The sequence below is a fragment of the Streptomyces sp. NPDC058335 genome, assembly GCF_042723915.1.
GTDB lineage: Bacteria > Actinomycetota > Actinomycetes > Streptomycetales > Streptomycetaceae > Streptomyces.
This window is the reverse complement of the sequence record NZ_JBHXHX010000013.1, coordinates 106843-163363: the sequence shown is the minus strand read 5'-3', so window position 1 is coordinate 163363 and position 56521 is coordinate 106843. Positions and strand designations below refer to the sequence as shown.

Genomic DNA, 56521 nt, shown 5'->3' with positions numbered 1-56521 from the left:
ACGATCTTTCCCCACTGCGTGAGATCAACCTCGACGACCTTCCTCCCCAGATCCGCGAATACGTCAGTGATCTACTGGAAGAATGAGGGGGCACGACGCCTGCCGTGGCCGTGGCAGTCTGTCGTGCAGAGGAAGTGAGAGGCGGACGTGTACCGAGAGTTCATCACCCCCGACGACGAAGAGGTCTACGAGGCCGTCGGCGAGTGGCCGGATTCGGACGAGAGCGGCGCACGGATCCTCACTCTGCACGATGATTCCGGACAATCTCTAACCTTTTCCTACGACGCGCTGGCTAGGTCGGTCAGGATTCGCTGGGTGAACGAGCAGGGAATCGAGATGATGGATCTCTTCCGCGAAAGCGCAACGCGCCTTTCCTTCACCTCAGGCCAGTCGACCAAGCACATTCGCATCGATTTCCACACCGGCGAGTGCACGGGGACCATGGAGATTCAGGTGACGCCCCACCTGTCGGTACGCGACCGTCTCCTGTTCCAATAGAAGGCGCAAAGGGTTGGCGTAGTGATGACCGATCGAGAAAACGGAAAGTCATCGGAGCTGAGGACGGTGCTCGATGCGGACGGCACCTTCACGTCGTCCTGGCTGCGGGGGAAATCGGTGGCCCCGATGCCCGTGGGCGCGCGGATCGACACGGCGCTGGCCCGCCGAATCTCCGCCGGCTGTCGTGCCGTCGGGGCCTTGCACATCCTCGCCACGAGCCTCGCCGACACCTCCGGCACGACCTCCCGGCTCCCCGCCGACGCGGACTGCACGGGCATCCGCCCGCCTTTCCTGCTGCGCACCCCCGACGCGCAAGGAGCCGTCATCTTCCCGGAAGAGGGCTACGCACTCATGGCGGGAACCCCTGCCTTCATGACCGCGGCCGTAAGCGAGGGCACCGACACCGCACGCGCACGCTTCGACCGTTACGCACGCGCCCTCCTGGAACGACACCCCTCACCGGCATCCGTGGCCGCCACTCACCCACCCCGCCACAGAGCCTGGCCCGACGCCGACGACGTCGACCCGTCCAGTGCGGCGGCACAACAACTGGCGCTGCTGGACGCGTTCACCCAAGGGACGTGCGCCGCACCGGACTTCGCGCACGGCTGGTGGAAGGCACGGCGCGCTTCCCATGCGAACGGGGAACGGGTCCAGGGGCGCTCGGCGATCTCTTCGACCAGGTGTTCATGATCCTCGAGGACTATGCGGTCGACCCCGACCTCGCGGAACCCGGCGATCTCGACGATGCCGGACTCCGGACCGCCGTACGCACGGCCTGGGAGGCGTGTCGCCGGCGATGACCACACGACTGACCTTCGACGGCGGCTGGCGCGCGACGGTGACGGACGATCCGCTGCACATCACCCCCCGCTTCACCGGCGACTCCGTGGGCCTCACGCGGTACGCGAACGTGAGCGCACGTGAGCGGTTCCTCGCGGACACCTTCGGCAGCCAGGACTGGCTGTGGGACACGCCCGACGTCTTCCGGTTCGCCCCGGACAGCCGGAAGCTGGCCGGGGCCGAACTCCAGCTACCGTACGTGTCCGCCGCCGCCGAGACCTCCACCCGCCTTCCTGTCATGCCCGCCGTACACCGGGGCGGGCTCCGCGCGGACAAGGTCCGGGACTTCCGCCATGAGACGTGCACGGTGCTGTGCCGCGCTCCCGGGGACACCGCGCTGATCTGCCTGCGCGACCTCGACGTCCTCGACGAGCCCGTGGAGGCCTGTATCGGCATCGCCCCCGACGTGGCACTCCTCGTCCAGCACGGCACCGTCGTCGGCTGGAGTCTCACCGACCCCGCGCGCTACCTGACCACCCACTTCACCGCCCCCGACCCGGCTCCCCCCGTCCCGGCCACCCGCCGCCTGCTCAGCGAATGCCTGGACATGGTCACGACGCCAGTCGTCGACGACCTGGTCGACGGCGAACCGGCCGCCCTGGCCCGCCTCCAGGCCGCGGACAAGGCCCTGCGTGAACAACGCGAGGACCGCCGGCGGGCCGACGCCCTGCTCGGCCTGATCGCCACCTACGTACAGGACTACGGAAACTGGTGACAGCCGACCGAAAGGCCGCCGTACGGCAACTTGAGCCCTGCGGCCTCGTAGTGACGGCAGCGGCGGCACCAGACGGCCCGCCCGTGAATGCCCCCCACGCGGTTGACGGATTGAGGTCGATCCGGTCGCCGCGCTCCCCACCCCCTCACGCGACGCACCGAACTGGACGAGGCGTGGCATCACCACGCCGAACAAGCTTCCCTGCACGCGGCGAACGGCGAGTTCCTGACGGTTCACCCGAATTCGTGGCCGTATCGGTTGACGGCCGCCATCTGTGCGCCGCTTCGATCGAAGAAGCGGACGACACCCAAGGATGGATCCAGAAGTTCCGCGGCGGAATCGTCCGTGTCTCGTTCGCCGTCTGGATCCGCGATGTCGACGAGTCCGGCTACTTCGACGACCTGGACGCCGTCTACGAGCAGGGCGAGCAGGAGTTGGCCAGGTTCCTCCCAGAGATCGAGAGCTCCCGTGATGGTCGTGGTCGTGGTCGTGCTGGAGGATCCTGCCGGACAGCGGGCAGCAGCTACCGCAGCACAGCGTGGAGCCGGTTGATGATGCCGGTGCGTTCGTCGACTCGTCGGGCTGTGCATGCCGAGGAAGCCGAGGTTGGCGAGCAGGTGGGCGAGCATCTCGTCGCGCCGGCGTCGCGGTGTGGACTCAGGCACGCCGTTGCCGCCGGTGAGGTCGAGCAGGCGTCGATCGTGACGCAGCACCGCGAGCACCAGCCCGTCGATCCCTGGCTGAAGGCAGCGACCGTCGCGGGGAGCCGATCGCATCAAGCGCGTCCGAAGCACGTCACAACTCCATGACCACTGCAGGCCCAGTGCCTCACCTGCCGCACCATGTTCCTACTCGTGTCATCCCAGGGGGGAACCATGCGCTTCCGCACCACCACCGCGTCCATCGTCGCCGTACTTGCCGTCACCGTCGTTGGCTGCAGCAGCGGCAAGGCCAGCGACAGCAAGGCCGACACCATCAAGAGCACCGCACCCGAGGCGTCGAGTACCGCAGACAACAGCGTCGCGGCCAAGAACACCGGGATACCGCCCGAGCCCACCGGCGCCGAGCGCGACGCCGTCCTGGCGGCCATCCATGACGTCAACAGCAACCTCACCCATGACGAGGACAAGGCGGTCAACGCGGCCCGCAACCAGTGCGCGTCCCTCGATGGCGGCGCCACGAACCCGGACCACACTGCTGCGCAGCGGTTCTCCTACGACGGCGTCACACTGACCGATGACGACGGAAGCCACATCAACCTCGGGCTGCGCAAGACGCTCTGCCCCAAGTCCTGACAAGCCACCGACTCCGGCCCGGCCGCGACCGTAAGTGGCCGGGCCTCACCATGCCAGGGAGTGAATGTGGCAACCGAACGCGGCTGACCGTGATCGAGAAAAACGTGCTGCCGGCCCACTCCGAGCGGGATGGGTAGCACGCCTTCCCACCCTGGCAACCCGTCGGACGCGCATCGGACATGCGTCACGCATCCGCCGAACCTGGAGGTCAGGCGCCCTTCCCGACAGGCTCAAGGATCGCGACACACTCCACATGATGCGTCATAGGAAACAGATCGAACGCCCGCAGAGTCCGCACCCGGTACCCCCCGTCCCGGAAGTACCCCAGATCCCGGGCCAGCGCGGCCGGGTCGCAGGCGACGTACGCGATCTTCCGCGCCTTCAGGGACGACAGGTGCTCGACCGTCTTCTTGCCCGCTCCCGCCCGCGGCGGGTCGAGGACGATGAGGTCGACCTCGCTGATCCCCGTACGCGGGAGGACGCTCTCGACCTTGCCCTGCTCGATCCGCACGCGGTCGAAGCCGGCGAGGTTGTGCCGGGCGTCCTCGACGGCGCGCTTGCCGGACTCGATGCCGAGCACCGCGCCCTTGTCGCCGAGGCGGTCGGCGAGGGCGCCCGCGAAGAGGCCGACGCCGCAGTACAGGTCGAGCGCCATGTCGCCCTTGCGCGGCAGCAGGCCCTGCATGACCGCCTTGACGAGGGTGTCGGCGGCCTGCGGATGGACCTGCCAGAAGCCGCCGCTGCCGACGCGGTACGTCCGGCCGTCGGCGCGCTCGCGCACGAACGCGCGGCCGTGGACGCGGTGGATGCCGCCGTCGTGCTCCTCGACGCGCATGACGGAGACGGGCCTGTCGAGTTCGACGAGGGGGAGGCGGGCGCCGGGCCGGGGTTCGAGGATCACCATGCGGTCCTGGGAGCCCGTCGCCGCGATGGCGTCGACGGAGACCATGCCGCTCCAGTCCCGCTGCTCGATGCCCAGCTCGCTGACGCCCTCGGCCGCGATCATGCAGTGTTCGATCGGCTCGACCTCGTGCGAGCGGTGACGGCGCAGTCCGGCGTTGCCGTCGGCATCGACCGCGTACTGCACGCGCGTCCGCCACTGCGGAACCTGGCCCGCCGGAAGCTTGTCGCCCTCGGCCGGCATCACGGTGCCGTCCCAGCCGGCCTCCTCGGGCGTGAGGCCCGCGAGCCGCTGGAGCTGCTCGGTGATCACCTCGCCCTTGAGCCGGCGCTGGGCGCCCGGCTTGGCGTGCTGCCAGTCGCAGCCGCCGCAGCGGCCGGGTCCGGCGTACGGGCAGGGTGCCTCGACGCGGTCCTTGGAGGGGTCCAGCACGCGCACCGCGTCCGCGCGCAGGAACCGCGCGCCTTCCTCGCCGTCCGTCACCCGGGCCACGACCCGCTCGCCGGGCAGCGTGTGCCGGACGAACAGCACCTGGCCCTCGTCGGTGCGGGCGATGCAGTGACCGCCGTGGGCGACGGGGCCGACCTCGACCTCGTACTCCTCGCCGACGAGCGACCGCGCCTGCGGGTCCGCCTGCGAGTTCTTCGGTTCTGCCTGCATGGCGGGGTGACTCCACTACTCGAACGAGGTACGGCCGGACAACAGCCCACCAGTCTACGTGGCTGTCGTCCGGCCGCTCACCATGATCAGGTCAGGCCTGCGGGCCCGGGGAGCCCGAGCCGGGCGTACCCGGGGAGTCGGCGGAACCCGCGCCGGACGGCTCCTTCGGGCGCCCTTCCAGGGCCGGACCGCGCCGCACGGAACCCGGAGCGTTCCACTCCTGCCGCTTGCGGGCCCGCTTCTTGGCCACCTCGGAGGACTGGAGCTGGTACGGCACCGAAGTCACCATCACGCCCGGGGTGAACAACAGCCGGCCCTTCAGCCGGAGCGCGCTCTGGTTGTGCAGCAACTGCTCGTACCAGTGGCCGACCACGTACTCCGGGATGATCACCGACACGGCGTCCCGCGGCGACTCCCGGCGCAGACTCTTGACGTACTCGATGACCGGCCGCGTGACCTCGCGGTAGGGCGAGTCGAGGACCTTCAGCGGTACGTCGATGCCGCGCCGTTCCCACTCCGCGCGCAGCGCCTTCGTCTCGGCCGGGTCGACGTTGACGGTGAGCGCCTCCAAGGTGTCGGAGCGCATCAGCTTGGCGTAGGCGAGGGCGCGCAGCGTCGGACGGTGGATCTTGGAGATCAGCAGCACCGAGTGGACGCGCGAGGGACGGACGCTGTCGTCGCTGGGTCCCTCGGGTGCGGCCAGTTCCTCGGAGACGCCGTCGTAGTGGCGACGGATCGCGGACATCGTGCCGTAGAAGATCACCATGCCGAGCAGGGCGACCCAGGCGCCGTGGGTGAACTTGGTGACGAGGACGACCACCAGGACCAGGCCGGTGAAGAACGCGCCGAAGGTGTTGATCGCCCGGGAACGGACCATGCGGCGGCGCTTGGCCGGGTCGGTCTCGGTCGCCAGGTGGCGGTTCCAGTGCCGGACCATGCCGGTCTGGCTGAGCGTGAAGGACACGAACACGCCGACGATGTACAGCTGGATCAGCCGCGTGGAGTCGGCGCCGTACACGACGATCAGCAGCGACGCCGCGCCCGCGAGGAGCACGATGCCGTTGGAGAACGCCAGGCGGTCGCCGCGGGTGTGCAGCTGGCGGGGCAGGTAGCGGTCCTGGGCGAGGATCGAGCCGAGCACCGGGAAGCCGTTGTAGGCGGTGTTGGCCGCCAGGAACAGCACCAGCGCGGTGGCCGCGGCGAGCACGACGAAGAGGAAGCTGCCCTTGCCGAAGACGGCCTCGGCGACCTGGGTGATCACCGGGTTCTGCACGTAGTCGGAGCCGACCGCGACGCCGTTGCTCAACAGGTCCACGGCCGGGTTCTCGGCCATCCGGACGTCGGTGACCAGGGCCAGCACGATGATCCCGCAGAACATGGTGACGGAGAGCAGCCCCATCGCGGCGAGGGTCGTCGCCGCGTTCTTGGACTTGGGCTTGCGGAAGGCGGGCACGCCGTTGGAGATGGCCTCCACGCCCGTGAGCGCCGCGCATCCGGACGAGAACGCGCGCAGCATGAGGAAGAACAGGGCGAATCCGGCCAGGCCCTGGTGCTCGGGCTTGATCGTGTACTCGGCGGTGGGCGCCCGCATGGAGTCGTCCAGAACCAGTCCCCGGAACGCGCCCCACGCGACCATGATGAAGACTCCCGCGACGAACACGTACGTCGGGATGGCGAAGAGCTTGCCGGACTCCTTGACGCCACGCAGGTTCATCACCGTCAGCAGGACGACGACGGCGACCGCACAGGCCACCTTGTGCTCGACGACGAACGGGATCGCGGAGCCGAGGTTCTCGATGCCGGAGGAGATGGAGACGGCCACGGTCAGGACGTAGTCGACGAGCAGGGCGCTCGCGACGGTGAGACCGGCCTTGGGGCCGAGGTTGGTGTTGGCCACCTCGTAGTCGCCGCCGCCGCTCGGGTAGGCGTGGACGTTCTGCCGGTAGGAGGCGACCACCGTGAACATCAGCACGACGACCGCGACGGCGATCCACGGGCTGAAGTGGTAGGCCGACAAGCCCGCGATGGACAGGACCAGCAGTACCTCCCCGGGCGCGTAGGCCACGGAGGACAGCGGGTCGGAAGCGAAGACGGGCAGGGCGATGCGCTTCGGCAGGAGCGTTTCTCCGAGCCGATCACTGCGCAGTGCGCGCCCGATCAGAATCCGTTTGGGCACGTCGGTCAGTTTGGACACAACTGAGCATCGTAGGCCTTCGAACAGGGGATCGCCCACCCTCCCCCGGGCTCAGTCGGGTGACGCTGCGCCCCGGCCCCCGCACGGCCGCGCTCCGTCTGCCTCACGGGTGAAATCAGCCACGCCGCGGCTGCGGATTCCGCGGCCGCGCCGATCGCCATGCCTATATGACAATTCCCGTCCGCTGCCGCCCCATCGGAGGTTCCATGCACACGACCGCGGAGCTGATCGGAGCCGTCGGCACCCTCGTCGGCCTCGGAATCCTCACCCTCCTCAGCCTCTGGAGCATCAGCCGTCGCTGAAACCGTCAACCGTGCACAGGGGTGCCCTCCGCGGACCGCGCGTGTGTAGCTTGGTCGGCGGTCTGAGACCCTGTTACAGCCAAGTCAGCAACATTTGACCTCGGAAGGACGGTCGTGCACATCGTCATCATGGGCTGCGGCAGAGTGGGTTCCGCTCTCGCCCAGACCCTGGAGCAGCAGGGGCATACGGTCGCCGTGATCGACCAGGACCCCACCGCCTTCCGACGTCTTGGCTCCTCGTTCGGCGGCCGCCGGGTCACCGGGGTCGGCTTCGACCAGGACACCCTGCGCGAAGCGGGCATCGAGGAGGCCGGGGCCTTCGCCGCCGTCTCCAGCGGCGACAACTCGAACATCATCGCCGCCCGCGTGGCCCGCGAGATGTTCGGCATAGAGAACGTCGCCGCCCGCATCTACGACCCCCGTCGCGCCGAGGTCTACCAGCGTCTGGGCATCCCGACGGTGGCCACGGTCCGCTGGACGGCCGACCAGATGCTGCGCCGACTGCTTCCCTCGGGTTCCGAGCCGCTGTGGCGCGATCCCACCGGTGGCGTCCAGCTGGCCGAGGTACACGCCTCCGCCTCCTGGGTCGGACACAAGATCAGCAGGCTCCAGGAGGAGACGGGCGTGCGCGTCGCGTTCCTCACCCGCCTCGGCGAGGCGATCCTGCCCAGCTCGCAGACGGTTCTGCAGGAGGGCGACCTGGTGCACGTCATGATGCGCGCCGACGACGTGGAGAAGGTCGAAGCCTCGTTCGCCGAGGGCCCGAAGGAGGACGGTCACTGATGAGGGTCGCCATTGCCGGAGCCGGCGCAGTCGGCCGCTCGATCGCGGGCGAGCTGCTGGAGAACGGCCACGAGATCCTGCTGATCGACAAGGCGCCGACCGCCATCTCGGTCGAGCGTGTCCCGCAGGCGGAGTGGCTGCTGGCCGACGCCTGCGAGATCACCTCCCTCGACGAGGCGGCCCTCCAGCGCTGCAACGTCGTGATCGCCGCCACGGGCGACGACAAGGTCAACCTGGTCGTGTCCCTGCTCGCGAAGACGGAGTACGGCGTTCCGCGCGTCGTCGCCCGGGTGAACAACCCGAAGAACGAGTGGCTGTTCAACGAGTCCTGGGGCGTGGACGTCGCCGTCTCCACCCCGCGCCTGATGTCGGCCCTGGTGGAGGAGGCGGTGAGCGTCGGCGACCTGGTCCGTCTGCTCCGCTTCAGCCACGGCGACGCCAACCTCGTCGAACTGACGCTCCCCGAGGAGTCGGCCCTCGCCGGCACCCAGGTAGGCGATGTGGAGTGGCCCGAGGACACCTCCCTGGTCACCATCATCCGCGGCACCCGAGTCCTCACCCCGTCCCGAGAGGACTCGCTGGAAGCAGGCGACGAACTCCTGTTCGTGGCCGCCCAGGCCCGAGAAGAACAGCTGGAGGACCTACTGTCGGTACGCCGCGAGGACTGACTGATTCCTCAGTCTGTCCGGCGTTGAGGACAAGGCCCGTTGAGGGGCGAAGCGGGGGTCTGCGGGCGGCAGCCCTCAGGGACGGCTCCCGGGGACGGGGAAGGGGGCGGCGGGGGCGGGGGCGAGAAACCCCCGCCGAAACCTACCCGTCCCGCCGGTGCCGCGGACCGGCGTCCGCAGACTCCGTGCCCGCAGCACCCTTCACCTCCGCGGCCTTCGGCTCCGCGGCCTTCTCCTCCGCCTCCATCTCGGCGAAGACGTCAATCGGCGCAGGCGCCTTCGCCAGGAACACCCACGTAAGCCACACGGCCAGCAGGAACGGCGGGATCTTCAGCGCGATCAGCACCCACCCGAGCTGAGTGGTGTCGGCCCACCAGTACAGCGGAAAGAGAATCGCGCACTTGGCGAGCAGAATCAGCCCCCAGGCATAGCTGGCCTTCGCATACGCCTTCTTGCGGCCGGGATTCCGGGTCCGCCAGGAGAGGTTCTCCTTGAACACCGGCCCGAGGATCAGCCCGAGCAGCGGCACCCCGCACAGGGTCGTGATGATGTACGCCAGCGACAGCCCCAGCGTGTAGAGCATGCCGGGCAGGTAGAAGTCCTTCGCGTTGCCCGTCATCATCGCGAACACGACACCGAAGGCGACACCGAAGACACCGCTGAAGGCGTGCTTCACGGTGTCCTTCATGGCCAGGCGGACCACGACCAGGACCAACGACACCGCCAGCGCGGCGATCGCCGACATGTGCAGGTCTTTGTTGATCGTGTAGATCGTGACGAAAAGCAGGCCGGGCACCACCGTCTCGACCATGCCCCGCACTCCGCCGAACGCCTCGAACAGCGCGGCTTCCGTCACCGCCCGGGCTTCGTCCTGCTGAGTGTCTTCGGTCGGCTTGTCGAGCGACGTCACCGGCTACTCCCTACCAAGGGGTCTCAGTTCGTACTTGGGGTTGAACAGCACCCGGCGGCCCCGGCTCAGCGAGATCCGGCCCGATGCTATGAGCTTGCGCCCCGGCTCTATGCCCACGATGGAGCGTCTGCCCAGCCACACCACGTCCAGCGCGGCGGAGCCGTCGAACAGCTCGGCCTCCAGGGCCGGGACTCCGGCCCGCGGCCGCAGGGTGACCGTGCGCAAGGTACCAGTAACCGTCACGACCTGCCGGTCCTGGCAGTCTCCGATCCGCGTGCAGCCCGCGGTCTCGGCGTCCTCACGCAGCTCCTCGGACTCCAGGTCCTCCTGCGAGGAGGAGAGCCGATCGAGCATGCGCCGGAACCGGCCGACAGGCTTCTCGGAACGAGGAACAGCACTCATACCTGAAGCGTACCGGGAGGCCCCTCCGGGCCCGAACCCGCGTGCCGACGCCCACATGCCCACCTCCTCACGGCTCCAGCCCCGCTGTGGCTCCGCTCGTGGCTCACTTCTCGAATCGATACCCCATCCCCGGCTCCGTGATGAAGTGCCGCGGATGCGACGGATCGGCCTCCAGCTTTCTGCGCAGCTGCGCCATGTACACCCGCAGGTAGTTCGTCTCCGTCCCGTACGAAGGCCCCCACACCTCCTGGAGCAGCTGCTTCTGGCCGACCAGGCGGCCGGTGTTGCGCACCAGCACCTCCAGCAGATGCCACTCGGTGGGCGTGAGCCGTACGTCCTTGCCGTCTCTGTTGACCTTCTTGGCGCCCAGGTCGACCGTGAACCCGACGGTCTCGACCAGGGCCTCGCCCTCTCCCCCACCCCCGGGTTCGGCCCGGCGGACGGCGGCCCGCAGCCGGGCGAGCAGTTCGTCCATGCCGAAGGGCTTGGTGACGTAGTCGTCGGCGCCCGCGTCGAGCGCCTCGACCTTCTCGTCCGAGGAGTGCCGGGCGGACAGCACCAGGATCGGCACCCGGGTCCAGCCGCGCAGGCCCTTGATCACTTCGACGCCGTCCATGTCGGGCAGCCCCAGGTCCAGCACGATCACGTCCGGGTGGCGGGCGGCGGCGAGCCGGAGGGCGGTGGCCCCGTCGTGGGCCGCGTCGACCTCGTACCTACGGGCCTGGAGGTTGATCACGAGGGCGCGCACGATCTGCGGTTCGTCATCGATCACGAGCACCCTCGTGGGGTTCTGCGGGGTCCCCCCGGTCGAGCTCATGAAGCCTGCCTTTCGGGTTGTACGGGGTGTTCTCGCGGGCCGTCGGCGGTGGGGGGCGCGAGGCCGGTGGACGGACCCGGCCGAGCCGCGCCCCGGTCCTCGGCCGCACGCACGGTGAGCACCATGGTCAGTCCCCCGCCCGGTGTGTCCTCGGCGTCGAGCGTCCCGCCCATCGCCTCGGCGAAGCCACGCGCGACCGCGAGGCCCAGGCCAACCCCGGCTCCCCGGGGAGCGTCACCGTACCGCTGGAAGGGCTCGAAGATCCGCTCCTTGGCCTCGTCCGGCACGCCCGGCCCACGGTCCACGACCCGGACCTCGACCCGGCCGGCGAGGGCACTGGCCGAGACGAGCACGGGGGCGCCGTCCGGGCTGTACTTCACCGCGTTCTCCACCAGGTTGGCGACCGACCGCTCCAGCAGTCCGGCGTCCACGGCGACCATCGGCAGCGTCTCCGGGATGTCCAGCGTCACGCTGTCCGCCGGAACCCCGCCGAGCGCCATCGGTACCACCTCGTCAAGGTCGGTCTCCCGAATGATCAGCGTGACCGTACCGGTCTGGAGGCGGGACATGTCCAGGAGGTTCCCGACCAGGTGGTCGAGCCGGTCGGCGCCGTCCTCGATGCCTTCGAGCAGTTCCGCCCGGTCCTCCTCGGACCAGGCCACGTCGTCGGATCTGAGACTCGACACCGCCGCCTTGATCCCGGCCAGCGGAGTGCGCAGGTCATGACTGACGGCGGCGAGCAGTGCCGTACGTATCCGGTTGCCCTCGGCGAGCGTGCGGGCCTGGTCGGCCTCCTCCTGAAGACGCCGCCGGTCCAGCACGACGACCGCCTGCGCGGCGAAAGCTGCCAGCACCCGCCGGTCCTCCGCGGGCAGCACCCGCCCGGTGAGCGCCAGTGCCAGACGGTCCCCGACGGGCACGTCCACATCGGCGTCCTCCGGCCGCTCGACGGGCCGCCCCGCGCCGACCCGGCCCACGCAGGACCACGACGCCAGGTGGTCCCCGCGCTCCAGCAGGGCCGCCGACTCCATGCCGAAGGTCTCCCGGACCCGCTCCAGCAGCGCCTCCAGGCTGGTCTCACCGCGCAGCACATTGCCCGCCAGGTAGGAGAGGATCTCCGACTCCGCCCGGAGTCTGGCCGCCTGGTGGGTGCGCCGGGCGGCGAGGTCGACCACCGACGCCACGGACACTGCGACCCCGACGAAGATCACGATGGCCACGATGTTCTTCGGGTCGGCGACGGTCCAGCGGTGCAAGGGCGCGGTCGAGAAGTAGTTCAGCAGCAGGGAGCCGAGAGCCGCCGAGGCCAGCGCCGGCAGCAGGCCGCCGAGCAGCGCCGCCGCCACCGTCACGGTGAGAAGCAGCAGCATGTCGTTGGCGAGGCCGAGGTGGACGGTGCCGAGCAGCACCGTCATCAGCGGTGGGCCGGCCAGCCCGACCGCCCAGCCCCAGATGATCCGGGTCCGTCCGAGCCGCGCGCCCCGGGCCACCGGCAGGCCCCGCCCCTTGGCCGCCCCCTCATGCGTGACGATGTGCAGGTCGAGGTCGGGTCCCGACGCGCGCGCCACCGTCGCACCGACGCCGGGCCCGAAGACGTACTGCCAGGCCTTGCGGCGCGAGGAGCCGAGGACGATCTGTGTGGCGTTGGCGCCCCGGGCGAAGTCGAGGAGGGCGGCCGGAATGTCGTCGCCGACGACATGGTGGAAGGTGCCGCCGAGGTCCTCCACGAGCGTGCGCTGCACCGCGAGTTCCTTGGGCGAGGCGGAGGTCAGGCCGTCTGCGCCCGCGATGTAGACGGCAAGGACTTCCCCGCCGGCGCCCTTCTCCGCGAGCCGCGCGGCTCTCCGGATCAGCGTCCGGCCCTCCGGGCCGCCGGTCAGCCCGACCACGATCCGCTCCCGCGAACCCCAGATCGCCGACACCTGGTGCTCGCTGCGGTACTGCTTCAGGTGCTCGTCGACCCGGTCGGCCACCCACAGCAGGGCCAGCTCCCGCAGGGCGGTGAGGTTGCCCGGCCGGAAGTGGTGGGACAGGGCCGCGTCGATCTTGTCCGGTGCGTAGATGTTGCCGTGCGCCATGCGGCGGCGCAGGGCCTGCGGCGACATGTCGACCAGTTCGATCTGGTCGGCCCGGCGTACGAACTCGTCCGGGACCGTCTCCTGCTGCCGCACCCCCGTGATCGACTCCACGACGTCGCCCAGGGATTCCAGATGCTGGATGTTCACCGTGGAGATCACGTCGATGCCCGCGGCGAGCAGTTCCTCCACGTCCTGCCAGCGCTTGGCGTTGCGCGAGCCCGGGACGTTGGTGTGGGCCAGCTCGTCCACCAGGGCGACCTGGGGGCGGCGGGCGAGCACCGCGTCCACGTCCATCTCGGTGAAGGCGGCACCCCGGTGCTCCAGCTGCCGTCGGGGGATCTCCTCCAGGCCGTGCAGCAGCGCCGCCGTACGCGGCCGGTCGTAGTGCTCGACGAACGCCACGACGCAGTCCGTGCCCCGCTCCACGCGCCGATGGGCCTCGGACAGCATCGCGTACGTCTTGCCCACGCCCGGTGCCGCGCCGAGGTGGATCCGAAGCTTGCCGCGTGCCATGGCCTCATTGTCTTCCGCTGACTCCTGCCTGCGCAGCGTCGACCCTACGGCCGACGACACGGACAAAGGGAGCGAGAGGGAGGGCGCGGGACTCCTTTGACGCAACCCTGACGCGGCGGACACCCCGCAGATCGACCCGGTCATTCGCCCTCCCCGCGCTCCCTCGTCGCTTCCCCCTCACCACTGCATCGGACGGGACCCCCCGATCGGTTCACGTCGGAGGGTCCCGATTTCGCCCGCCGTGCGCATGCCGTCTCCGACACCCTGCGGCGCCTCTCTCACACCGTGCTGTCCCCGTGCGTGAGCGTCTCCCAGGCGACGAAGAGGTTGTTGCTGCCCGCCGGGCGGTTCTGCAGGGTCAGCGTCTGGGTGTTCGTCATCGCGATGCCGAGCCGGTTGTGCAGCGCGTTGTAGCCGACCTCGGTGACCGGGCCGAGGCCCAGCTTCAGGGAGCCGCCGCACAGCCAGCTCGGTGCGGCCGTGCCGAGCTGGTACTTGGCGTGGAGGCCGAGGGCGTGCCGCAGCCGTTCGCCGACGTCGGTGCCGTACAGGTCCTGGCCCTGGATCCGGCTGGTCTCGGCGATGTGCGCGATCGCCGAGATGCCGTACCCGGTGTGGGTGAAGTCGCGGCAGGTCTCCTGGCTGAGGCCGTTGACGAAGGTGGACTGGCCCTGCCAGTAGGCGACGATCTTCGCCCGGGTGTCGAGGTTCTGGCTCGGCACGGTCCTCGGCAGATCGCCGTCGGACGCGAGGTAGACGTAGGCGGCGGTGCGGGTCCTGAACTTCGCCATGGCCTTGTCGTAGGACGCCTTGTCCTCCAGGAAGACGGAGATGCCGACGGCGGCCTCCATCATCGACAGTTCCCAGTTGCCGTTGGAATTCGAGCCGTTGATGACCTCGGGGAGGTAGACGTCGCGCAGCATCCCGGCGAAGCGTCCGGAGTTGGCCCAGGTGCCGGAGTACGTGTACTTGATGATCTCGGCAGCCTTGGGCCAGGACGAGCCCGCCCAGCCGGTCTGGAGGGGCGCGTTGCTGTTGGTGTGGTCCTTGATCACCCCGGACCAGGCGTCCATCAGCTCGATCGCCTTCTTCGCGTGACGCTCGTCGCGCGTGACGTACCAGGCCAGGGCCTGGGTGTAGGCGGCGATCGCGTCCTCGCGCTCGTCCGTGCAGCCGTTGTTGGGGTTGGAGTACGAGCCGCACTCGACGATCGCGCGCGGCTTGGGGACGCGGCCCAGGTCGGCGTACTTGCTCGCGAGCATCCGGTCGTACGCCCCCTTCCAGGGCTGGGCACCGGCATTGACCTGCCGGCGGGCGAAGTCCAGCTGGGCGCCGGAGACGGTCACACCGGGGTGGGAGAAGGCGGCCGGGGCGGCCTCGGCGCGAGTGGCGGCGGGTGAGGCGAGGGTGCCCAGGAGGAGGGCGGCGACGGTCAGGAGGAATGCGGGTCTACGCACAGCGACTCCGTTCTCATATGTGAACAAGGAGCGCCCTTATGAACTGGGCGTTGAGCGGAGACCGTAGGTACAGACCAATGCGCCGTCAAGGGTGCGCGCACGCCGAAAGGGCCGCACCCCCGGGAGGGATGCGGCCCTTTTCTGTGGCTGCCTGCCGAGTGTCTCCGCTAGCGGACTTCCGTGATCTCGGGTCCGCGCTGCAACTGACCCATGCCGCCGGAGAAGCGGGAACCCGCGTCCTCCTGCTGAACGGTCTCGGGAACCATCTGAGCGTCGTTGGGCAGCTTCAGGACGATCGGGTCGCGGGGCGCCATCGGGCCCTCACCGCGGACCACGACCGTGTCCCGGAAGATCTGCTCCAGCAGACCCGCGGCCTGCGGCTGCACCGCGCCCTGACCCGAGATCACCCCCCGCAGGAACCAGCGGGGACCGTCCACGCCGACGAACCGCACGACATGGAACCCGCTCGTGCCGTCCGGCAGCTGCACCGGCACCTGGGCCCGCAGCTCCCAGCCCAGCGGGCCCTCGACCTCGTCGATGATGCCGCCCTGCTGGGTGATGCCGGAGCCGATCTCCTCGCGCACCTCACCCCAGATGCCCTCCCGCTTGGGAGCGGCGAAGGCCTGGAGCTGGATGGCGCTGTCGCGCAGCACGACGGTGGCCGCGACGATCGCGTCACCGGCGACCTCCACCCGCAGCTCCATGCCGTCGACTCCTGGCACGAAAAGGCCGCCCAGGTCCACGCGGCCCTCTGCGGGGTCGCGCACCTCCGAGCTGTCCCAGGGTCCGTCGGGCCGCGGCTCCGGCTCCAGCCGTACGCGCTCGCGTCCGCCTTCTGCCTCGTCCGCCTCGTCCGCCTCAGTGTCGACACTGTCGACGACCTGCTCGGCCTCGCCGGCCGCGTCCTCGGCGGCACCCTTCTTCTTGCGACGTCCGAACACGTCACTGTCCTTCCCGGTCGGATACGACCGAAGCGTATCGATTCCCACCCGTCGCGCCGCCCACGGCGGCTTGACCGTTTGTGCCGCTTCCGCCGTCCACGGCGGCGTGGCCACCGGTGGACCCGAAGCCCCCCTCGGCCCGCACCGAATCGGGAAGCTCCGCGACCTCCTGGAAGCGGACCTTCTCGACCTGCTGGACAACCAGTTGGGCAATCCGGTCGAAGCGCTCGAACCGCACGGACTCGCGCGGGTCGAGATTCACCACGATCACCTTGATCTCCCCACGGTACCCGGCATCAACCGTCCCCGGGGCATTCACGAGGGCGACGCCGCATCGGGCGGCCAGCCCGGACCGGGGGTGCACGAAGGCCGCGTACCCCTCAGGCAGTGCGATGGACACCCCTGTGGGCAGTACGGCCCGCTCCCCCGGCGCCAGTTCACGGCTCTCGGTGGTCCGCAGATCGGCCCCCGCGTCACCGGGATGCGCGTACGTCGGGAGCGGTACGTCAGGGTCCACGCGCCGGATCAGCACGGGCACGGGCTCACGGCTCACGGGTTCACCTCGAAGGCGCGGGTGCGGCGGGCCTGATCCGGGTCGCTCATCGCAGCGTCGATCTCCGCCTGGCGGCCGTGCTCGACGAAGTGCTTCACGTCGACCTCGATGAAGAGGGCGTCCGCGCGGACGGCGACGGGCCCCTCGGGGCCGCCGATCCGGCCGGTGGCGGTGGAGTAGATCTTCCGTCCGGCCACGGCGGTCACCTCGGCGTCGAGATACAGCGTCGTACCGACGGGCACGGGCTGCGCGAAGTCGGTCTCCAGCCGTCCGGTCACGGCGATCGTGCGCAGCAGCCAGTTCAGCGAACCGAGCGTCTCGTCGAGTGCGGTGGCCAGGACCCCGCCGTGCGCCAGGCCGGGCGCCCCCTGGTGGGCGGGCTGCACGGTGAACTCCGCGGTGACGGTCACTCCCTCGCCGGCCCGCGCCTCCAGGTGCAGCCCGTGCGACTGCCCGCCGCCACACCCGAAACAGTGTTCGTAGTGCGCGCCGAGAAGCTCACCGGGCGCGGGCGCATCGGGGTGCCGAGCCGGTTTCACGGCGCCGGCCGGAGGCTGAAGGGCTGCGGAAGTACCACTCACAGCCGCAGACCTTACCCGCCCGCCAGTGGCCCACCCGCACCCCGACCGGCAGCGCTGTGCGCGGGCCACCCTGACCCGGGCACGGCCCGGACACCGTGCCAAGCTTGGTTCCATGCAGCTCTCCGCCACCCCGTACGACGAACGCCTCACCGCCCCCCGCTCCTGGTGGTTCATCTCGTTCCTCGTGGGCGTCGCCTTCGCCCTGATCCTGCTGCCCTTCGGCACCCTGCCGTTGCTCGGCGGCCTGGCCGGCGGCACCGCGGTCGCCGCGGTCGCCGCCAGTTCCTACGGCTCGATGCGCATCCGCGTGGTGGGCGACTCCCTGATCGCGGGCGAGGCGAAGATCCCCGTCGCGGCGCTGGGTGAGGCAGAGGTGCTGGACGCGGAGGAAGCGCGGGCCTGGCGCACGTACAAGGCGGACACCCGAGCGTTCCTGCTGCTGCGCGCCTACATCCCCACCGCGCTGCGCGTGGAGGTCACCGACCCGGCCGATCCGACGCCCTACCTGTACCTGTCGACTCGTGAACCGCAGCGGCTGGCCGAGGCGCTGCGAGCGGCACGGGAAACCGCGGCGTAGGCGAGCCTCGCGGGACACGTCGGGCGACCGCGGCGCAGGCAAAGCTTTCGCCTCCGCCGCGCAAAGACTTCGCTCAGCCCCCGAGTTCCCGGGGATCGTCCCGGAGCGGCAGCGGGTTCTCCGGCTTCTCCAGAGGCGGCAGCTCGGGCAGCGCCTCCCAGGGCACCTGCATCTTGCGCAGGTCCGCCCGGACCTTGACGGCCAGTTTCTTGGTGTCCCGGCGGTTCATGAGCGCGCCCACGGCAGCACCCACCAGGAAGGGCATCAAATTCGGCAGGTCGCGGACCATGCGCTTCATGATCTGCTGCCGCAGCTCGCGCTTCATCTGGCCGCCCAGCGCGGAGTTGAACGAGGCGGGCTTCAGTACGTCCACGCCACGTTCGCCCGACCATGAGCGCAGATAGGCGCTGCTGCGTTCGACGAGGTTCCCGGCGGGGCGTACACCGTAGACCTCATGCAGTTCGGCGATCAGTTTCAGCTCGATCGCCGCCACGCCGCTGATCTCCGCGGCGATCTCGGCCGGCATCGCCGGCGGTACGGGCAGCATGGCCGCCGCGCCGACGCCCGCGCCCACGGTGGAGGTGGCCTTCGCCGCGCCCGCCACGAGCTTGTCGGCGAGCTGCTCCGGCCCGAGTCCGGGGAACTGCCGGCGGAGCGTCCGAAGATCCCGTACGGGGATCCGCGGGGCCATGTCGATGATCCGGTCGGCGAGGTGGGCGAGGCCCGCCCTGGCGCGGCTGCCGCCCCTGCGGGCGCCTTCCTTGGCCAGGTCCACCGCCTTGTGGCGGATCGCCGCGGCCCGTCGCCTGGCGACGGGCGCGGCGCCCTGAGCCGGCGCCGGGAGGTCACCCCGGTCGCCCGCCGCTTCGAGCGAGGCCGATCCCGCAGGGACAACTCCCTTGCCGGATGAGCCTCGCTCGTCGTCACGCACGCCGTGAGGGCCGTCGGACGGCCCCTTGTCCGCTCCCGACAGGAGGAAGCGGCGCTTCCGAGGAGGGGTCGAGCCAGTCACGGCCGACCCGCCCTCAGTCGCAGTCGCGGCAGATCGGCTGGCCGTTCTTCTCGCGGGCCAGCTGGCTGCGGTGGTGCACCAGGAAGCAGCTCATGCAAGTGAACTCGTCCTGCTGCTTGGGCAGAACCCGGACAGCCAACTCCTCATTGGAGAGGTCTGCGCCGGGCAGCTCCAGGCCTTCTGCGGCCTCGAACTCGTCGACATCGACTGCGGAGGCGGACTTGTCGTTCCGCCGGGCCTTCAGTTCTTCAAGGCTGTCGGAGTCAACGTCGTCGTCGGTCTTGCGTGGGGTGTCGTAGTCGGTTGCCATTTCGCCTCTCCCCCTCTGGGTATCTGCGGTGTCTCCAGCGCACGTAACGCGTGAGAGGCCGGACTTGTGCCCGCCTCGAGGCGGAGATTTTGCCTCACATCAAGGTCTGTTACTCAATCGACACCCAACCGGACTCCTCAAGAGTGATCGGCTTGGATGGCGATCGGGACCGTACACGGTCCGAATGCCGCACTTCAAAAGCGCCCCACCGTGTACTTCCCGTGATCAGGACCCCGGAAAACCCGGAGTTTCCGGGCTTCCTGGCAGCATTCATGATCACGGAGAGTAGATGGCCGGAAATTCGCCCCTGTGATCGATCACACACGGGAAAGCCCGATCAAGGCTTAAAAAATTCCGCGTAAAGCGAACAAGCCCATGTGCGTCGCGACATGATCTCAGAGCGGCAGGCTGACTCGCATCACGAGCCCTCCTCCCTCGCGCGGCTGAGCCGCGATATGGCCGCCGTGCGCCCTTGCCACGGAGCGCGCGATCGACAGGCCGAGCCCGACGCCCTTGTCACTGCCCGTACGCTCCGTGCGCAACCGCCGGAAGGGCTCGAAAAGATTGTCGATCTCGTAAGCGGGGACCACCGGGCCCGTATTGGACACGACGAGGACCGCCTGGCCGTGCAGGACCTCGGTGGTCACCTCGACCCATCCGTCCTCGGGGACGTTGTAGCGCACGGCGTTCTGCACCAGGTTAAGCGCGATCCGCTCCAGCAGGACGCCATTGCCCTGCACGACCGCGGAATCCCGCTTCCCGCGGATCTTCACGCCCTTCGCCTCCGCCTCGCCGTGCACCTGGTCGATGGCCTGCCCGGCGACCTCCGCCAGGTCGACCGGCTTGCGCTCGACGATCTGGTTGTCGCTGCGGGCGAGCAGCAGCAGGCCCTCCACGAGCTGCTCGCTGCGCTCGTTGGTGGCCAGTAGCGTCTTGCCGAGCTGCTGGAGTTCCACCGGCGCGTTCGGGTCGGAGAGGTGCACCTCGAGGAGCGTGCGGTTGATGGCCAGCGGCGTTCTCAGCTCGTGCGAGGCGTTGCCGACGAAACGCTGCTGGGCGGTGAAGGCACGCTGCAGCCGTTCCAGCATGTCGTCGAAGGTGTCGGCCAGTTCCTTCAGCTCGTCGTCCGGCCCGTCCAGCTCGATACGGCGGGACAGGTCCGAGCCCGCCACGGAGCGCGCGGTGCGCAGGATCCGGCCGAGCGGGGCGAGCACTCGGCCGGCCATGGCGTAGCCGAACGCGAACGCGATCACGGCGAGTCCGAGGAGGGCCAGCAGCGAGCGGCTGAGCAGGTCGTCCAGGGCGTGCTGGCGCTGCTGGTTGGCGCACTCGTTCATCGCGCGGTTGAGCTCGCTGGCGGTCGGCTCGTTGGGGAAGTTGCAGATGTCGCTGGCGACCTGCCCGGCGAGGATCTTGAACGGCAGCTCACTGCCCACGTTCAGCGCGTTCGCCGCCAGCAGGTAGATGATCGACAGCAGCAGGATGCCGGCGATCAGGAACATCCCGCCGTACAGCAGCGTGAGCCGTATCCGGATGGTCGGGCGCAGCCAGGGGAACGGGGCCTGCGGCCTCCTGGGGTCCCAGGTGGGCTTGGGAGGCGCCTGGGGAGGCGCTGGAGTCGTGGCCACGGGCTCAGATCCGGTAGCCGGAACCGGGGACGGTGACGATCACCGGCGGTTCGCCGAGCTTGCGGCGCAGGGTCATGACGGTCACGCGCACGACGTTGGTGAACGGGTCGGTGTTCTCGTCCCAGGCCTTCTCCAGGAGCTGCTCGGCGGAGACGACAGCGCCCTCGCTGCGCATCAGCACCTCCAGGACGGCGAACTCCTTCGGGGCGAGCTGCACCTCCTTGCCGTCGCGGAAGACCTCGCGTCGATTGGGGTCGAGCTTGATGCCGGCACGCTCCAGGACGGGCGGCAGCGGCAGGCTGGTGCGTCGGCCCAGGGCACGCACGCGGGCGATCAGCTCGCTGAAGGCGAAGGGCTTCGGGAGATAGTCGTCGGCGCCGATCTCCAGGCCCTCGACGCGGTCGCTGACGTCGCCGGACGCCGTGAGCATCAGCACACGGGTGGGCATGCCCAGCTCGACGATCCTCCGGCAGACGTCGTCGCCGTGCACGAGCGGGAGGTCACGGTCGAGGACGACCACGTCGTAGTCGTTCACGCCGATGCGCTCCAGGGCTGCCGCACCGTCGTACACGACGTCGACGGCCATGGCCTCCCGGCGCAGTCCGGTGGCCACCGCATCGGCGAGCAGTTGCTCGTCCTCGACGACGAGTACGCGCACGTCGCTTGTCCTTCCTGTGTCCACCCGCGTAGCGCTCTGTGGACGCACGCGGGCAGGGGCTTGGTGAGTGTGTGCTTCCATCCTGCCCTTTTCGGCCATAAGTCGGAGGTAAGGCGGGTGGGAGGGCCTTGAAGGACAGGTGTGAAGCCTGGGAATGCCAGATTTTCTCGTCGGGTTGAGGTTTCTGCGGAAGGGAGCGGGGGGAGGACGGCTTTACACCCCGCGATCACGCTCTGCATGTGCCGTAGCACCATGCGGCACTCCGCGATCCGCTTGCCGCAGAGTGGGCGTGGGTGTCCGGCACCGTCGCCGCCCGGCTGGGCAGCGCTGGGCACCTATCGGAGACGTGATCGCCCCTTCCCAACCGGCACACCCCCGTGCCACAGACCCACGACCCAGGACGAGGGGGCGCAGCATGGACGCATTCACCGCAGGACTTCTGCAGCGCATAAGGGCGACCGAGTCCGACCTGACGCGGGCTCGCAACGAGGGCGACGACTTCCTTGTGGAGGTCGAGCAGGGCGAGCTCGACGACCTGCGCCGTCTCGCCGCCGAGCACGGTGTGCAGGTCGGTGTGACGACCACGGCCTGAGCAGGTCGTCCGTAGACGGAGGGGCCCCGGCGAATCCAGCGCCGGGGCCCTTTCGCGTGTCCGCGCCGGGCCCCTGGTCGGAAGCCCGGTCGAACGCGGTGTCGCGCGCTCAGTCGTGCCAGGCGCCGAAGTCCTCCAGGAGCCGCTGGAGGGGTTCGAAGACGCCGGGGGTACCGGCGATCGTCAGCTCCCGTGAGGGCCCCTCTCCGGGGCGGCCACCGGTCAGGGCGCCCGCCTCCCGGGCGATCAGGTCGCCCGCCGCGAGATCCCAGGGATGCAGACCGCGCTCGTAGTATCCGTCGAGGCGGCCGACGGCCACGTCGCACAGGTCGACGGCCGCGGAGCCGCTGCGCCGGATGTCACGCAGCAACGGGATCAGTCGCTGGGCGACGTCGGCCTGGTGGGCGCGGACCTCGGTGACGTAGTTGAAGCCGGTGGAGACCAGTGCCTGCTCGAGCGGTGCCGCCGGCCGGCAGGCGATGCTGCGCTCGCCCTCCCAGGCGCCGGTCGCCCACGCGCCGCCACCGCGCACCGCGCGGTACGTCTCACCGCGCATCGGGATCGCCACGACCCCGGCGACGGTCTCGCCGTCCCGTTCCGCGGCGATGGAGACCGCCCAGGTGGGCAGCCCGTAGAGGTAGTTCACGGTGCCGTCGAGGGGGTCGATCACCCAGCGGATGCCACTGCTGCCCTCGCTGGAGGCACCCTCCTCGCCGAGGAAACCGTCGTCGGAGCGGTGCTCGGAGATCAGGCCGGTGATCAGCTTCTCCGCCGCGATGTCCATCTCGGTGACGACGTCGATGGGGCTCGACTTGGTGGCGGCGACACCGAGGTCGGCCGGGCGGCCGTCCCGCAGCAGTTCGCCGGCCCGGCGGGCGGCTTCCCCGGCCAGTTCGAGCAGTTCGGTGTGCAGGGGGTCGGTCACGGCGCTCCTCACGCGTACGGACTGTCGGCGCCCGCGGCGGCGGGCCTCGGGGCGCGGGAGGGACAGCAGCCGACGGGGCAGAGGTTGTGGCTCGCACCGAGGGCGCCCAGGGCGCACGGGGTGACCGCCCGGCCGCTCTCGACGGCGGCGCGCTCCAGGACGAGTTCGCGGATCGCGGCGGCGAAGCGCGGATCGGCGCCGACGGTGGCCGAGCGGCGCACCGGCAGGCCCAGTTCCCCGGCCTTGGCCGTGGCCTCCGTGTCGAGGTCGTAGAGGACCTCCATGTGGTCGGAGACGAAGCCGATGGGGGCCATCACGACGGCCGGTGCCCCGGCGGCGTGCCGCTCCTCCAGGTGGTCGCAGATGTCGGGCTCCAGCCACGGGATGTGGGGGGCGCCGGAGCGGGACTGGTAGACGAGCTGCCAGGGACGGTCGACGCCGGTGCGCTCGCGGACGGCGTCGGCGACGACCCGGGCCACGTCCAGGTGCTCCGCCTCGTACGCGCCGCCGTCGCCGTGGTCCTCGACGGGGCCGGAGGTGTCCGCGGCGGCCGTCGGGATGGAGTGGGTCGTGAAGGCGATGTGGGCGCGGTCCCGGACCTCCTCGGGGAGGTCGGCGAGGGAGCGGAGCACGCCGTCGATCATGGGCTCCACGAAGCCCGGGTGGTTGAAGTAGTGCCGCAGCTTGTCGATCCTCGGCGGCTCCAGGCCCTCGGCCTCCAGCGCGGCCAGCGAGTCGGCGAGGTTCTCGCGGTACTGGCGGCAGCCCGAGTACGAGGCGTAGGCACTGGTGGCGAGGACGAGGACGCGGCGGCGGCCGTCGGCGACCATCTCGCGCAGGGTGTCCGTCAGGTAGGGGGCCCAGTTGCGGTTGCCCCAGTAGACCGGCAGGTCGAGCCCGTGGTCCGCGAAGTCCTTGCGCAGGGCGTCCAGCAGGGCGCGGTTCTGGTCGTTGATGGGGCTGACCCCGCCGAACAGGAAGTAGTGCTGCCCGACTTCCTTGAGGCGTTCCTTGGGGATGCCGCGCCCGCGCGTCACGTTCTCCAGGAACGGGACCACGTCGTCCGGGCCTTCCGGTCCGCCGAAGGAGAGCAGGAGCAGGGCGTCGTAGGGGGTGGCATCGAGCGCGTCTCGCATGTCTCGATCCTGCCACCCGGCACTGACAGCCCGGAAACGCCGGGTGGCGTGGCGGCGCGGCTCCCGCGCGCAGGGGCGCACGAGAGGTGCGTTAGGGTTGCCTAACTCGTAAGCTGTATCAGCTGCGGACGCGCCTTACCGGCCCCGCGGTACCCGTTGCATGTCTTACCGAGCCCCGCAGAGCCACCTCTTCCTCGCGCCGTGCCGAGCCGCCACGCACGCGTGACCGGACCCGACGGAGACTTCCGTGCCCAGCCCCTACCGCGCCCTGTTCGCCGCCCCAGGCTCCAGGGGTTTCTCCGCCGCGGGGTTCCTCGGCCGGATGCCGCTGTCGATGATGGGCATCGGCGTGGTCACGATGGTCTCCCAGCTCACCGGGCGCTACGGCCTCGCGGGCGCCCTCTCGGCGACCATCGCGCTGTCGGCGGCGGCGATCGGGCCGCAGATCTCGCGCATGGTGGACCGGCACGGACAGCGCAGGGTGCTGCGGCCCGCCACGCTGGTCGCGCTCGTCGCGTCGGCCGGGCTGCTGCTGGCCGCTCACTTCGAGTGGCCGGACTGGGTGCTGTTCGTCTGCGCCGCCGCGATCGGTTCGGTGCCTTCGCTCGGGGCGATGATCCGGGCCCGCTGGGCGGCCGTGTACCGGGGAACCCCGCAGCTGCACACCGCGTACTCCTTCGAGTCCGTGGTGGACGAGGTCTGCTTCATCTTCGGCCCGATCATCTCCATCGGTCTGTCCACGGCCTGGTTCCCCGAGGCCGGTCCGCTGCTGGCGGCCTGCTTCCTCGCGGTCGGCGTCTTCTGGCTGACCGCCCAGCGGGCCACCGAGCCCGAGCCCCATCCGCAGGAGCGGAAGGGCGGCGGTACTGCGATGCGCTCGCCCGGTCTGCAAGTACTGGTGGCGACGTTCGTGGCGACGGGGACGATCTTCGGGGCGGTCGACGTGGTCACCGTCGCCTTCGCCGACGAGCAGGGGCACAAGGCCGCAGCGAGCGTCGTCCTGGCCCTGTACGCGGCCGGTTCCTGCGTGGCGGGTCTGGCCTTCGGTCTGCTGCGCCCCCAAGGAGCCCCGGAGCGACGCTGGCTGCTGGGCGTGTTCATGATGGGCGTGAGTATGATCCCCCTCCTACTGGTCGGGAACTTGCCGTTTCTGGCCGTGGCGCTCTTCGTCGCGGGCCTCGCCATCGCTCCCACGATGATCACGACGATGTCCCTCATCGAAGAGCACGTACCACGCGCGCAGCTGACCGAGGGCATGACCTGGGTGAGTACCGGGCTCGCGGTCGGGGTCGCGCTGGGCTCCTCGATCGCCGGCTGGGTCATCGACTCGGCGGGCGCGCGGGCCGGGTACGGGGTTCCGGCGGTGTCCGGTGCCGTCGCGGTCGCGGTCGGTTTCCTCGGGTACCGCCGGCTCAGCAAGCCGGCGCCGGGTCGTGGAGGCACCGTTGAGCAGCACAGCGAGCGGCAAGAGCGGCACGTGGCGTAACTGGGGCGGCAATGTCGCCTCCCGCCCCGCGCGGGAGGTCACGCCCGCCTCCGTCGACGAACTGGCCGCGGCCGTGCGCCGGGCGGCCGAGGACGGACTGACGGTCAAGGCGGTCGGCACGGGCCACTCCTTCACGTCGATCGCCGCGACGGACGGTGTGTTGATACGCCCTCAACTGTTGACCGGCATCCGCAAGATCGACCGCGACACCATGACCGTCACGGTCGAGGCGGGCACCCCGCTCAAGAGACTCAACCTGGCGCTGGCGCGCGAGGGACTGTCGCTCACCAACATGGGCGACATCATGGAGCAGACCGTCTCCGGGGCCATCAGTACGGGCACCCACGGCACGGGCCGCGAGTCGGCCTCGATCGCCGCGCAGGTCAAGGGCCTGGAGCTGGTGACGGCGGACGGCTCGGTCCTGACCTGCTCGGAGAAGGAGAACCCGGAGGTCTTCGCGGCGGCCCGGATCGGTCTCGGCGCCCTCGGCATCGTCACCGCCATCACCTTCGCCGTGGAGCCGATCTTCCTGCTCACCGCGCGCGAGGAGCCGATGCCGCTCGACAAGGTCCTCGCCGACTTCGACGAGTTGTGGGCCGAGAACGAGCACTTCGAGTTCTACTGGTTCCCGCACACCGGCAGCACCAACACCAAGCGCAACAACCGCAGTGCGGGCCCGCGGAAGCCGGTGGGGCAGCTGGCCGGCTGGTTCGAGGACGAGTTCCTCTCCAACGGCGTCTTCCAGGCGGCCCAGTGGGTCGGCCGGGCGGTGCCCGCCACGATCCCGGCCATCGCCCAGGTGTCCAGCAAGGCGCTCTCCGCGCGCAACTACACGGACATCCCGTACAAGGTCTTCACATCACCGCGCCGGGTCCGGTTCGTGGAGATGGAGTACGCCGTGCCGCGCGAGGCGGTGACCGAGACGCTGCGCGAGCTGAAGGCCATGGTCGATCGCTCCCCCCTGCGGATCAGCTTCCCGGTGGAGGTGCGCACGGCACCGGCCGACGACATCACCCTGTCCACCGCGTCCGGTCGTGACAGCGCGTACATCGCCGTCCACGTGGTCAAGGGTGCGCCGTATCAGGGCTACTTCACCGCCGCCGAGCGCATCCTCACCGCCCACGAGGGCCGACCGCACTGGGGCAAGATCCACACGCGGGACGCGGAGTACTTCGCCGGGGTCTACCCGCGCTTCGGCGAGTTCACGGCGTTGCGGGATCGGCTGGATCCTGACCGGCGGTTCCAGAACGACTACTTGCGGAGGGTTCTGGGGCGGTAACGGCCCCGGTGGGCGTGGGGGTCGTCTCCCCGGTCCCTGTGTCCGGGCTCGCGCGCGGGCTCGGTGTGGCCTCGGGTGACGTCGTACCGCCGTCGTCGTCCTGCGAGGACTCCGCGGCCGTGCCGTCGGCGGAGGGGGTGGCGGCTCCGGTGGCCGCGGGGGGCTCCGAAGAGGTGGGTGCGGGGCCGGTGTCGCCGGTGGCCGGGGCGTCGTCCGGGTCGGAGCCGGCGCCCGAGGACGAGGTGGTGGTGCCGGAGAGGGCGTCACCGACGGTCGTACCGCCGTTGCCGCTGAAGCTGCCGCCGGAGGCCAGTTCGTACGCGGTGATGCCGCCCATGGTGACGCCGAAGACCAGGGCCGCCGCGGCGACCGGCCGTTTCCAGCTCCGCACGCGCGCGCGGTGGACCGTACCCGCGGAGTACTCGCCGGGTGCGAGGGCGCTCGCCTCCCTGGGCCGGGGAATCACGGCCGCTTCGCGGAACTGCTCCCCGGTGCGGCTGAAGAAGTGCTGGAAGACGGTGCCGCCGCAGGTGGCGACGACACTCACGACGCCCGCGCCGAGGATCGTGCCGTAGACACCGAAGTACGCGGCGAGCTTGGCGGCCACCACGGCGGCGACGGCGCTGCCCGCAACCTGAGGGACGCTCAGGTCGATGCGCTTCTTCCCCTTCGCCGCCGCTCGCGCACTCGACTCCTCATCGGCAACGGGCTGTTCACGCATTCCTGGACCTAGCCTGCCTTTCCCGTACTTGATCGACTTTTCCTACTTGATCAACCAACTGCACGAGAAAGGGACGTACGAACGAAACCGATAGTTCCGTTTCTGGCGATTCCGTGAAGTACGCCACGTGCAAGATCGGGGAAAGCGCTTGCCAAATCGCCAAGTCGCACCCCTTGCCAGAAGTTGGACGGCGAGCCGATCCACGCACGTGGCCCGAATGGAGTACTGTTGCGAGCCCTGGGTCCGGTCTCCCACCAGGGCGTCCGGAGCCTTGACGGACCGCCAGGAGGGGGCCGGTTGCACAGGGTTACGGAATTGGTCACTTAGCGTGGCGAATTGATAACCGTGCCATAACGGCGATCAAGGACCCTCGCGCGACACGCCGGGCAACTCGGCAAGGTTGTGGCAGGCTGCACCCGGGCAGGCCACACTCGACTAGCGGAAGCAGCGACGCACGTGACGTCGGCAGGCACCACCCGGGAGGTCCCCATGCCCGAACTGCGTGTCGTGGCCGTCTCGAATGACGGCACACGGCTGGTGCTGAAGGCTGCGGACAGCACGGAGTACACGCTTCCGATCGACGAGCGTCTGCGCGCCGCGGTCCGCGGCGACCGTCCCCGCCTCGGCCAGATCGAGATCGAGGTGGAGAGCCATCTCCGCCCCCGCGACATCCAGGCGCGTATACGTGCCGGCGCGACCGCGGAAGAAGTCGCGCAGATGGCAGGCATCCCCGTCGACCGCGTACGCCGCTTCGAAGGCCCCGTACTGGCCGAGCGCGCGTTCATGGCCGAGCGGGCCCGCAAGACCCCGGTCCGTCGGCCCGGAGAGAACGCCGGGCCACAGCTCGGCGAGTCCGTGCAGGAGCGGCTGACCCTGCGCGGTGCCGAGAAGGACACCGTCCAGTGGGACTCCTGGCGCCGTGACGACGGCACCTGGGAGGTCCTGCTCGTCTACCGGGTCGCGGGCGAGCCGCACTCGGCGAGCTGGACGTACGACCCGCCCCGGCGGCTCGTCCAGGCCGTCGACGACGAGGCGCGCTCGCTGATCGGCGAGTCCGACGACCTCGCCGCGCCGGAGCCCAGCTTCCCGTTCGTCCCGCGCATCGCCCGGCTGCCCCGCGACCGCACGATGGACCGCGCTCTCGACCGGCCGAGCCTGCCCGCACAGCCCTCCGAGCCTGTCGAGGAAACCACCGGCGAGCGCGAGCGGGACTCGCTGACCAGCCTGCTGGAGGCGGTACCGAGCTTCCGGGGCGACATGATCGTCCCGGAGATCCCGTCCGAGGAACCGGAGGAGCCCGCGGAGGAACCGGCCGCCGAGGAGCCCCCGGCGCCCGCCGCGTCCGCCGGTTCCGCATACGCGGACGTCCTCATGCCCCGCTCCGTGGGCAGCCATCGCGACCGTCTCATCGGTTCCACCGACCGCCAGGCCGAGGCCGACGGCGTCCGCCCCGGCCGCCGCGCCGCGGTGCCCAGCTGGGACGAGATCGTGTTCGGCACCCGGCGCAAGAAGCAGGAGTGACGGGAGCGGGCCGCCGTGGGGCAACCCGGCCCCGACATCCGCCGGTTCGCACAAGTCGGTTCGCATACAGGTTCATACGTGGGAGGGGCCGCACCTGCTCGGTGCGGCCCCTTTTCGTGTCCTGCACGACAGCGTTCCCCTGTCCTGCGCGGCAGAGTTACCGGGGGTCCGGGCCCACGGCGATCGGACGGGACGGGTCCGAGGACCACTCCGACCACGAACCGACGTACAGGGCCGCCGGAATTCCCGCCACCGCGAGCGCCAGCACCTCATGGGCGCCGGAGACACCGGAGCCGCAGTACACGCCCACCTCCGTGCCGTCGGACGCCCCCAGCGACGTGAAGCGGTCCCGCAGTTCCTCGGCGGGCAGGAAGCGGCCGCCCGGACCGACGTTGTCCGTCGTCGGCGCCGACACCGCCCCGGGGATGTGACCGCCTACCCGGTCGATCGGCTCCACCTCGCCCCGGAAACGCTCGCCCGCGCGCGCGTCGAACAACACGCCGGAGCGGGCCAGCGCCGCCGCCGCGTCCGCGTCGAGCAGCCCCGCCGCCCCCGGGCGCGGCTCGAAGTCGCCCTCCGCGGGCGCCGGGACGTCGACCGACAGTTCCCCTTGCCACGCCGTCAACCCGCCGTCGAGGACCCGCACATCCGGGTGACCCGTCCAGCACAGCAGCCACCACGCGCGGGCCGCCGCCCAGCCCTGTCCGCCGTCGTACACGACCACCGGCCGGGTGGCCGACACACCCGCCCGGCGCATCGCGGCGCCGAACTCCGCCAGGTCCGGCAGCGGGTGACGGCCGCCCGCGCCGGACGCCCCGGCCAGTTCCCGGTCCAGGTCGACGTACACGGCGCCCGGTACGTGGCCGGACGCGTAGGCGGCGCGGCCGTCGAACGGCGGCTCGCCGGTCGCCTTCGCCACGCTGAGCTGCCAGCGGACGTCCAGCACGACCGGCGGGTTCTCCCCCGCCAGGGCGCTCGCGAGTTCGGGTGCGGAGATGATGGCGTTCATGGCCCCATCCTCGCGCACGGGGTGGCCCCGCCGTCCAGGTCCGGCTACTCTGCTCGGCCGGACAGGCTCGATCACGTGGCGTACGGGATCGGGCACATGCTGTACAGCCGATCAACATCCTTCGGCAATCGCACAAAAACGGATGAGGAACCGCACACCGGGCACCCTCCCGACACGCCCGCCACGGTGCGGCGGCGCGCCCGTAGCGCGCGGCACCGTGGGCGGTGCGACCATCGGCCCGGGAGCCGGAGTGCGGAAGCGACGCGGCCACCGCGAGTGGCCGAGGAGAGAGTGACGATGCCCGAGGCACGTGGGCCGGCCGGCCTGAACGGCGAAGCACACGCTCGGTACGCGCCCGGCACACCCTGCTGGGTGAGCCTGATGGTGCATGGATTGACGGCAACCCAGGAGTTCTACGGCGAGCTGTTCGGTTGGGAGTTCCACCCCGGTCCGCACCAACTCGGCCCGTACGTACAGGCGCTGCTCGACGGCCGTGAAGTGGCCGGCATCGGCCAACTCCCCCCGGACCGCCATCTTCCCGTGGCCTGGACGCCCTACCTCGCCTCCGACGACGTGGACACCACTGCCGAAACGGTGCGCCTCAGCGGCGGCACGATCGGCGTCGGTCCGCTGGACGCCGGCGAGGCCGGACGCCTGGCCATCGGCTCCGACCCGGCCGGCGCGGTCTTCGGCATCTGGCAGGCGGCGGACCACCTCGGCACGGACATCACGGGCGTGCACGGCACCCCCGCCTGGAACGAGCTGCTGACCTTCGAGTCGGCGAGCGTCGTCAAGTTCTACGAGACGGTGTTCGGCTACCGCCGGGAGACGGTGGGGCCCGACGATTTCGACTACGTCACCCTGCACATCGCGGACCGCCCGGTCGCCGGAGTCCACGGGCTGGGCAACGCGCTGCCCCGGGACCGGGGACCGCACTGGATGACGTACTTCGAGGTGGGCGACGCGGACGAGGCGGTCGCGCGGGTCGTCGGCCTCGGCGGCCGGCTCCTCTCGCCGGCACAGGAGAGCGCGCACGGGCGCGTGGCGACGGTCGCCGATCCCGAGGGGGCCCGCTTCGCCCTGGTCCAGGAGCCTGCCTGAGGCCTGCGCGACACCTACCGCGCTAGACCTGCTGCACCGGCAGCACGTCCGGGGACAGGACCGCCGCGTGGGCCGACGCGGCCGTCATGCGGCGGCGGTGGTGGCGTCGGCACAGGACCTCGTAGCCGACGGTGTCGGCCTGGTCGACGTCGCCGATGACGACCTGGGCGCCCTCGACGACCATCACTCCCCCGACCGTGCGGGCGTTGTGCGTGGCGCGGGCGCCGCACCAGCAGAGGGCCTCGACCTGGAGGACCTCCACCCGGTCGGCCAGTTCGACGAGCCGCTGGGAGCCGGGGAACAGCTTGGAGCGGAAGTCGGTCGTGATGCCGAAGGCGTAGACGTCGATCTCGAGGTCGTCGACCACGCGCGCGAGCTGGTCGATCTGCGCCTCGGCGAGGAACTGCGCCTCGTCCGCGATCACATAGTCCGCGCGGCCGCCCTGCGAGAGGTGGTCGACGAGGTAGCCGTACAGGTCCTGGCCGTCCTCGACCTCCACCGCGTCGGTCACCAGGCCGAGGCGGGAGGACAGCTTGCCCTCGCCCGCGCGGTCGTCGCGGGTGAAGATGATGCCCTGGAGTCCCCGCGCGGAGCGGTTGTGCTCTATCTGGAGAGCCAGCGTGGACTTCCCGCAGTCCATGGTTCCGGAGAAGAACACCAGCTCGGGCATGGGGAGTCGAGCACCTTTCGGTGGGGTTTCGGGGGCATGGGCGGCGCGACGGGCTTCAGGAGCGTACTTCGAGCAGCGGGACGAGCTGTTCGGCCGGGGTCATGGAGCCGTGGTTGCCGACCATGGCCGACTCCTTCGGCTCGCGCTCCGACGCGATGAGCAGGACGTCGTCCCGGGCGGCCGCGACCACGTCGCCGAGGCGGGCGTACACGCGCTCGTCGATGTGCGGGCCGAACCAGCCCGCGGCGATCGCCTCGTCCCGCGACGCCACCCAGAACTGCTCGCCGAGCACCTCGCGCCAGCAGGTCAGGACGTCGTCCTGGGCGCCCGGTACGGCGTAGACATGGCGGGCGCGGCCCTCGCCGCCCAGCAGGGCGACGCCGGCGCGCAGTTCCCAGTCCGCGTCGAAGTCGATGCGGTGGTCCTCGTCGAAGGGCACGTCGACCATGCCGTGGTCGGCGGTCACGTAGAGCGCGCTGCGCGGCGGGAGCTGTTCGGCGAGGCGCTGGACGAGCCGGTCGACGTACATGAGCTGGCCGCGCCAGGTGTCGGAGGAGACGCCGTAGCGGTGTCCGGCGCCGTCGAGTTCGGCGTAGTACGTGTAGACCAGGGACCGGTCGCCGGCCGCGAGCTGCTCGGCCGCGAAGTCCATCCGCTCCTCGCCGGTGAGGCGCCCGTGGAACGTGCCGCCGCTGAGGGCGACCTTGGTGAGCGGGGTGGTCTGGAAGTGCGGCGAGGACACCTGCGCGGCGTGCACCCCGGCCGCGTCGGCCAGCTGGAAGACCGTGGGGTACGGCTGCCAGGCCTGCGGCGAGGTCCAGGGCTGCCAGCGGAGCTGGTTCATCAGCTCGCCGGTGGCCGGATTGCGCACGGTGTAGCCGGGCAGGCCGTGCGCGCCCGGCGGGAGGCCGGTGCCGACGGAGGCGAGGGAGGTCGCGGTGGTCGCCGGGTAGCCGGCGGTGAGCGGGCGCCCGGTGCCGCCGCGGGAGCTGCCGAGGAGGCTGTGCAGGTAGGGCGCCTCGTCGCGGTGGGCCTTGATCTGCTCCCAGCCGAGGCCGTCGATCAGGAAGACGCAGTTGCGGTCGGCCGGGGTCAGTTCCGGGATCGCCGCGGTCATCTCCGGGACGCCCATGCCGGCGGCCAGCGTGGGCAGCAGGTCGGCGAGCGAGCCGGAGCCGTACTCGGGAACGGGTGCGGAGGAGACGGCGAGGGGTTCCGGGTCGTCCCAGACGGCGGGCTGGGCCATTACGCGGTCAGATCCGCGGTCGCCTCGGAGAGCGACTGGGCGAAGGCGAGGGTCTGGCGCACCGTGTCCGGGCCGTCCCCGGCCTCGCTGACGCGCAGGCTGAGGTCGTCCGCCGTCGAGCTGCCGGTGTAGCCGTGGTCGGCGTCGCAGTTGGGGTCGCCGCAGGCGGCGGGCTCCAGGTCGATGCGGGAGACCGCGCCCCAGCCGATCGTCAGCACGACCTCGCGCGGCAGGCTGCCCGGCGTGTACGACTCCGGATTGGCGACCACGCGGCTGAGGACGACCGACGAGATCCGGCTGATCTTCACGGACTCGGTCGAGGTGGTGGCGTACGGCGTCGGGGAGGTGGTGTCGGCGGCCTGCTCGTCGGTGTGGCTGACGATGAAGCGGTTGCCGGTGAGGACCAGCACGGTCACGTGCCGGCGTACTTCGTTCTGGTCGAACGTGGTCTCCTGGTGGACCAGGTACGACCGGATGGGCTCGCCGCCGACGGCGGCCTCCACCGCCTCGGCCACGAGGGCCGGGTAGTAGCCGCTGCGCTCGATCGCCGCACGCAGCCCCTGGGTCGTCGTACTGGTCTTGGCCATGCCCTCCATCCTACGGGGACCCACTGACTGCGAGGGACCGGTGACGGCCCCTTCAGTAGGCGGGAAGCGTCCGCGGGCCGAGGTCGTCCCGGGCGGGCGGTGGCGCGAGGCGGACGGAGGCGCCGAGAACGCTCAGGCCGTGCGGGGCGACGACGACCGGCTCCAGCGTGACCGCGACGACCTCCGGGTGGTCGTCGACCAGGCGGGACACCCTGAGCAGCAGCTCCTCCAGGGCGGGGGTGTCGACCGGCGTCGAGCCGCGCCAGCCGAACAGGAGGGGTGCCGTCCGGATCGACCGGACCAGGGAGGTGGCGTCCCGGTCGGTGACCGGGATCAGGCGGTGCGCCATGTCACCGAGCAGCTGCGAGGCGGCCCCGGCGAGCCCGAACGACAGTACGGCTCCGGCCGCCGGGTCGATGACCGCCCGGACGACGGTGTCCACCCCACGCGGAGCCATCACCTGCACCACCGGGCGCAGCTCGTGCGGGGCACCGAACAGCTCGGTCAACTCGGTGTACGCCCGCCGCAGTTGTTCCTCGTCGGCGAGGTCGAGGCGGACGCCGCCCAGGTCGGCACGGTGACGCAGGTGGGGGGCGGTGGCCTTGAGGGCGACGGGGTAGCCGAGGGCGGCGGCCGCCTGTACGGCCTCGTCCGGGGTGGGCGCAGGGATGGACCGGCGGACGGGGATGCCGTACCGGCCGAGCAGGTCGCAGGTCTCGTCGGGGCCGAGGGTGAGGCCCTGCCCGCGCGCGAGGAGCCTGCCGATGAGGGCGGCGGCGCCCTTCTCGTCGATGTCCTCGTGCTCGGGCACCTTGCCGGGGTCGGCCGCCTCGCGCCGCCACTGCGCGTACTTCACGGCCTCGGCGAGGGCGCGGACCGCGCGCTCCGCGGCGGGGTAGGCGGGGATGAGGTGGGCGCCCTCGGGGGCCTCGGCTGCTGCCTCCGCGGCGGGGGCGGGGGGCGTGCCGGTCGCGGTGGGCGCGGTCGGCGTCGTGCCGGGCCCCGTCGTCCCGGGCCCCGTCGTCCCGGGCCCCGTCGCTCCGGGGGCCTTCGTCCCGGTCCGGGGCGCCCCGGGCTCGGCCGCTCCCGTGTCCGGCGTCGCCGTGCGCGCGCGTGGGGCCGTGCTCGTCGCGGCCGACAGGGCCGCCGCGAGGCCGCCCAGCTCCACGTGCACCACGAGCACCGGCTTGGCGGGGCCGGCGGCCGCGGCCGAGCGCAGCGCCTGTGCCAGTTCCGAGTCGCCGGGGGACGCCTCGCCGATCGCCGGGATCGCGGTCACCACGACCGCGTCGCACGTCTCGTCGGCCAGGGCGCGCGCCAGGGCGGAGTGGAAGTCCTCCGCCGACGCCTCCGTGGTGAGGTCCAGAGGCGGCTGCGGGCGCAGCCCTTCGGAGAGGCACGCGTCGTACGTCAGCAGCCCCAGCGACTCCGAGTTGCCGAGGATGCCCACGCGCGGTCCTCGCGGCAGCGGCTGGCGTGCCAGCAGCAGGCCCGCGTCGACCAGTTCGGTGATGGTGTCCACGCGGATCACGCCCGCCTGCCGCAGCAGGGCGGACACCGTGGCGTGCGGCAGCCGCGTGGCCCGTACGGCGTGGCCCTGGGGGGCGGAGCCGGCGCCCTGGACCACCACCAGCGGCTTGGCCGCCGCCGTACGCCGTGCGAGACGGGTGAACTTGCGCGGGTTGCCGATGGACTCCAGGTACATCAGGGCGACGTCGGTGTCGGGGTCGTCGTACCAGTACTGGAGGACGTCGTTGCCGGACACGTCCGCGCGGTTGCCGGAGGAGACGAACGTCGACACGCCCGTGACGCCCGTCACGCCACCGCCGCGCCGGTGCAGCCGGGACAGCAGGGCGACGCCGATGGCGCCGGACTGGGCGAACAGGCCGATCCGGCCGGGCCGCGGCATCTGCGGGGCCAGCGACGCGTTCAGCCGAACCCGCGGGGAGGTGTTGATGACCCCGAAGGCGTTGGGGCCGATGATCCGCATTCCGTACGCGCGCGCGTGCCGCACCAGTTCGCGCTGACGCTCTCGTCCGTCGGGGCCGCTCTCGGCGTACCCGGCGGCGAGGACGACGAGTCCCTGCACGCCGTGCTCGCCGCACTCGGTGACGACTTCGGGCACGTGGTCGGCCGGGACGGCGACGACCGCGAGGTCGACGTGTCCGTCGATGTCCCGCACCGAGCGGTGGGCGGGCACGCCGTCGAGTTCCTCGAGGTCCTCCGGGAACGCCTTGTTCACGGCGTACAGGGCTCCGGTGAAGCCGGCCTCCCGCAGGTTGCCGAGGACGCTGCGGCCGACGCCGCCCGGGGTACGGCCGGTGCCGATGACGGCGACCGAGCCGGGCACCAGCAACCGCCGTACGGAGTGGGCCTCGGCGCGCTGTTCCCGCGCGCGCTGCACGGCCAGGGAGCGTTCGGTGGGTTCGAGGTCGAACTCCAGACGGACGACGCCGTCCTCGAAGCTGCGCTTCTGGGTGTAGCCGGCGTCCGTGAACACCTTGATCATCTTGTTGTTGGCGGGGAGCACCTCGGCGGCGAACCGTCGGATGCCGCGCTCACGCGCGACAGCCGCGATGTGTTCGAGGAGGGCGGAGGCGACGCCCCTTCCCTGGTGGGCGTCCTGCACGAGGAAGGCGACCTCGGCCTCGTCGGCGGGGGCGGTGGCGGCCATGCCGTCGGCCCCGATGCGGTCGTAGCGTACGGTGGCGATGAACTCGCCGCCGACCGTGGCCGCGAGTCCCACCCGGTCCACAAAGTCGTGGTGCGTGAAGCGGTGGACGTCCTTCGCGGACAGTCGCGGGTAGGGCGCGAAGAAGCGGTAGTACTTCGACTCGTCCGACACCTGCTCGTAGAAGCTGACCAGGCGCTCGGCGTCATCGACGGTGATGGGGCGGATGCGCGCGGTGCCGCCGTCGCGCAGCACCACGTCGGCTTCCCAGTGGGCGGGATACTCGTGGCGGTCCGACGCGCTCTGCATGGGCCCCAGAGTACGGCTCGCGTACGACAACGGCGCGAGGCAGTCTGTGGTGGGACGGAGGTCGGATCGAGGCCGCGATCCGACGACCGCACCGGGACGGGACATACGGACCGTCCTCACACGCTTCACGTGTGGAACACTGGTCTAGACAACCTGAGACACTGAAGGGCAGCATCACATGGCTGAGCGCCGCGTCAACGTCGGCTGGGCCGAGGGCCTCCACGCCCGCCCCGCTTCCATCTTCGTCCGAGCCGCCACGGCCGCAGGCGTCCCGGTGACGATCGCCAAGGCGGGCGGCAACCCCGTCAACGCGGCCTCCATGCTGGCCGTCCTCGGCCTGGGCGCCCAGGGCGGCGAGGAGATCGTCCTCGCCTCCGAGGCCGAGGGTGCGGACATCGCCCTCGACCGGCTGGCCAAGCTGGTCGCCGAGGGTCTCGAGGAGCTTCCCGAGACTGTCTGAGCCGGCTGCCGCTCACGGCAACCACGGAGCCGCGTCGCCCCATCCGGGTGGCGCGGCTCCGCTGCTTTCCGGACCCGGATGGAATTGCCGGAGGCATGCCTGAAATAGTCCGCAGGCATGCGAAGGGCGCGCCACCAAAATGCGGGGCGCGCCGGAAAAAGAGCAGCGGAAATATCTCTCCGCCGAATTCCCTTCTTTGTATACGGCCCTCCTGTTAATGCCGGAGGCCGGACATGTTTACGACGTGTTGCGAAGTCCTCACACGGTCCTGGCGGTCGCCGCCGGAAAAGCGCAGCCGGTGCGCGGAGGTCGCGCGCTCGGTGTGCAGCGCCGTGACCGCCCGCGCGCGCTCCGCGTCACCGCGCGCCACCGCGTCCACGATCGCGCCGTGCTCCGCCCAGGACTCCACCGGACTGGCCGGCGCCTCCACCGCGTACATCCAGGAGATCTTGTGCCGCAGCTGGGTGAGCGTCGAGGTCAGGGCGTGGCTGCCGGAGGCCTGTGCGAGGGTCTCGTGGAACCAGCCCCCCAGGGAGCGCAGATCCTCGCTGTTGCCCCGCCTGGCGCGCTCCTGGCCCAGCCGGACGAGGCCGCGGAGCACCTTGAGATGCGCCTCGGTGCGCCGCTGGGCGGCCCGGGCTGCGCCGAGCGGCTCCAGCAGCATGCGCATCTCCAGCAGGTCGGCGGCCTCTTGCTCGGTCGGTTCGGCGACGCACGCGCCCGCGTGCCGCCGCGTGACGACGAAGCCCTCCGCCTCGAGTGTGCGCAGGGCCTCCCGGACGGGGACACGCGAAACGCCGTAGCGGCGCGCGAGGAGTTCCTCGGTGAGGCGGCTGCCACGCTCGTAGACACCCGCGACGATGTCGTCCCGGATGGCCGTGCACACCGAGTGCGCCGGAATACGCATGACCGACCTCCGCCTTAATCCCCGTGAAACGTCGACGATTGACGTGTGTTCCGTGACTCTATTGCAATCAGCGGGAATTTCCGATGGCGGGCCGGAATCCATGGATATTTTTTGGACAGCACGGTCCCTGAAACGACGAAAGCCCCGGCCACGAGGGCCAGGGCCATACGATCTGTCGCGGTACGTCGTCAGATGTTCACGCCGTGCGTGCGGAGGTAGGCGGCCGGATCGATGTCCGAGCCGTACTCCGCGCTGGTGCGGGCCTCGAAGTGCAGATGCGCGCCGGTGACGTTGCCGGTCGCGCCGGACAGGGCGATCTGCTGGCCGGGAGCGACCTTCTGGCCCACCGAGACGCCGATGGACGACAGATGGCCGTACTGGGTGTACGTGCCGTCGTTCATCCGGATCACGACCTGGTTGCCGTAGGCGCCGCCCCAGCCGGCCTCGACGACGGTGCCGAGGCCCACCGCGCGCACGGGGGTGCCGCTGGAGGCGTGGAAGTCGATGCCGGTGTGGCTGCCGGAGGACCACAGGGAGCCGCCGGACCGGTAGCCGGTGGAGACGTAGGAGCCGCTGATCGGCGACACGAAGGTGTTCAGGCGCTCCCGCTCGGCCGCGCGGGCGGCACGGACCCTGGCCTCGCGCTCCGCCTTGGCCTTCGCCGCGGCCTGGGCGGCGGCCTCCTTGCGCTCGGCCTCCTGCGCGGCGGCCTGCTTCTGCGCGGCGGCCTGGTCGTCGATCTGCTCGGCGACCGTGTCGCCGATGCTGACGACCGGGATGAGGCCGGTCTGCTCGGCGGGGTTCTCCGCGGCGAGGGCGGAGCTGGAGGCGACGGCGCCGATGACACCGGTGGTGGTGAGCGCCGCGATGCCCGCCGCACGGGCGGTGGTGCGCTTCATCCGGCTGGGACGACGGTGCTTCCCGGTGGCGCAAGTGGACGCCATGTAGTTGAGCGGTCCTTTCCTTCCCTCTCGCCTACCGGGTTAGCTGACGGGTTCGGAGCAGGAAGGTCTCCTACGGACCCCCTCGCGAAACGCGCGGGCGTCCGATTCACCCCAGGGACTGCCTAGTTGGGTCCCCGGCTCCCCTGGCTCGCGCCATGCGGGGACTCGGCGATGACTGTCCGGTGCCGCGGTTGCGGCGCACTGCCTGACGAACAGCCCGGTTGAAACTAGACGCGGCGGCCGTCAATCCCCAAACAGAACACGGCTTTTGTAGCGCATGCCACAGGGCAGACAGGCAACCTTTCTCCCAATTCGGACATCAAGGGGCCCTGGTGGCACATCCGTCCACCAGGGCCCCTTCGCGCGCGGCGCCGCGTCCTGCTCCGCGGTCCGCGGTCCGCGGTCCGCTCAGCGTTCCTGTTCCGCGATCTCCTCCGGCGCTCTACTCCGCGGAGACGACCTTCACCTCACCGATACCGAGGGCCTCGACCGGCGCCTTGATCGCGGCCGCGTCGCCGACGAGGACCGTCACCAGGCGGTCCACCGGGAAGGCGCTCACTACCGCCGCGGTGGCCTCCACGGTGCCGGTCGCGGCGAGCTGCTGGTACAGCGTCGCCTGGTAGTCGTCGGGCAGGTGCTGCTCGACCTGGTCGGCCAGCGTGCCCGCCACGGCGGCGGCCGTCTCGTACTTCAGGGGCGCCACCCCGACGAGGTTCTGCACGGCGACGTCACGTTCGGCGTCGGTCAGGCCGCCCTCGGCGAGGGTGCGCAGCACCTTCCACAGGTCCTCCAGCGCGGGACCGGTGTTCGGCGTGTCGATGGAGCCGCTGATGGCCAGCATCGCGGCGCCCGAGCCGTCCGGCGCGGACCTGAGGACCTGCCCGAAGGCGCGCACGCCGTAGGTGTAGCCCTTCTCCTCGCGCAGGACGCGGTCCAGCCGGGAGGTGAGGGTGCCGCCGAGGCAGTACGTGCCGAGCACCTGCGCGGGCCACACGCGCGCGTGCCGGTCGGCGCCGATGCGGCCGATCAGCAGCTGCGTCTGGACGGCGCCGGGGCGGTCCACGATGACGACCCGTCCGGTGTCGTCGGCGGTCACCGGCGGCACCGGACGCGGCTGGCCCGCGGAGCCCGTCCAGGCGCCCAGGGTGTCGCCGAGGAGTGCGTCGAGATCGACACCGGTGAGGTCGCCGACGACCACGGCGGTGGCCGTGGCGGGGCGGACGTGCTTCTCGTAGAAGGCGCGTACGGCGGCGGAGTCGATCTTCTCCACGGTGTCCGCGGTGCCCTGGCGCGGGCGCGACATGCGCGCGGTCGCCGGGAACAGCTCCCTGGAGAGTTCCTTGGCGGCACGCCGGGACGGGTTGGCCAGCTCGTGCGGGATCTCGTCCAGACGGTTGCGGACGAGTCGCTCGATCTCGCTGTCGGCGAACGCGGGCGCCCGCAGCGCATCGGCGACGAGGCCGAGGCCCTTGGCCAGGCGGGAGACCGGAACCTCCAGGCTCAGGCGGACGCCGGGGTGGTCCGCGTGCGCGTCGAGGGTCCCGCCACAGCGCTCCAGCTCGGCGGCGAAGTCCTCGGCGGAGTGCTTGTCGGTGCCCTCGGAGAAGGCCCGCGCCATGATCGTGGCGATGCCGTCGAGGCCGGCCGGCTCGGCGTCCAGGGGCGCGTCGAGGATGACCTCGACGGCGACGACCTGCTGGCCGGGGCGGTGGCAGTGCAGGACGGTCAGGCCGTTGTCGAGCGTCCCGCGCGCGGGGGCCGGGAACGCCCAGGGCCTGGCCTCGCCCGCCCGGGGCTGGGGGTGGAAGTCCATCGCGGCGAGCTCGGTCACTGGGCCGCCTCCTCGTTCTCGTCCTCGTCGGCGGTGTTCTCGGCGGGCTCGGTGGGCTCGTAGACCAGTACGGCGCGGTTGTCGGGGCGCAGGCGGGCCCTGGCCGCCTCCCGGACCTCTTCCGCGGTGATCTCCAGCACTCGCTGGACGGCGGTCAGGGCGAGCTGCGGGTCACCGAACAGCACCGCGTACCGGCACAGTTCGTCGGCGCGGCCGGCGACCGTGCCCAGGCGGTCCAGCCACTCGCGCTCCAACTGGGCCTGGGCGCGCTCCATCTCCTCGTCCGTGGGGCCTTCCTCGGCGAACCGGGCCAGCTCCTCGTCGATGGCCGTCTCGATGACGGGCACCTCGACGTCGCCGGACGTCTTGACGTCGAGCCAGCCCAGGGAGGGCGCGCCGGCCAGGCGCAGCAGGCCGAAGCCGGCCGCCACGGCCGTACGGTCGCGGCGGACCAGGCGGTTGTACAGGCGGGAGGACTCGCCGCCGCCGAGCACGGTGAGCGCCAGGTCGGCCGCGTCGCACGCACGCGTGCCGTCCTGCGGCAGCCGGTAGGCGGCCATCAGCGCGCGGGCCGGGACCTCCTCCTCGACGACCTCGCGCAGCTGTTCGCCGATGATGTCGGGCAGCGAGCCGTCACGGGGCTGGGGCTTGCCGTCGTGGGCGGGGATGGAGCCGAAGTACTTCTCGATCCAGGCGAGCGTCTGCTCCGGGTCGATGTCGCCGACGACCGACAGGACGGCGTTGTTGGGCGCGTAGTACGTGCGGAAGAACGCGCGGGCGTCCTCCAGCGTCGCCGCGTCCAGGTCGGCCATCGAACCGATCGGCGTGTGGTGGTACGGGTGGCCCTCCGGGTAGGCGAGGGCGGTCAGCTTCTCGAACGCCGTGCCGTAGGGGACGTTGTCGTAGCGCTGGCGGCGTTCGTTCTTGACGACGTCGCGCTGGTTCTCCATCGATTCGTCGTCCAGCGCGGCGAGCAGGGAGCCCATGCGGTCGGCCTCCAGCCAGAGGGCGAGCTCCAGCTGGTGGGTGGGCATGGTCTCGAAGTAGTTGGTGCGCTCGAAGCTCGTCGTGCCGTTGAGCGAGCCTCCCGCGCCCTGGACCAGCTCGAAGTGACCGTTGCCCTTGACCTGGGCGGAGCCCTGGAACATCAGGTGCTCGAAAAGGTGAGCAAGGCCGGTACGGCCCTTGACTTCATGGCGCGAGCCGACGTCGTACCAGAGACACACCGCCGCGACGGGGGTCAGGTGGTCCTCGGAGAGCACCACGCGCAGGCCGTTGGCCAGGCGGTGCTCGCTCGCTGTCAGGCCCCCGGAGCCTGCCTGGGCTGTGGCCGTGTGACCCATGGGCATGTACGTCCTTCCGATCGCGGACGCGGTCGTCGAAACCGCGGTTTTCCTGCCGGTCCTGCCACTGTATGCAAGCGTGCGGAGCGGCGGCGAAGTTCCCGGGCGGCGTACGCCGAGAGCGAGATCGCGTAGCCTGCGGGCAGCCGTGGACGAGGTGCCTCTCCGGCCGGTCCGGTCGCCGACGCCCGGACCCTGGGACGCGCTGTCAGTGCCACGGTCCACAATGGTCCGCGTACATCCCGTCACACGCCTCAGCAAGAGTGAGCCGAAGGGCGCGCGTCGACACCGACGTGAGCGCCCCGCAGGCGAGCGACCAGGAAACAGGAGGAGCCGGCAGCGATGGCCCGCCGCAGCACGAAGACCCCGCCGCCCGACGACTCGTACGAGGAGCGGATCCTCGACATCGACGTCGTCGACGAGATGCAGGGCTCCTTCCTCGAGTACGCGTACTCGGTCATCTACTCCCGCGCCCTGCCGGACGCCCGCGACGGCCTCAAGCCCGTCCACCGCCGCATCGTCTACCAGATGAACGAGATGGGCCTGCGCCCCGACCGCGGATACGTGAAGTGCGCGCGCGTCGTCGGCGAAGTCATGGGCAAGCTGCACCCGCACGGCGACGCGTCGATCTACGACGCCCTGGTCCGCATGGCCCAGCCGTTCTCCATGCGCGTGCCCCTGGTCGACGGCCACGGCAACTTCGGCTCGCTGGGCAACGACGACCCGCCGGCCGCCATGCGGTACACGGAGTGCCGGCAGGCCGCGGCGACGAGCCTGATGACCGAGTCCATCGACGAGGACACGGTCGACTTCACCCCGAACTACGACGGCCAGGAGCGGGAGCCGGTGGCCCTGCCCGCCGCCTTCCCGAACCTCCTGGTCAACGGTTCCTCGGGCATCGCGGTCGGCATGGCCACGAACATGCCGCCGCACAACCTGGGCGAGGTCATCTCGGCCGCCCGCCACCTGATCCGCTTCCCGAACGCGGATCTGGACACGCTGATGAAGCACGTCCCGGGACCCGACCTGCCCACCGGCGGCCGGATCGTCGGCCTCTCCGGTATCAGGGACGCCTACGAGACGGGCCGCGGGACCTTCAAGATCCGCGCCACGGTGTCGGTGGAGACCGTGACGGCCCGCCGCAAGGGCCTGGTCGTCACCGAACTGCCCTTCGCCGTGGGCCCCGAGAAGGTCATCGCCAAGATCAAGGACCTGGTCGGCTCGAAGCGGATCCAGGGCATCGCCGACGTCAAGGACCTCACCGACCGCGCGCACGGGCTGCGCCTGGTCATCGAGATCAAGAACGGCTTCGTACCGGAGGCCGTCCTGGAGCAGCTGTACAAGCTGACGCCCATGGAGGAGTCCTTCGGCATCAACAACGTGGCGCTGGTGGACGGCCAGCCGCTCACGCTGGGCCTGAAGGAGCTGCTCGAGGTCTACCTCGACCACCGCTTCGAGGTCATCCGGCGGCGCAGCGAGTTCCGCCGGACCAAGCGCCGCGACCGCCTGCACCTGGTGGAGGGCCTGCTCACGGCGCTCGTCGACATCGACGAGGTCATCCGCCTGATCCGCTCCAGCGACAACAGCGCGCAGGCCAAGGAGCGCCTGATCGAGCGCTTCTCCCTGTCGGAGATCCAGACCCAGTACATCCTCGACACGCCGCTGCGCCGGCTGACCAGGTTCGACCGCATCGAGCTGGAGGCGGAGCAGGAGAAGCTCAACGAGGAGATCGCCGAGCTGACCCGGATCCTGGAGTCGGACGCGGAGCTGCGCAAGCTGGTCTCGGCCGAACTGGCCGCGGTCGCCAAGAAGTTCGGCACCGAGCGTCGTACGGTCCTGCTGGAGTCGGCGGGCACACCGGCCTCCACGGTGCCTCTCCAGGTCGCCGACGACCCGTGCCGGGTGCTGCTCTCCTCCACGGGTCTGGTGGCCCGTACGGCGAACGCCGAGCCCTTCGCGGAGGACGCGGACGCCCGGCGGACCAAGCACGACGTGATCGTGTCGGCGGTGCCGGCCACCGCGCGCGGGGAGATCGGCGCGGTCACCTCGACGGGCCGACTGCTGCGGATCAACGTCGTCGACCTGCCGCAGCTGCCGGACACCGCGTCGGCACCCAACCTCTCCGGCGGCGCCCCGCTGACGGAGTTCGTCCCCGTGGAGGGTGACGAGACGGTGGTCTGCCTGACCACGCTCGACGAGTCCTCGCCGGGCATCGCGCTCGGCACCGAACAGGGTGTCGTCAAGCGGGTGGTGCCCGACTATCCAACCAACAAGGACGAGCTGGAGGTCATCTCCCTCAAGGAGGGCGACCGGATCGTCGGCGCGGTCGAGCTACGCACGGGCGACGAGGACCTGGTCTTCATCACGGACGACGCCCAGTTGCTGCGCTTTCAGGCGGCGCACGTCCGCCCGCAGGGCCGTCCGGCCGGCGGTATGACGGGCATCAAGCTCACCGAGGGCGCGAAGGTGATCTCCTTCACGGCCGTGGACCCGGCTGCGGAGGCGGTGGTGTTCACGGTCGCGGGCTCGCGCGGCACGCTGGACGACTCCGTCCAGACGACCGCCAAGCTGACCCCGTTCGACCAGTACCCGCGCAAGGGGCGTGCGACCGGCGGCGTGCGCTGCCAGCGTTTCCTGAAGGGCGAGGACTGCCTGTCCCTGGCCTGGGCGGGGCCCGTCCCGGCACGGGCCGCGCAGAAGAACGGCACCCCGGTCGACCTGCCGGAGATCGACCCGCGCCGGGACGGCTCGGGCATGTCGCTGGGGAAGACGGTGTCGGTGGTGGCCGGCCCGGTCTAGGCCTCCTCGACGGCCTCTTCGCCGGTCTGTTCCTCGGGATCCTGTACGTAGCGAAGGACGCCCCACATGCCGCGCTCGTCGGCGTGCGGGGCGTCGTTCTCGCAGGCCCCCAGTTCTTTGGCGAGGGCGGCGGTGTCGATGCCGGAGCCGATGAGGACGAGCTGGGTGCGGCGTTCCTCGGCGGGGCCCCAGGGCTCCGGGTAGAAGCGCAGGAAGCGCCCGACGGCGTGTACGGCGTACCGGTTGGCGGGGTCGTGCGGCCCGAAGTCGACGTACCCCTTGATGCGGTAGAGCCCCTCGGGCCGGCTGTCGAGGAACGGCATCAACCGGCGCGGGTCCAGCGGGACTTCGGAGACGAAGGACAGGCTGTCGTAGGCGGTGTGCAGATGATCGACGTGATCAACGTGATCGCTGTGAGCGTCATGCCCGTCGTGGCCGTCGTGGCTGTCGCCGCCGTCCTGTCGGTGCAGGTCGTCGAAGGAGAGCTGCCCGACGCGCTCCTCGCTCGGCCGGCAGTCGAAGAGCAACTCGGGGTCGATACGGCCGTAGGTTGCCGGGACGACGGCTGCCCGGTCGGTGAGGGAGCGGACGAGGCCGAGGACGCGGTCGGCGTCGGGCGTCCGGTCGAGCTTGTTCACCACGACGAGGTCGGCGAGGGCGAGGTGCCGGTCGATCTCGGGGTGCCTGGCGCGGGTCTCGTCGAACTCGGCGGCGTCGACGACCTCGACGAGGCCGCCGTACACGATCCCCGGATGCTCGCTCGCGAGGACCATCCGGACGAGTTCCCCCGGCTCGGCGAGCCCGCTGGCCTCGATGACGATGACGTCGATGCCGGCGGAGGGACGCGCAAGGCGTTCGAGGTAGACGTCCAGCTCGCTGGCGTCGACGGCGCAGCACAGACAGCCGTTGCCGAGGGAGACGGTGGAGTCGCCGAGCGCGCCCGCCACGGCCATGGCGTCGATCTCGATGGAACCGAAGTCGTTCACGATCGCGCCGATACGGCTGCCTCCGCTGCGGTGGAGAAGGTGGTTGAGCAGCGTCGTCTTGCCGGAACCCAGGAATCCGGCGAGTACGACGACCGGGATCTGCTGCGGAGTGCGGCTCTGCGTCAACGTGCGACCTCTCTGACACCTACGCGTGCACCGGCTCGCGGCCCGGCGCACGGTCGAGGATTGAATGCGCAGTCAGGATACGAGCCGGAAGAATCACCGCTGAGTGAACGATTGTTAGCAGCGCTGGCGGGGCAGACGTTGGGCAAGGCGCCGTGGTGTGCAACCCTCACTTCCCTCCGTGCGCCTCCTCTCCGCCTCCCCCGCCGATCAGAGCCGCTCGGCACCCTGGGAGACGGCAAGCGCCGCCCACCGCTCGCCGGTCCCCGTCAGCCGACCCGCAACCGACGACCGGCTGGCGGTCGCCTGATTCGGGGGTTGACATGGCCACACGAAAGCACGCTGCGGGGAAGCTGGCATCCGCCACGCTCGGCCTGCTGCTCACGGCCGGCACGGCGGTGCTGGCAGCCCGGCACCGGTATCTCGAGACGGCCCGCCTGGACGAGCGCCGGCTGGAACTCGAGGAGCTGGCGTTCCGACGCAAGGCTCTGGCACATCAGCAGCGCATGCACTGGGAACTGCTGGCCAGGGCGATCGACGACCCGTCCCTCGCCGCGGTGATCGACACCTACGACAAGAGCATCCCGGCGGAGAAGCGCCGCCAGTTCCTGTACGCCAACGCGTGGTACGCCCACCTGTTCCACCTCTACCGCGCGGGCATCGTGGACCGGGAGGAGCTGTACACGTATCTGCGCGAGTTCTTTCAGAGCCCGCTGTTCCGGGAGTACTGGGAGGCTTCGCAGAGCCAGCGCGCGACCCTGAAGCAGTCGTCCGACGAGGCCAGGATCGGACACATGGTGGACGGCCTCGTCAAGGATCTCGACGAGGCCGACACGGACGAATGGTGGGTGGTGGGCAATCCGCCGACCGAGTGAGCGCGGCCCGCACCGCCGATCAGGTCAACTCCTGGGCGTCGTCGACACAACTTCAGCGATGCTGCCCCAACAACACCACCGGTCCCGGTACTTTTTGCTCTGCACTCTGCCCAGACCCTTCTGAAGGACCGGTACCCCTCTTGAAGATCGTGCGCCGCATCGGTGTGCCTCCGAGCGCCCGAGGCAGTAACTCGGGAGCCAACTGCCCGGATGTGTTCGAACTCAGTGACGGCAACTTCGCCGTCATCGGCACCGAGGCCACCGAGGCGCTGGACGGTGAACTGCCCGCGGACGCCGCACGCGCCGACTACGAACGCATCGTCGTCGTGAGCAGAGAGACCCTGATCCGCGCCAAGGCGGACATTCCCGACGCCTGACCCCACCGCACGAGCACGGTCCATCCGAAGACCCGTCCCGTCGCCCACCACCCCGGCCGCGCGCAACCGTTGAGCGAGCCGGCGGTCACCCGGCGAGCAGCCCGGCACCCCGTCCCTGCTCGATCACCACCGATGAGGCCTGGCGCCAGAACGGCACCAGGCCACATGCGTTCTCCGGGCCCCTTCAGGGGCGGACACACCGAGACGGTCGCACTCCGGCTCAGGCCGCCGACACGGGGACCGGCGCCCGAGGCCCCACGTAGCGCGCCGCGGGCCGGATGATCTTCTTGTCCTCCGCCTGCTCCAGGATGTTGGCGCTCCAACCGACGACACGGGCCGCCGCGAAGGTGGGGGTGAACATCTCTCGGGGCAGCCCGCACAGCTCCATGACGACTCCCGCGTAGAACTCCACGTTCGTGTGGAGTTCCCGGCCCGGCTTCAGCTCGGCGAGGATCGCCTCGACCTGCCGCTCGACCTCCACGGCGAAGTCGACGCGTGGTCCCCCGAAGCGCTGGGCGATCTCGCGGAGCATGCGCGAGCGCGGGTCCTCGGTCCGGTAGACGGCGTGACCGAACCCCATGATGCGATCCCCCGCCAGAACCCGCTCGCGGATCCACGAGTCGATGCGGTCGGGGGCGCCGATCGCATCAAGGGTGTCCAGCGCACGACTGGGCGCTCCGCCGTGCAGGGGGCCCGACAGCGCACCCACGGCGGCGACCAGACAGGCGGCCACGTCCGCGCCTGTCGAGGTGACGACCCGGGCGGTGAAGGTGGACGCGTTGAAGCCGTGGTCAATGGTGGAGATCAAGTATTGCTCGACGGCACGTGCCCGCTCCGGTTCCGGCTCGGCGCCGGTCAACATGTACAGGTAGTTCGCCGCGTACGAGAGATCCTCCCGCGGCTCGACGGGCTCGAGGCCCTTCCCCAGCCGGTACAGCGCGGTGATCAGCGTCGGTACGGCGGCGGCCGCGGCGAGGGTGTCCTCCCGGCGCCGGTCGGCGTCGGTGTCGTAGACCGGCCGGAAGCCCTTCGCGGCGCCGAGCAGCGACAGGGCCGTCCGCAGGCCGACGAGCGGCTCGGCGTGCGCGCCTGCCGCCGCGATGGCCGGCAGGGCCGTCGCCACCTGGCCGGGAAGCCTCCGGAGAGTCGCGGTCTCGGCGGCGAAGGCGGCGGCGCGGGGTGCGTCCGGCAGGTCGCCGTGGACGAGGAGATGCCAGACGTCCTCGAACGGGCGGCTGTGGGCGAGGTCGACGGCCGAGTACTGGCGGTAGTGGTAGAAGCCCTCGCGTCCCCGGACGTCACCGACCTCGGTGTCGGCGACAACGACACCGGCAAGTCCTCGCGGTACCTCGACGAGTGTGGCTGCGGACCTGTTGACGGACATGGTTTCCTCCTTGAACTTGATTTGACTGTCCATGATTGACTGAATCTCTGTCAATATTGATTGAATCAATATATGCTTCCTGTGGATACGGTGACCTCATGCGCGATCAGGAACCCGGCCCCGGCCACCCGGAACGACGGCTGACCACCAAAGAGGCCGCCGAGTTGCTCGGCGTGAAGCCCGAGACCGTGTACGCGTACGTCAGCCGCGGCCAGCTCAGCAGCCGGCGCGTGCCCGGCGGCCGGGGCAGCACGTTCGACGCTCAGGAGGTCGAGACGCTCGCGCGGCGCAACAGGCGGGAGAGCAACGGGAGTCCGGGCACGGGCGCCGAGCAGTCCGTACGCACCCGCCTCACGCTCATCGACCAGGACCGGTACTACTACCGGGGCGTAGACGCGACCGAACTGGCGGCCCGGCACTCGTACGAAGAGGTCGCCGAGTGGCTGTGGACCGGCCGGATGCGGACCGGAGCCACCTTCACCGCACCCCGGGCCTCCGTCGAGGCCGCCCGCCGCGCGGTCGACTCGCTGCCCGAACACACCGGTCCCACCGACCGGTTGCGCGTCGCCGCGATCGCCGCCGCGGTGGTGGACCCGCTCCGCTTCGACCTGTCCCAGGACGCGGTGCTCGGCGCCGCCCGCAGTCTCATCCCGACCCTCGTCGCCGCCCTGCCGCCGAAACTGCCCACCCACCGGGACGGCGGCTCCCTGGCACAGCGGCTGTGGGGACGGCTCAGCTGGCAGCCCGCGGCGGAGGCGCCGCTGCACATCCTGGACACCGCGCTCGCCCTGCTCGTCGACCACGACCTGGCCGCGTCGACGCTCGCGGTGCGGGTGGCGGCCAGCGCCCGCGCACACGCCTACGCGGCCGTCACCGCCGGTCTCGGAGTGATCGAGGGCCCCCTGCACGGCGCGGCGAGCGGGCTCGCGCACCGGCTGGTGCTCGAAGTGCTCGACCAGGGCTCCGCGGGACCCGTGATCGCGGAGGAGCTGCGGGCCGGCCGCCGCATCCCCGGCCTGGGACACCGGCTCTACGCGCAGGAGGACCCCCGCGCGCGTGCCCTCTTCGCCCTTCTGGAAGAGATCCCCGAAGCGGCGCCGGCGCTGGCCGCCGCCCGCGACATCGTGGCCACGACCGCCCGGCACACCCCGCTGCACGCCAACGTCGACCTCGCGCTGGCCGTCCTCACCGCGTCCTGCGGGATGGAGGCGTCGGCGGGCGAGACCGTCTTCGCCGTCGCCCGGACGGCGGGCTGGATCGCGCACGCACTGGAGGAGTACGGCGAACGTCCCCTGCGCATGCGTCCGAGCGGCCTCTATGTGGGCCCCAAACCTCCCCGGCCGCTCCCGGAGTAGGTCCGCCGGACCGGCTGAACAGGCGCAATGCCACGGTTGCCAGGGGTCGGGCGGCACGCGCGCGCGTGCCGCCCATCGGGACACATGCCCGACCGGAAGTCGCTGCGGGCGAAGTCAGGTTAGGCTCACCTCTGTGAGTACGTGCACGACCGTCTCGCGGGACCTCGACGAGCCCATGGCCGGGACCGCGGCGACGGCGACGACCTGGCTGCTGCTGGAGCAGCCTGGCCCCTGGGGTGCCAAGGCGCTCACGTCGAGCCACCTGGACCCCTCGCTGGGCCGCGCCCTCGAGGCCGCCGCGCAGGGCACCGGCGTTCGCGTCGCGCTCATCCGGCGCCCCGGTCCGCACGCCGACCTCGGCACCGCTTCCCACCGCAAGGTGTACGCGGCCCACACGGTCCCCGGCAGAGTGTGGTTGCGCAGCGCCACCACCGATGACCCCGGCCGGCTGCTGGACCTCGACTTCGCCGCGCTCGGCCGAGGTGACCACCACACCTTCGACACGGCACTCCACGGCCGCCCCCACACCGGCGACCCGCTCGCCCTCGTCTGTACCAACGGCAAGCGCGACCGCTGCTGTGCCCTCCTCGGCCGTCCCCTCGCCGCCGAACTGTCCGCGTCGGGCGTCGACGGTGTCTGGGAGGTCACCCATCTGGGCGGTCATCGGTTCTCACCGACCGTGCTCGTCCTGCCGTACGGCTACGCCTACGGCCGCGCCCAGGCCCACTCCGTGAAGGAGGTACTGCACGGCGCCCAGGAGGGCCGTGTCGTCGTGGAGGGGTGCCGCGGGAACTCGGCGTGGGAACGGCCCGGTCAGGCGGCGGAGCTGGCCGTGCGGACGGCGACCGGCGAGTACGCGGCCGAGGCTCTCAGCGTCGTCCGTACGCAGGGCGAGGCGCCGCGCTGGGAGGTGACCGTCGCCCACGTGGACGGTCGGCACTGGCGGGTGGTCGTTGCCCAGGGCGCTTCCCTGCCACCCCGCCCGGAGAGCTGCGGGGCGGCGGTCCTCGGGTCACCCGCGCGGATGGACGTGGTGGCGGTGCACGCACTCAGGGCGGCGGCGCTGGTCGGCTGATCGGCCGGTCCGTCACGATCGATCTCGCCCCGAGGTGATCGCGGAACCGTTTCCTCTTGAGTCGATCAAGAGATCCACACGACACGCCACTACGGTTCTTCCGGCCCGCCCACGTACCGTCGTGGGTATGAGCCCCACTCCCCCCGTCCGTCGCCTGCGCCTCGGGATGCCCCGGCGCGTGTTCTCGCAGATCCTGCTGATGCAGCTGGCGATCGCCGCGGGAGTCGTCGTGCTCGCGACCGGTCTGTTCCTGGCCCCGCTCAGCGACCAGCTGGACGACCAGGCCATGCGCCGCGCGCTCGCCATCGCCCAGACCACCGCGGCCGTACCGCAGATCACCGAGGACCTTCAGCACACACCGCCGTCGGTCGACGGACCCGTGCAGCAGGCGGCGGAGCGGATCCGCAAGGCGAGCGGGGCCGAGTACGTGGTGGTGATGGACCTCCGCGGCACGCGCTGGTCCCACACCGAGCCCCAGGAGGTCGGCGGCCACGTTTCGACGGACCCCAGCGAGGCCCTGGCCGGCCGGGACGTCATGGAGATCGACAACGGCACGCTGGGCCGCTCGGCCCGCGGCAAGGTGCCCCTGCGCGACGACGACGGCAGGATCGTCGGGGCGGTCTCGGTCGGCATCGAGTACGACAGCGTGCGCGCCCGGCTGATCCACGCCATCCCGGGGCTGTTCGCCTACGCGGGAGGCGCCCTCGCCGTGGGTGCGCTGGCCGCCTGGCTGATCTCCCGGAGGGTCCAGCGACAGACCCGTGACCTGGCGTTCTCCGACATCTCGGCGCTGCTCTCGGAACGGGAGGCGATGCTGCACGGCATCCGGGAGGGCGTCGTCGCCCTGGACCGGACGGGCCGCGTCCGCCTGCTGAACGACGAGGCACAGCGCCTCCTGGGCATCGGTGAGGAGGCGGTGGGCCGGTCACCGGACGAGGCGCTCGGTGAGGGCCGTACGTCCGACGTCCTGGCCGGCCGGGTGACCGGCACGGACCTGATCGCCGTCCGGGGACAGCGCGTGCTCGTCGTCAACCGGATGCCCACCGACGACGGCGGTGCCGTGGCCACCCTGCGGGACCGCACCGAGCTGGAGCAACTGGGGCGGGAACTCGACTCCACGCACGGGTTGATCGACGCCCTGCGTGCCCAGGACCACGAGCACGCCAACCGCATGCACACGCTCCTGGGGCTGCTCGAACTGGAGATGTACGACGACGCCGTGGACTTCGTCGACGAGGTGGTGGGCGACCACCGGGCCACCGCGGAGCAGGTGACCGAGAAGATCGGGGATCCGCTGCTCGCCGCCCTGCTGGTCGGCAAGGCGACCGTGGCGGCCGAGCGTGGCGTCGCCCTGTGGATCTCGGACGGCACGCGGCTGCCCGACCGGCTGGTCGACCCGCGCGGGCTGGTGACGGTCGTCGGCAATCTGGTGGACAACGCGCTGGACGCCGTGGCCGGCACTCCGCACGCGCGCGTGGAGGTCGAGTTGCGGACCGAGGGCCGTAGCGCCGTGCTGCGGGTGCGGGACACGGGGCCGGGAATCCCGGCCGAGCATCACGAGTTGATCTTCACCGAGGGGTGGTCCACGAAGAAGCCGCCGGCCCACGGCAAGCGGGGCATCGGCCTCTCCCTGGTGCGCAGGCTCGCCGAGCGGCAGGGCGGCGGCGCGTCCGTGAGCGATGCTCCCGGCGGGGGCGCCGAGTTCACCGTCGTACTGCCCGAGGCCCTGACCGAGGCCGAGCTGGAACCCGCCCTGGCCGCACCCGCACAGAGCACCGTCGAGGAGGAGGCCCGATGATCGAGGTCCTGGTCGTGGACGACGACATCAGGGTCGCCCAGGTCAACGCCGCCTACGTCGAGAAGGTGCCGGGCTTCCATGTCGCCGGCGAGGCGCACAGTGCGGCCGAAGCGCTCCGCCAAGTGGAACTGCTGCCGCGGCTCGACCTGATCCTGCTCGACCACTACCTCCCCGACGAGACGGGTCTGGAGGTCGTGCAGGAGATGCGCAGGCGCGGCCACCAGACCGACGTGATCATGGTGACGGCCGCGCGGGACGTCACGACGGTGCAGGCAGCGATGCGGCAGGGCGCTCTGCAGTACCTGGTCAAGCCGTTCAACTTCGGGGGCCTGCGCGGCAAGCTGGAGGCGTACGCGGAGCTGCGCCGCACGCTCGACAGCGGCGGCGAGGCCGAACAGGCCGACGTCGACCGCATCTTCGGCGCCCTGTCCGCGCCGTCGGAACCGGGGCTGCCCAAAGGGCACTCCCCCACCACGGCGGAACTCGTGCGCCAGTCCCTGATGAACGCGGAAGGGCCCCTGTCCGCCCAGGAGATCGCCGAGCGCACCGGGGTGAGCCGCCAGACCGCCCAGCGCTATCTGAAGCTGCTGGAGCGCACGGGCAGAGCCCGGCTCACCTTGAAGTACGGCGACGCGGGCCGCCCGGAACACCGGTACGTGTGGGCGACCCGCGGCTGAGGTACGCCTGCTGGGGCGGGGACGGACCGGGCGTCAGTCCGTCCCCGCCCCAGGTGTCGGCCTGTTGCTTTGTCGACTAATTCCGTCGTGCAGGTCCGGCCTGGGCCGCACCATGCCGGCCGACCGGCACCGCCCGCGAGTCCGGCATGACCCGAACAGGTCTTAAACCGCCCCCGCGCCCGTCAGCGACCGGACCTCGGTCTCCGCGTGCTTGGCCTTGTCCGGAACCTCCGTCGAGGTGACCGTGCCGAGCCAGCCGGCGAGGAAGCCCAGTGGGATCGAGACGAGTCCCGGGTTCTGGAGCGGGAAGATCTGGAAGTCGACGTCGGGGAAGATCGACTGGGGGCTGCCCGACACGACGGGCGACAGCACGACGAGCACCAGGGCCGGAACCAGCCCGCCGTAGATCGCCCAGACTGCGCCCCGTGTGGTGAAGCCCCGCCAGAACAGCGAGTACAGGAGGACCGGCAGATTCGCCGACGCGGCGACGGCGAAGGCGAGTCCGACCAGGAAGGCGACGTTGAGATCGCGGGCCAGCAGGCCGAGACCGATCGCCACGACACCCATGCCGACGGCGGCGATCCGCGCGACGGTCACCTCGCTGCGCGGTGCGGCGTGCCTGCGTCGCAGCGAGGCGTACAGGTCGTGGGCCACCGACGCCGAGGAGGCGAGCGTGATCCCCGCGACCACGGCGAGGATCGTGGCGAAGGCGACGGCCGCCACGATCGCGAACAGCACCGTCCCTCCGGTGGAGCCGGCTCCACCCCCCAGGTCGAGGGCCAGGAGCGGAACCGCCGTGTTCCCCGAGGCGTTGGAGCCGCGTACGGCGTCCGGGCCGACGATCGCCGCCGCACCGAAGCCGAGGACGATCGTCATCAGGTAGAAGCCGCCGATGAGTCCGATCGACCAGACGACGGAACGCCGGGCGGCCCGCGCCGTCGGCACGGTGTAGAAGCGCGACAGGATGTGCGGCAGCCCCGCCGTGCCCAGCACCAGTGCGAGCCCCAGGCTCATGAAGTCGAATCGGGCGATCCAGTCCCCGCCGTACTTCAGGCCGGGCGCCAGGAACGCGGCTCCGTGCCCGCTGCGCTCGGCGGCCGTGCGCAGCAGCCGGTCGAAGTCGCCGTGGAAACGCACCAGGACGAGCACGGTGAGCACGATCGTGCCACCGAGCAGCAGGACCGCCTTCACGATCTGGATCCATGTGGTGGCCCGCATCCCTCCCAGCGACACATAGATCACCATGAGGGCGCCGACGCCGATCACGGCCCACGCCTGGGCCGCCTCGCCGGTGTCGCCGAGCAGGAGCGCGACGAGGCTGCCCGCACCCACCATCTGCGCCACCAGGTAGAGAACGGACACGGTGACCGAGGCCGTCCCCGACGCGATCCGCACGGGGCGTTCGTTCATCCGCGCGGCAATGACGTCGGCGAGCGTGAAGCGCCCGCAGTTGCGCACCAGTTCGGCCACGAGGAACAGCACGACGAGCCAAGCCACGAGAAAGCCCACCGAGTACAGCAGACCGTCGTAGCCGAAGAGGGAGATGAGCCCCGAGATACCCAGGAAGGAGGCGGCCGACATGTAGTCGCCCGCGATGGCAAAACCATTTTCCATGGGGGAGAACAGCCGTCCGCCCGCATAGAACTCCTCCGCCGAACCCTGCCGGCTGCGACTCACCCATGTCGTGATTCCCAGCGTGATCGCGACGAAGACACTGAACAGCAGCAGCGCCAGCGTCTGATGGTTGCCGGTCACACCACACCGCCCCGTGCCTCACGCGTCAGTTCCTGGGTGTCCCAGCGCAGTTCGAGCGCCGCGCGGTCCCTGTGCAGCCGTGCGTGGCGAGAGTAGGCCCAGGTGAGCAGGAACGTGCTGAGGAACTGCCCGAGCCCCGCGAGGAGCGCCACGTTCACCGCGCCCCACACCGGACGGGCCATGAATCCGGGTGCGGTCGTCGCCGTCACGACATAGGCCACATACCAGAGGAAGAACACGATGACCGCGGGAATCACGAACCGCCGGTATCGGCTGCGGACCTCCTGGAACGCCTCGCTGCGCTGCACCTCGACGTAGACCTGAGCCGCCGCGGCGGCCCGGTCCGTACGCTCCCGACGCGCTCCCGGAACCTCGGACACGGGCGTGTTCAGGGTGCCCGCCTCGCCCCACCCCGAGGCGAGCGCGTCGTACCACGGGTCCTCGTACCGCATGTCCCCCGGTGTCTCGGCGGACGCCGGGCCCATGCCTTGCCAATGGTCGCCCGGACTCTCGGAACCGTGCTCGCTGCCGCGGGCACGGCCGTTGCTTGACTGCATGCCCAAGGATGGACAGAACGGGAAGATCCCTGACTCTTCTTCCCCGCGCGCTTCACTCCATCAGGTGACGAAGGGCCGTTCACCCCGTCGGCGGCCGCACCAGCCCCTTCCTGAACGCGTGGAGCACCGTCTGTGTCCGGTCGTTGATCCCGGTCATCGTGAACATGTTGTTGATGTGGGTCTTCACGGTCGCCGTGGACACCTGCAGTTGGCGGGCGATCTCCTGATTGCTGCGCCCTTCGGCGATCAGGACGAGCACCTCCGTCTCCCGTGCGGTCAGCCCGTCGGGCGGACCGGACGGGCGCCGCCGGCTCCGGCTCGGGCGCCGAGAGACGCTTCAGCAGCCGCCGTTGGACGCCCGGCGACAGTCCCGCGTCCCCCGGCAGGACGCTCTGCACGGCCCGCACGATCTCGTCGCCACCCGCGTCCTTGGTGAGGTGACCGCGTGCACCCGCTCTGAGCGCGGGGAACAAGGACGCATCGTCCCCGAAGGTCGTGAGCACCACGACCTGAGTGCCGGAGTGCTCGGCCCGGATGCGCCGGGTCGTGGGTGGATCTCCGCTGGCCGCGCCCTCCACCTATGGGTGGAGGCTCCCTGACTCCCTGACGGCGACAGCCGGGAACCCGGGCGGGGGGGGGCGGGGGGCCCCCGGCGCCCCCCCCCCCCCCCCACCCCCCCCCCCCCCCCCGGGGGCGGGCCCCCGGGAACCCCCCCGGCCCCCCCGG

The 56521-nt window shown here is 70.9% G+C and carries 52 protein-coding genes, 1 pseudogene and 1 riboswitch (1 of these 54 cut by a window edge); of the genes and pseudogenes, 22 read left to right on the top strand and 31 right to left on the bottom strand.

Features of this window, described 5'->3' with window-relative positions:
- The 6 genes from ACFWJX_RS25570 to ACFWJX_RS25545 all read left to right on the top strand — a co-directional run.
- On the top strand, positions 1-86 hold the 3' end of the coding sequence (locus tag ACFWJX_RS25570; RefSeq protein ID WP_383247463.1) for a hypothetical protein. Its footprint begins 238 nt before the window's first position; the window shows 86 of its 324 coding nt (coding positions 239-324); its start codon lies off the left edge, out of view; the stop codon is at positions 84-86.
- Between the two features lie 61 nt (positions 87-147).
- Complete coding sequence (locus ACFWJX_RS25565; RefSeq protein ID WP_383247461.1) at positions 148-498, top strand: hypothetical protein; 351 nt, start codon at positions 148-150, stop codon at positions 496-498.
- A gap of 24 nt (positions 499-522) precedes the next feature.
- Positions 523-1191: a hypothetical protein gene (locus tag ACFWJX_RS25560; protein ID WP_383247458.1), complete on the top strand. Its 669-nt coding sequence runs from the start codon at positions 523-525 to the stop codon at positions 1189-1191.
- 106 nt (positions 1192-1297) lie between these two features.
- Entirely contained in the window at positions 1298-2056 is a 759-nt protein-coding gene (locus tag ACFWJX_RS25555; RefSeq protein WP_383247456.1) for a hypothetical protein, read from the top strand.
- A 245-nt stretch (positions 2057-2301) separates the two neighbouring features.
- On the top strand, positions 2302-2865 hold the full coding sequence (locus ACFWJX_RS25550) for a hypothetical protein (RefSeq protein ID WP_383247453.1): 564 nt from the start codon (positions 2302-2304) through the stop codon (positions 2863-2865).
- Positions 2866-2931: 66 nt separating this feature from the next.
- Positions 2932-3351 carry a hypothetical protein gene (locus ACFWJX_RS25545; RefSeq protein ID WP_383247450.1) on the top strand — a complete coding sequence of 140 codons (420 nt, stop codon included), beginning with the start codon at positions 2932-2934 and terminating at the stop codon, positions 3349-3351.
- A gap of 208 nt (positions 3352-3559) precedes the next feature.
- Here ACFWJX_RS25545 and ACFWJX_RS25540 read toward each other — a convergent pair whose 3' ends face one another.
- Together ACFWJX_RS25540 and ACFWJX_RS25535 are read right to left on the bottom strand one after the other, a co-directional pair.
- Positions 3560-4912 (bottom strand): class I SAM-dependent RNA methyltransferase, encoded by a 1353-nt coding sequence (locus ACFWJX_RS25540; RefSeq protein WP_383247447.1) that lies wholly within the window; start codon positions 4910-4912, stop codon positions 3560-3562.
- A gap of 91 nt (positions 4913-5003) precedes the next feature.
- Positions 5004-7106: an APC family permease gene (locus ACFWJX_RS25535; protein ID WP_383247444.1), complete on the bottom strand. Its 2103-nt coding sequence runs from the start codon at positions 7104-7106 to the stop codon at positions 5004-5006.
- 416 nt (positions 7107-7522) lie between these two features.
- On the opposite strand from ACFWJX_RS25535, the gene ACFWJX_RS25530 reads away from it, so the two are divergent.
- Together ACFWJX_RS25530 and ACFWJX_RS25525 are read left to right on the top strand one after the other, a co-directional pair.
- Entirely contained in the window at positions 7523-8191 is a 669-nt protein-coding gene (locus tag ACFWJX_RS25530; RefSeq protein ID WP_383247441.1) for a potassium channel family protein, read from the top strand.
- Positions 8191-8859, top strand: coding sequence for a TrkA family potassium uptake protein (locus ACFWJX_RS25525; RefSeq protein ID WP_073492326.1), 669 nt, complete (start codon positions 8191-8193; stop codon positions 8857-8859). The genes ACFWJX_RS25530 and ACFWJX_RS25525 overlap by 1 nt, the downstream gene beginning before the upstream one ends.
- A gap of 142 nt (positions 8860-9001) precedes the next feature.
- Here the strand turns inward: ACFWJX_RS25525 and ACFWJX_RS25520 are convergent, their stop codons facing one another.
- The 8 genes from ACFWJX_RS25520 to ACFWJX_RS25485 form a co-directional block, all read right to left on the bottom strand.
- On the bottom strand, positions 9002-9769 hold the full coding sequence (locus ACFWJX_RS25520; protein WP_383247438.1) for a DUF3159 domain-containing protein: 768 nt from the start codon (positions 9767-9769) through the stop codon (positions 9002-9004).
- A gap of 3 nt (positions 9770-9772) precedes the next feature.
- A complete protein-coding gene (locus ACFWJX_RS25515; RefSeq protein ID WP_383247435.1) occupies positions 9773-10171 on the bottom strand; it encodes an OB-fold nucleic acid binding domain-containing protein in 399 nt (132 codons plus the stop codon).
- 103 nt (positions 10172-10274) lie between these two features.
- Complete coding sequence (locus tag ACFWJX_RS25510) at positions 10275-10988, bottom strand: response regulator (protein WP_383247432.1); 714 nt, start codon at positions 10986-10988, stop codon at positions 10275-10277.
- Positions 10985-13579, bottom strand: coding sequence for an ATP-binding protein (locus ACFWJX_RS25505; protein ID WP_383247430.1), 2595 nt, complete (start codon positions 13577-13579; stop codon positions 10985-10987). Before ACFWJX_RS25505 ends, ACFWJX_RS25510 begins: the two co-directional genes overlap by 4 nt.
- A 278-nt stretch (positions 13580-13857) precedes the next feature.
- Positions 13858-15036, bottom strand: coding sequence for an alginate lyase family protein (locus tag ACFWJX_RS25500; protein ID WP_383247426.1), 1179 nt, complete (start codon positions 15034-15036; stop codon positions 13858-13860).
- 167 nt (positions 15037-15203) lie between these two features.
- The gene (locus ACFWJX_RS25495) at positions 15204-15977 is read right to left on the bottom strand and encodes a DUF3710 domain-containing protein (protein WP_383247424.1); all 774 of its coding nucleotides are present in this window, start codon (positions 15975-15977) and stop codon (positions 15204-15206) included.
- 1 nt (position 15978) lies between these two features.
- Entirely contained in the window at positions 15979-16530 is a 552-nt protein-coding gene (gene dut / locus ACFWJX_RS25490) for a dUTP diphosphatase (RefSeq protein WP_383247421.1), read from the bottom strand.
- Positions 16527-17111: a PaaI family thioesterase gene (locus ACFWJX_RS25485; RefSeq protein ID WP_383247417.1), complete on the bottom strand. Its 585-nt coding sequence runs from the start codon at positions 17109-17111 to the stop codon at positions 16527-16529. The genes dut and ACFWJX_RS25485 overlap by 4 nt, the downstream gene beginning before the upstream one ends.
- A gap of 112 nt (positions 17112-17223) precedes the next feature.
- Here ACFWJX_RS25485 and ACFWJX_RS25480 point away from each other — a divergent pair, with 112 nt between their 5' ends.
- A complete protein-coding gene (locus tag ACFWJX_RS25480; RefSeq protein WP_383247414.1) occupies positions 17224-17688 on the top strand; it encodes a DUF3093 domain-containing protein in 465 nt (154 codons plus the stop codon).
- A gap of 73 nt (positions 17689-17761) precedes the next feature.
- Here the strand turns inward: ACFWJX_RS25480 and ACFWJX_RS25475 are convergent, their stop codons facing one another.
- The 4 genes from ACFWJX_RS25475 to ACFWJX_RS25460 form a co-directional block, all read right to left on the bottom strand.
- A complete protein-coding gene (locus ACFWJX_RS25475; protein WP_383247411.1) occupies positions 17762-18700 on the bottom strand; it encodes a hypothetical protein in 939 nt (312 codons plus the stop codon).
- Positions 18701-18713: 13 nt separating this feature from the next.
- On the bottom strand, positions 18714-19010 hold the full coding sequence (locus tag ACFWJX_RS25470; protein WP_003993510.1) for a DUF4193 domain-containing protein: 297 nt from the start codon (positions 19008-19010) through the stop codon (positions 18714-18716).
- A gap of 395 nt (positions 19011-19405) precedes the next feature.
- Entirely contained in the window at positions 19406-20638 is a 1233-nt protein-coding gene (locus tag ACFWJX_RS25465) for a sensor histidine kinase (RefSeq protein ID WP_383247407.1), read from the bottom strand.
- Between the two features lie 4 nt (positions 20639-20642).
- Entirely contained in the window at positions 20643-21296 is a 654-nt protein-coding gene (locus ACFWJX_RS25460) for a response regulator transcription factor (protein WP_356254900.1), read from the bottom strand.
- 415 nt (positions 21297-21711) lie between these two features.
- Between ACFWJX_RS25460 and ACFWJX_RS25455 the strand changes: the two genes are divergently transcribed.
- A complete protein-coding gene (locus tag ACFWJX_RS25455) occupies positions 21712-21888 on the top strand; it encodes a hypothetical protein (RefSeq protein ID WP_383247405.1) in 177 nt (58 codons plus the stop codon).
- 109 nt (positions 21889-21997) lie between these two features.
- Here ACFWJX_RS25455 and ACFWJX_RS25450 read toward each other — a convergent pair whose 3' ends face one another.
- Together ACFWJX_RS25450 and ACFWJX_RS25445 are read right to left on the bottom strand one after the other, a co-directional pair.
- Positions 21998-22813: an inositol monophosphatase family protein gene (locus ACFWJX_RS25450; RefSeq protein WP_383247402.1), complete on the bottom strand. Its 816-nt coding sequence runs from the start codon at positions 22811-22813 to the stop codon at positions 21998-22000.
- A gap of 8 nt (positions 22814-22821) precedes the next feature.
- A complete protein-coding gene (locus ACFWJX_RS25445; protein WP_383247399.1) occupies positions 22822-23949 on the bottom strand; it encodes a ferrochelatase in 1128 nt (375 codons plus the stop codon).
- Between the two features lie 247 nt (positions 23950-24196).
- On the opposite strand from ACFWJX_RS25445, the gene ACFWJX_RS25440 reads away from it, so the two are divergent.
- On the top strand, positions 24197-25435 hold the full coding sequence (locus tag ACFWJX_RS25440) for an MFS transporter (RefSeq protein WP_383247396.1): 1239 nt from the start codon (positions 24197-24199) through the stop codon (positions 25433-25435).
- On the top strand, positions 25395-26714 hold the full coding sequence (locus ACFWJX_RS25435; RefSeq protein WP_383247394.1) for a D-arabinono-1,4-lactone oxidase: 1320 nt from the start codon (positions 25395-25397) through the stop codon (positions 26712-26714). Before ACFWJX_RS25440 ends, ACFWJX_RS25435 begins: the two co-directional genes overlap by 41 nt.
- Here ACFWJX_RS25435 and ACFWJX_RS25430 read toward each other — a convergent pair.
- Positions 26638-27435 (bottom strand): hypothetical protein, encoded by a 798-nt coding sequence (locus ACFWJX_RS25430; protein ID WP_383247391.1) that lies wholly within the window; start codon positions 27433-27435, stop codon positions 26638-26640. The two genes, ACFWJX_RS25435 and ACFWJX_RS25430, sit on opposite strands and share 77 nt — an antisense overlap.
- Before the next feature lie 489 nt (positions 27436-27924).
- Between ACFWJX_RS25430 and sepH the strand changes: the two genes are divergently transcribed.
- Positions 27925-28956 carry a septation protein SepH gene (sepH, locus tag ACFWJX_RS25425; protein WP_383247388.1) on the top strand — a complete coding sequence of 344 codons (1032 nt, stop codon included), beginning with the start codon at positions 27925-27927 and terminating at the stop codon, positions 28954-28956.
- 157 nt (positions 28957-29113) lie between these two features.
- On the opposite strand, the gene ACFWJX_RS25420 is transcribed toward sepH, so the two are convergent.
- Entirely contained in the window at positions 29114-29965 is an 852-nt protein-coding gene (locus ACFWJX_RS25420; protein WP_383247385.1) for a sulfurtransferase, read from the bottom strand.
- 297 nt (positions 29966-30262) lie between these two features.
- On the opposite strand from ACFWJX_RS25420, the gene ACFWJX_RS25415 reads away from it, so the two are divergent.
- Positions 30263-31066: a VOC family protein gene (locus ACFWJX_RS25415; protein ID WP_383247383.1), complete on the top strand. Its 804-nt coding sequence runs from the start codon at positions 30263-30265 to the stop codon at positions 31064-31066.
- A gap of 22 nt (positions 31067-31088) precedes the next feature.
- Here the strand turns inward: ACFWJX_RS25415 and ACFWJX_RS25410 are convergent, their stop codons facing one another.
- Genes ACFWJX_RS25410 through ACFWJX_RS25395 form a run of 4 tightly spaced genes read right to left on the bottom strand, consistent with a single transcriptional unit; the run spans position 31089 to position 36549 of the window.
- Complete coding sequence (locus ACFWJX_RS25410) at positions 31089-31736, bottom strand: thymidine kinase (RefSeq protein ID WP_383247380.1); 648 nt, start codon at positions 31734-31736, stop codon at positions 31089-31091.
- 55 nt (positions 31737-31791) lie between these two features.
- Positions 31792-32982: an alkaline phosphatase family protein gene (locus tag ACFWJX_RS25405; RefSeq protein ID WP_383247377.1), complete on the bottom strand. Its 1191-nt coding sequence runs from the start codon at positions 32980-32982 to the stop codon at positions 31792-31794.
- Complete coding sequence (locus ACFWJX_RS25400; protein ID WP_383247374.1) at positions 32982-33569, bottom strand: DUF5998 family protein; 588 nt, start codon at positions 33567-33569, stop codon at positions 32982-32984. The genes ACFWJX_RS25405 and ACFWJX_RS25400 overlap by 1 nt, the downstream gene beginning before the upstream one ends.
- A gap of 52 nt (positions 33570-33621) precedes the next feature.
- On the bottom strand, positions 33622-36549 hold the full coding sequence (locus tag ACFWJX_RS25395) for a GNAT family N-acetyltransferase (RefSeq protein WP_383247371.1): 2928 nt from the start codon (positions 36547-36549) through the stop codon (positions 33622-33624).
- A 178-nt stretch (positions 36550-36727) separates the two neighbouring features.
- Here ACFWJX_RS25395 and ACFWJX_RS25390 point away from each other — a divergent pair, with 178 nt between their 5' ends.
- The gene (locus ACFWJX_RS25390) at positions 36728-37009 is read left to right on the top strand and encodes an HPr family phosphocarrier protein (protein ID WP_383247368.1); all 282 of its coding nucleotides are present in this window, start codon (positions 36728-36730) and stop codon (positions 37007-37009) included.
- 214 nt (positions 37010-37223) lie between these two features.
- On the opposite strand, the gene ACFWJX_RS25385 is transcribed toward ACFWJX_RS25390, so the two are convergent.
- From ACFWJX_RS25385 to ACFWJX_RS25370, 4 genes are all read right to left on the bottom strand, one after another.
- Complete coding sequence (locus ACFWJX_RS25385) at positions 37224-37916, bottom strand: GntR family transcriptional regulator (protein ID WP_319251686.1); 693 nt, start codon at positions 37914-37916, stop codon at positions 37224-37226.
- Positions 37917-38104: 188 nt separating this feature from the next.
- Complete coding sequence (locus ACFWJX_RS25380; protein WP_383247364.1) at positions 38105-38860, bottom strand: M23 family metallopeptidase; 756 nt, start codon at positions 38858-38860, stop codon at positions 38105-38107.
- 13 nt (positions 38861-38873) lie between these two features.
- Positions 38874-39041, bottom strand: a riboswitch (cyclic di-AMP (ydaO/yuaA leader).
- A gap of 261 nt (positions 39042-39302) precedes the next feature.
- Positions 39303-40691 (bottom strand): M16 family metallopeptidase, encoded by a 1389-nt coding sequence (locus ACFWJX_RS25375; protein ID WP_383247361.1) that lies wholly within the window; start codon positions 40689-40691, stop codon positions 39303-39305.
- A complete protein-coding gene (locus ACFWJX_RS25370; RefSeq protein WP_383247358.1) occupies positions 40688-42040 on the bottom strand; it encodes a M16 family metallopeptidase in 1353 nt (450 codons plus the stop codon). The genes ACFWJX_RS25375 and ACFWJX_RS25370 overlap by 4 nt, the downstream gene beginning before the upstream one ends.
- A 336-nt stretch (positions 42041-42376) precedes the next feature.
- Between ACFWJX_RS25370 and ACFWJX_RS25365 the strand changes: the two genes are divergently transcribed.
- The gene (locus ACFWJX_RS25365; RefSeq protein WP_383247356.1) at positions 42377-44833 is read left to right on the top strand and encodes a DNA topoisomerase (ATP-hydrolyzing) subunit A; all 2457 of its coding nucleotides are present in this window, start codon (positions 42377-42379) and stop codon (positions 44831-44833) included.
- On the opposite strand, the gene ACFWJX_RS25360 is transcribed toward ACFWJX_RS25365, so the two are convergent.
- Positions 44830-45945, bottom strand: a complete 1116-nt coding sequence (locus tag ACFWJX_RS25360; protein ID WP_383247353.1) for a CobW family GTP-binding protein — start codon at positions 45943-45945, stop codon at positions 44830-44832. The genes ACFWJX_RS25365 and ACFWJX_RS25360 overlap by 4 nt on opposite strands.
- 320 nt (positions 45946-46265) lie before the next feature.
- Between ACFWJX_RS25360 and ACFWJX_RS25355 the strand changes: the two genes are divergently transcribed.
- Together ACFWJX_RS25355 and ACFWJX_RS25350 are read left to right on the top strand one after the other, a co-directional pair.
- The gene (locus ACFWJX_RS25355) at positions 46266-46817 is read left to right on the top strand and encodes a DUF6082 family protein (RefSeq protein ID WP_383247350.1); all 552 of its coding nucleotides are present in this window, start codon (positions 46266-46268) and stop codon (positions 46815-46817) included.
- A 140-nt stretch (positions 46818-46957) separates the two neighbouring features.
- Positions 46958-47194, top strand: a complete 237-nt coding sequence (locus ACFWJX_RS25350; protein WP_086772214.1) for a hypothetical protein — start codon at positions 46958-46960, stop codon at positions 47192-47194.
- A gap of 220 nt (positions 47195-47414) precedes the next feature.
- Here ACFWJX_RS25350 and ACFWJX_RS25345 read toward each other — a convergent pair whose 3' ends face one another.
- Positions 47415-48578, bottom strand: coding sequence for a citrate synthase/methylcitrate synthase (locus ACFWJX_RS25345; protein WP_383247347.1), 1164 nt, complete (start codon positions 48576-48578; stop codon positions 47415-47417).
- Positions 48579-48676: 98 nt separating this feature from the next.
- Here ACFWJX_RS25345 and ACFWJX_RS25340 point away from each other — a divergent pair, with 98 nt between their 5' ends.
- From ACFWJX_RS25340 to ACFWJX_RS25325, 4 genes are all read left to right on the top strand, one after another.
- On the top strand, positions 48677-49933 hold the full coding sequence (locus ACFWJX_RS25340) for a citrate synthase (RefSeq protein WP_383247345.1): 1257 nt from the start codon (positions 48677-48679) through the stop codon (positions 49931-49933).
- Positions 49934-50066: 133 nt separating this feature from the next.
- Positions 50067-51008, top strand: a complete 942-nt coding sequence (locus ACFWJX_RS25335) for a sucrase ferredoxin (RefSeq protein ID WP_383247342.1) — start codon at positions 50067-50069, stop codon at positions 51006-51008.
- Between the two features lie 127 nt (positions 51009-51135).
- The gene (locus ACFWJX_RS25330) at positions 51136-52806 is read left to right on the top strand and encodes an ATP-binding protein (RefSeq protein ID WP_383247338.1); all 1671 of its coding nucleotides are present in this window, start codon (positions 51136-51138) and stop codon (positions 52804-52806) included.
- The gene (locus ACFWJX_RS25325) at positions 52803-53483 is read left to right on the top strand and encodes a response regulator (RefSeq protein WP_383247335.1); all 681 of its coding nucleotides are present in this window, start codon (positions 52803-52805) and stop codon (positions 53481-53483) included. Before ACFWJX_RS25330 ends, ACFWJX_RS25325 begins: the two co-directional genes overlap by 4 nt.
- A gap of 162 nt (positions 53484-53645) precedes the next feature.
- On the opposite strand, the gene ACFWJX_RS25320 is transcribed toward ACFWJX_RS25325, so the two are convergent.
- The 3 genes and pseudogenes from ACFWJX_RS25320 to ACFWJX_RS25310 all read right to left on the bottom strand — a co-directional run.
- The gene (locus ACFWJX_RS25320; protein ID WP_383247332.1) at positions 53646-55238 is read right to left on the bottom strand and encodes a cation acetate symporter; all 1593 of its coding nucleotides are present in this window, start codon (positions 55236-55238) and stop codon (positions 53646-53648) included.
- Positions 55235-55795, bottom strand: a complete 561-nt coding sequence (locus tag ACFWJX_RS25315) for a DUF485 domain-containing protein (RefSeq protein ID WP_383247329.1) — start codon at positions 55793-55795, stop codon at positions 55235-55237. The genes ACFWJX_RS25320 and ACFWJX_RS25315 overlap by 4 nt, the downstream gene beginning before the upstream one ends.
- A 79-nt stretch (positions 55796-55874) precedes the next feature.
- A pseudogene (locus tag ACFWJX_RS25310) lies at positions 55875-56340 on the bottom strand (DNA-binding response regulator); the annotation flags it as partial.
- Positions 56341-56521 lie beyond the last annotated feature (181 nt).

What these genes read in the sequence shown, in the direction of transcription:
- ACFWJX_RS25560 (WP_383247458.1), top strand. Translation starts at nt 523, where the DNA reads ATGACCGATCGAGAAAACGGAAAGTCATCGGAGCTGAGGACGGTGCTC.
- ACFWJX_RS25555 (WP_383247456.1), top strand. Translation starts at nt 1,298, where the DNA reads ATGACCACACGACTGACCTTCGACGGCGGCTGGCGCGCGACGGTGACG.
- ACFWJX_RS25545 (WP_383247450.1), top strand. Translation starts at nt 2,932, where the DNA reads ATGCGCTTCCGCACCACCACCGCGTCCATCGTCGCCGTACTTGCCGTC.
- ACFWJX_RS25540 (WP_383247447.1), bottom strand. Translation starts at nt 4,912, where the DNA reads ATGCAGGCAGAACCGAAGAACTCGCAGGCGGACCCGCAGGCGCGGTCG.
- ACFWJX_RS25525 (WP_073492326.1), top strand. Translation starts at nt 8,191, where the DNA reads ATGAGGGTCGCCATTGCCGGAGCCGGCGCAGTCGGCCGCTCGATCGCG.
- ACFWJX_RS25515 (WP_383247435.1), bottom strand. Translation starts at nt 10,171, where the DNA reads ATGAGTGCTGTTCCTCGTTCCGAGAAGCCTGTCGGCCGGTTCCGGCGC.
- ACFWJX_RS25510 (WP_383247432.1), bottom strand. Translation starts at nt 10,988, where the DNA reads ATGAGCTCGACCGGGGGGACCCCGCAGAACCCCACGAGGGTGCTCGTG.
- ACFWJX_RS25505 (WP_383247430.1), bottom strand. Translation starts at nt 13,579, where the DNA reads ATGGCACGCGGCAAGCTTCGGATCCACCTCGGCGCGGCACCGGGCGTG.
- ACFWJX_RS25480 (WP_383247414.1), top strand. Translation starts at nt 17,224, where the DNA reads ATGCAGCTCTCCGCCACCCCGTACGACGAACGCCTCACCGCCCCCCGC.
- ACFWJX_RS25470 (WP_003993510.1), bottom strand. Translation starts at nt 19,010, where the DNA reads ATGGCAACCGACTACGACACCCCACGCAAGACCGACGACGACGTTGAC.
- ACFWJX_RS25455 (WP_383247405.1), top strand. Translation starts at nt 21,712, where the DNA reads ATGGACGCATTCACCGCAGGACTTCTGCAGCGCATAAGGGCGACCGAG.
- ACFWJX_RS25445 (WP_383247399.1), bottom strand. Translation starts at nt 23,949, where the DNA reads ATGCGAGACGCGCTCGATGCCACCCCCTACGACGCCCTGCTCCTGCTC.
- ACFWJX_RS25430 (WP_383247391.1), bottom strand. Translation starts at nt 27,435, where the DNA reads ATGCGTGAACAGCCCGTTGCCGATGAGGAGTCGAGTGCGCGAGCGGCG.
- sepH (WP_383247388.1), top strand. Translation starts at nt 27,925, where the DNA reads ATGCCCGAACTGCGTGTCGTGGCCGTCTCGAATGACGGCACACGGCTG.
- ACFWJX_RS25420 (WP_383247385.1), bottom strand. Translation starts at nt 29,965, where the DNA reads ATGAACGCCATCATCTCCGCACCCGAACTCGCGAGCGCCCTGGCGGGG.
- ACFWJX_RS25415 (WP_383247383.1), top strand. Translation starts at nt 30,263, where the DNA reads ATGCCCGAGGCACGTGGGCCGGCCGGCCTGAACGGCGAAGCACACGCT.
- ACFWJX_RS25410 (WP_383247380.1), bottom strand. Translation starts at nt 31,736, where the DNA reads ATGCCCGAGCTGGTGTTCTTCTCCGGAACCATGGACTGCGGGAAGTCC.
- ACFWJX_RS25405 (WP_383247377.1), bottom strand. Translation starts at nt 32,982, where the DNA reads ATGGCCCAGCCCGCCGTCTGGGACGACCCGGAACCCCTCGCCGTCTCC.
- ACFWJX_RS25400 (WP_383247374.1), bottom strand. Translation starts at nt 33,569, where the DNA reads ATGGCCAAGACCAGTACGACGACCCAGGGGCTGCGTGCGGCGATCGAG.
- ACFWJX_RS25395 (WP_383247371.1), bottom strand. Translation starts at nt 36,549, where the DNA reads ATGCAGAGCGCGTCGGACCGCCACGAGTATCCCGCCCACTGGGAAGCC.
- ACFWJX_RS25390 (WP_383247368.1), top strand. Translation starts at nt 36,728, where the DNA reads ATGGCTGAGCGCCGCGTCAACGTCGGCTGGGCCGAGGGCCTCCACGCC.
- ACFWJX_RS25385 (WP_319251686.1), bottom strand. Translation starts at nt 37,916, where the DNA reads ATGCGTATTCCGGCGCACTCGGTGTGCACGGCCATCCGGGACGACATC.
- ACFWJX_RS25380 (WP_383247364.1), bottom strand. Translation starts at nt 38,860, where the DNA reads ATGGCGTCCACTTGCGCCACCGGGAAGCACCGTCGTCCCAGCCGGATG.
- ACFWJX_RS25370 (WP_383247358.1), bottom strand. Translation starts at nt 42,040, where the DNA reads ATGCCCATGGGTCACACGGCCACAGCCCAGGCAGGCTCCGGGGGCCTG.
- ACFWJX_RS25365 (WP_383247356.1), top strand. Translation starts at nt 42,377, where the DNA reads ATGGCCCGCCGCAGCACGAAGACCCCGCCGCCCGACGACTCGTACGAG.
- ACFWJX_RS25355 (WP_383247350.1), top strand. Translation starts at nt 46,266, where the DNA reads ATGGCCACACGAAAGCACGCTGCGGGGAAGCTGGCATCCGCCACGCTC.
- ACFWJX_RS25345 (WP_383247347.1), bottom strand. Translation starts at nt 48,578, where the DNA reads ATGTCCGTCAACAGGTCCGCAGCCACACTCGTCGAGGTACCGCGAGGA.
- ACFWJX_RS25340 (WP_383247345.1), top strand. Translation starts at nt 48,677, where the DNA reads ATGCGCGATCAGGAACCCGGCCCCGGCCACCCGGAACGACGGCTGACC.
- ACFWJX_RS25330 (WP_383247338.1), top strand. Translation starts at nt 51,136, where the DNA reads ATGAGCCCCACTCCCCCCGTCCGTCGCCTGCGCCTCGGGATGCCCCGG.
- ACFWJX_RS25325 (WP_383247335.1), top strand. Translation starts at nt 52,803, where the DNA reads ATGATCGAGGTCCTGGTCGTGGACGACGACATCAGGGTCGCCCAGGTC.
- ACFWJX_RS25315 (WP_383247329.1), bottom strand. Translation starts at nt 55,795, where the DNA reads ATGCAGTCAAGCAACGGCCGTGCCCGCGGCAGCGAGCACGGTTCCGAG.